Source organism: Streptomyces sp. NPDC027189 (assembly GCF_055566975.1).
On the sequence record NZ_JBVHRI010000020.1, the window covers coordinates 115,344 to 169,274 of the forward strand.

General features: G+C 69.9%; 49 protein-coding genes and 6 pseudogenes (1 of these 55 cut by a window edge). 30 read left to right on the forward strand and 25 right to left on the reverse strand.

The genetic code is table 11. The annotated features are described in order from the left end of the window. From ACZ4RZ_RS36020 to ACZ4RZ_RS36030, 3 genes are all read right to left on the reverse strand, one after another. Nucleotides 1–633, reverse strand: the 5' portion of a protein-coding gene (locus ACZ4RZ_RS36020) for an NAD(P)/FAD-dependent oxidoreductase (RefSeq protein ID WP_467751083.1). The gene continues 513 nt to the left of window position 1, outside the view; the window shows 633 of its 1,146 coding nt (coding positions 1–633); it begins with the start codon at nucleotides 631–633; its stop codon lies off the left edge, out of view. A 23-nt stretch (nucleotides 634–656) separates the two neighbouring features. Further along, nucleotides 657–1,661: an ornithine cyclodeaminase family protein gene (locus ACZ4RZ_RS36025; protein ID WP_467751085.1), complete on the reverse strand. Its 1,005-nt coding sequence runs from the start codon at nucleotides 1,659–1,661 to the stop codon at nucleotides 657–659. A 152-nt stretch (nucleotides 1,662–1,813) separates the two neighbouring features. Beyond that, nucleotides 1,814–2,026, reverse strand: coding sequence for a hypothetical protein (locus ACZ4RZ_RS36030; RefSeq protein WP_467751086.1), 213 nt, complete (start codon nucleotides 2,024–2,026; stop codon nucleotides 1,814–1,816). Between the two features lie 258 nt (nucleotides 2,027–2,284). Between ACZ4RZ_RS36030 and ACZ4RZ_RS36035 the strand changes: the two genes are divergently transcribed. Genes ACZ4RZ_RS36035 through ACZ4RZ_RS36050 form a run of 4 tightly spaced genes read left to right on the forward strand, consistent with a single transcriptional unit; the run spans nucleotide 2,285 to nucleotide 10,579 of the window. Beyond that, nucleotides 2,285–3,841 carry a TIGR02677 family protein gene (locus ACZ4RZ_RS36035; RefSeq protein WP_467751088.1) on the forward strand — a complete coding sequence of 519 codons (1,557 nt, stop codon included), beginning with the start codon at nucleotides 2,285–2,287 and terminating at the stop codon, nucleotides 3,839–3,841. Continuing rightward, a complete protein-coding gene (locus ACZ4RZ_RS36040; protein WP_467751089.1) occupies nucleotides 3,838–5,094 on the forward strand; it encodes a TIGR02678 family protein in 1,257 nt (418 codons plus the stop codon). The genes ACZ4RZ_RS36035 and ACZ4RZ_RS36040 overlap by 4 nt, the downstream gene beginning before the upstream one ends. After that, the gene (locus ACZ4RZ_RS36045) at nucleotides 5,091–9,218 is read left to right on the forward strand and encodes a TIGR02680 family protein (RefSeq protein ID WP_467751090.1); all 4,128 of its coding nucleotides are present in this window, start codon (nucleotides 5,091–5,093) and stop codon (nucleotides 9,216–9,218) included. Before ACZ4RZ_RS36040 ends, ACZ4RZ_RS36045 begins: the two co-directional genes overlap by 4 nt. Before the next feature lie 17 nt (nucleotides 9,219–9,235). Continuing rightward, complete coding sequence (locus tag ACZ4RZ_RS36050; RefSeq protein WP_467751091.1) at nucleotides 9,236–10,579, forward strand: TIGR02679 family protein; 1,344 nt, start codon at nucleotides 9,236–9,238, stop codon at nucleotides 10,577–10,579. Here the strand turns inward: ACZ4RZ_RS36050 and ribA are convergent. Beyond that, complete coding sequence (gene ribA, locus ACZ4RZ_RS36055; RefSeq protein WP_467751092.1) at nucleotides 10,503–11,168, reverse strand: GTP cyclohydrolase II; 666 nt, start codon at nucleotides 11,166–11,168, stop codon at nucleotides 10,503–10,505. The genes ACZ4RZ_RS36050 and ribA overlap by 77 nt on opposite strands. A gap of 39 nt (nucleotides 11,169–11,207) precedes the next feature. Between ribA and ACZ4RZ_RS36060 the strand changes: the two genes are divergently transcribed. After that, a complete protein-coding gene (locus tag ACZ4RZ_RS36060; RefSeq protein WP_467751094.1) occupies nucleotides 11,208–12,017 on the forward strand; it encodes a creatininase family protein in 810 nt (269 codons plus the stop codon). A 140-nt stretch (nucleotides 12,018–12,157) separates the two neighbouring features. Here ACZ4RZ_RS36060 and ACZ4RZ_RS36065 read toward each other — a convergent pair. The 5 genes and pseudogenes from ACZ4RZ_RS36065 to ACZ4RZ_RS36085 all read right to left on the reverse strand — a co-directional run. Beyond that, nucleotides 12,158–13,369, reverse strand: a pseudogene (locus ACZ4RZ_RS36065) (lysylphosphatidylglycerol synthase transmembrane domain-containing protein); the annotation flags it as partial. A gap of 29 nt (nucleotides 13,370–13,398) precedes the next feature. After that, a complete protein-coding gene (locus ACZ4RZ_RS36070) occupies nucleotides 13,399–14,268 on the reverse strand; it encodes a class I SAM-dependent methyltransferase (protein WP_467751095.1) in 870 nt (289 codons plus the stop codon). Between the two features lie 80 nt (nucleotides 14,269–14,348). Further along, nucleotides 14,349–15,551, reverse strand: coding sequence for a glycosyltransferase family 4 protein (locus ACZ4RZ_RS36075; RefSeq protein ID WP_467751096.1), 1,203 nt, complete (start codon nucleotides 15,549–15,551; stop codon nucleotides 14,349–14,351). Beyond that, complete coding sequence (locus tag ACZ4RZ_RS36080) at nucleotides 15,548–15,946, reverse strand: 6-pyruvoyl trahydropterin synthase family protein (protein ID WP_467751097.1); 399 nt, start codon at nucleotides 15,944–15,946, stop codon at nucleotides 15,548–15,550. The genes ACZ4RZ_RS36075 and ACZ4RZ_RS36080 overlap by 4 nt, the downstream gene beginning before the upstream one ends. Before the next feature lie 137 nt (nucleotides 15,947–16,083). After that, on the reverse strand, nucleotides 16,084–17,064 hold the full coding sequence (locus tag ACZ4RZ_RS36085; protein WP_467751098.1) for a zinc-dependent alcohol dehydrogenase: 981 nt from the start codon (nucleotides 17,062–17,064) through the stop codon (nucleotides 16,084–16,086). A 106-nt stretch (nucleotides 17,065–17,170) separates the two neighbouring features. Between ACZ4RZ_RS36085 and ACZ4RZ_RS36090 the strand changes: the two genes are divergently transcribed. Beyond that, nucleotides 17,171–17,944: a CDP-alcohol phosphatidyltransferase family protein gene (locus ACZ4RZ_RS36090; protein WP_467751100.1), complete on the forward strand. Its 774-nt coding sequence runs from the start codon at nucleotides 17,171–17,173 to the stop codon at nucleotides 17,942–17,944. A gap of 197 nt (nucleotides 17,945–18,141) precedes the next feature. Here the strand turns inward: ACZ4RZ_RS36090 and ACZ4RZ_RS36095 are convergent, their stop codons facing one another. Together ACZ4RZ_RS36095 and ACZ4RZ_RS36100 are read right to left on the reverse strand one after the other, a co-directional pair. Beyond that, a complete protein-coding gene (locus ACZ4RZ_RS36095; RefSeq protein WP_467751101.1) occupies nucleotides 18,142–18,888 on the reverse strand; it encodes an alpha/beta hydrolase family protein in 747 nt (248 codons plus the stop codon). A 36-nt stretch (nucleotides 18,889–18,924) separates the two neighbouring features. Then, nucleotides 18,925–19,632 (reverse strand): annotated as a pseudogene (locus ACZ4RZ_RS36100) (LLM class oxidoreductase); the annotation flags it as partial. Nucleotides 19,633–19,908: 276 nt separating this feature from the next. Here ACZ4RZ_RS36100 and ACZ4RZ_RS36105 point away from each other — a divergent pair. Further along, entirely contained in the window at nucleotides 19,909–20,787 is an 879-nt protein-coding gene (locus tag ACZ4RZ_RS36105; protein ID WP_467751102.1) for a DNA-3-methyladenine glycosylase family protein, read from the forward strand. A 39-nt stretch (nucleotides 20,788–20,826) separates the two neighbouring features. Here ACZ4RZ_RS36105 and ACZ4RZ_RS36110 read toward each other — a convergent pair whose 3' ends face one another. Beyond that, entirely contained in the window at nucleotides 20,827–21,222 is a 396-nt protein-coding gene (locus ACZ4RZ_RS36110) for a hypothetical protein (RefSeq protein ID WP_467751104.1), read from the reverse strand. 140 nt (nucleotides 21,223–21,362) lie between these two features. Between ACZ4RZ_RS36110 and ACZ4RZ_RS36115 the strand changes: the two genes are divergently transcribed. The 3 genes from ACZ4RZ_RS36115 to ACZ4RZ_RS36125 are packed head-to-tail and all read left to right on the forward strand — an operon-like array spanning nucleotide 21,363 to nucleotide 23,919. Further along, a complete protein-coding gene (locus ACZ4RZ_RS36115) occupies nucleotides 21,363–22,544 on the forward strand; it encodes an ABC transporter ATP-binding protein (RefSeq protein ID WP_467751105.1) in 1,182 nt (393 codons plus the stop codon). Further along, nucleotides 22,541–23,248 carry an ABC transporter permease gene (locus ACZ4RZ_RS36120; RefSeq protein WP_467751106.1) on the forward strand — a complete coding sequence of 236 codons (708 nt, stop codon included), beginning with the start codon at nucleotides 22,541–22,543 and terminating at the stop codon, nucleotides 23,246–23,248. The genes ACZ4RZ_RS36115 and ACZ4RZ_RS36120 overlap by 4 nt, the downstream gene beginning before the upstream one ends. Beyond that, a complete protein-coding gene (locus tag ACZ4RZ_RS36125) occupies nucleotides 23,245–23,919 on the forward strand; it encodes an ABC transporter permease (protein WP_467751107.1) in 675 nt (224 codons plus the stop codon). Before ACZ4RZ_RS36120 ends, ACZ4RZ_RS36125 begins: the two co-directional genes overlap by 4 nt. 42 nt (nucleotides 23,920–23,961) lie before the next feature. On the opposite strand, the gene ACZ4RZ_RS36130 is transcribed toward ACZ4RZ_RS36125, so the two are convergent. From ACZ4RZ_RS36130 to ACZ4RZ_RS36145, 4 genes are read right to left on the reverse strand one after another with little or no spacing between them, the layout of a single operon-like run. After that, complete coding sequence (locus ACZ4RZ_RS36130) at nucleotides 23,962–24,573, reverse strand: GTP-binding protein (protein ID WP_467751109.1); 612 nt, start codon at nucleotides 24,571–24,573, stop codon at nucleotides 23,962–23,964. Next, a complete protein-coding gene (locus tag ACZ4RZ_RS36135; protein WP_467751155.1) occupies nucleotides 24,524–24,955 on the reverse strand; it encodes a DUF742 domain-containing protein in 432 nt (143 codons plus the stop codon). The genes ACZ4RZ_RS36130 and ACZ4RZ_RS36135 overlap by 50 nt, the downstream gene beginning before the upstream one ends. A 59-nt stretch (nucleotides 24,956–25,014) precedes the next feature. Next, complete coding sequence (locus ACZ4RZ_RS36140; RefSeq protein ID WP_399090928.1) at nucleotides 25,015–25,488, reverse strand: roadblock/LC7 domain-containing protein; 474 nt, start codon at nucleotides 25,486–25,488, stop codon at nucleotides 25,015–25,017. A 10-nt stretch (nucleotides 25,489–25,498) separates the two neighbouring features. Then, nucleotides 25,499–28,177 (reverse strand): sensor histidine kinase, encoded by a 2,679-nt coding sequence (locus ACZ4RZ_RS36145; protein ID WP_467751110.1) that lies wholly within the window; start codon nucleotides 28,175–28,177, stop codon nucleotides 25,499–25,501. Nucleotides 28,178–28,520: 343 nt separating this feature from the next. On the opposite strand from ACZ4RZ_RS36145, the gene ACZ4RZ_RS36150 reads away from it, so the two are divergent. Further along, nucleotides 28,521–29,480: an ABC transporter substrate-binding protein gene (locus tag ACZ4RZ_RS36150; RefSeq protein ID WP_467751111.1), complete on the forward strand. Its 960-nt coding sequence runs from the start codon at nucleotides 28,521–28,523 to the stop codon at nucleotides 29,478–29,480. Between the two features lie 3 nt (nucleotides 29,481–29,483). Further along, nucleotides 29,484–31,181, forward strand: coding sequence for an aromatic amino acid ammonia-lyase (locus ACZ4RZ_RS36155; protein WP_467751113.1), 1,698 nt, complete (start codon nucleotides 29,484–29,486; stop codon nucleotides 31,179–31,181). 36 nt (nucleotides 31,182–31,217) lie between these two features. Here ACZ4RZ_RS36155 and ACZ4RZ_RS36160 read toward each other — a convergent pair whose 3' ends face one another. Beyond that, entirely contained in the window at nucleotides 31,218–32,669 is a 1,452-nt protein-coding gene (locus ACZ4RZ_RS36160; RefSeq protein WP_467751114.1) for an MFS transporter, read from the reverse strand. 324 nt (nucleotides 32,670–32,993) lie between these two features. On the opposite strand from ACZ4RZ_RS36160, the gene ACZ4RZ_RS36165 reads away from it, so the two are divergent. Both ACZ4RZ_RS36165 and ACZ4RZ_RS36170 read left to right on the forward strand, forming a co-directional pair. After that, on the forward strand, nucleotides 32,994–33,572 hold the full coding sequence (locus tag ACZ4RZ_RS36165; protein WP_467751115.1) for a TetR/AcrR family transcriptional regulator: 579 nt from the start codon (nucleotides 32,994–32,996) through the stop codon (nucleotides 33,570–33,572). A gap of 75 nt (nucleotides 33,573–33,647) precedes the next feature. Next, complete coding sequence (locus ACZ4RZ_RS36170) at nucleotides 33,648–34,274, forward strand: GntR family transcriptional regulator (RefSeq protein WP_467751156.1); 627 nt, start codon at nucleotides 33,648–33,650, stop codon at nucleotides 34,272–34,274. 58 nt (nucleotides 34,275–34,332) lie between these two features. Here the strand turns inward: ACZ4RZ_RS36170 and ACZ4RZ_RS36175 are convergent, their stop codons facing one another. The 3 genes from ACZ4RZ_RS36175 to ACZ4RZ_RS36185 all read right to left on the reverse strand — a co-directional run bounded on the left by ACZ4RZ_RS36175 (nucleotide 34,333) and on the right by ACZ4RZ_RS36185 (nucleotide 36,906). Beyond that, the gene (locus tag ACZ4RZ_RS36175; RefSeq protein ID WP_467751117.1) at nucleotides 34,333–34,686 is read right to left on the reverse strand and encodes a cupin domain-containing protein; all 354 of its coding nucleotides are present in this window, start codon (nucleotides 34,684–34,686) and stop codon (nucleotides 34,333–34,335) included. Beyond that, nucleotides 34,683–35,486: a carbon-nitrogen hydrolase family protein gene (locus ACZ4RZ_RS36180; RefSeq protein ID WP_467751118.1), complete on the reverse strand. Its 804-nt coding sequence runs from the start codon at nucleotides 35,484–35,486 to the stop codon at nucleotides 34,683–34,685. Before ACZ4RZ_RS36180 ends, ACZ4RZ_RS36175 begins: the two co-directional genes overlap by 4 nt. Before the next feature lie 76 nt (nucleotides 35,487–35,562). Continuing rightward, on the reverse strand, nucleotides 35,563–36,906 hold the full coding sequence (locus ACZ4RZ_RS36185; protein WP_467751119.1) for an MFS transporter: 1,344 nt from the start codon (nucleotides 36,904–36,906) through the stop codon (nucleotides 35,563–35,565). A 218-nt stretch (nucleotides 36,907–37,124) separates the two neighbouring features. Between ACZ4RZ_RS36185 and ACZ4RZ_RS36190 the strand changes: the two genes are divergently transcribed. Both ACZ4RZ_RS36190 and ACZ4RZ_RS36195 read left to right on the forward strand, forming a co-directional pair. Then, complete coding sequence (locus ACZ4RZ_RS36190; protein ID WP_467751121.1) at nucleotides 37,125–37,811, forward strand: DUF2848 domain-containing protein; 687 nt, start codon at nucleotides 37,125–37,127, stop codon at nucleotides 37,809–37,811. A gap of 72 nt (nucleotides 37,812–37,883) precedes the next feature. Further along, nucleotides 37,884–38,324, forward strand: coding sequence for a PAS domain S-box protein (locus ACZ4RZ_RS36195; RefSeq protein WP_467751122.1), 441 nt, complete (start codon nucleotides 37,884–37,886; stop codon nucleotides 38,322–38,324). A 335-nt stretch (nucleotides 38,325–38,659) separates the two neighbouring features. Here ACZ4RZ_RS36195 and ACZ4RZ_RS36200 read toward each other — a convergent pair. Further along, nucleotides 38,660–39,136, reverse strand: a pseudogene (locus tag ACZ4RZ_RS36200) (tyrosine-type recombinase/integrase); the annotation flags it as partial. Beyond that, nucleotides 39,117–39,371: a hypothetical protein gene (locus ACZ4RZ_RS36205; RefSeq protein ID WP_467751124.1), complete on the reverse strand. Its 255-nt coding sequence runs from the start codon at nucleotides 39,369–39,371 to the stop codon at nucleotides 39,117–39,119. The gene ACZ4RZ_RS36205 and the pseudogene ACZ4RZ_RS36200, both read right to left, overlap by 20 nt. 477 nt (nucleotides 39,372–39,848) lie before the next feature. On the opposite strand from ACZ4RZ_RS36205, the gene ACZ4RZ_RS36210 reads away from it, so the two are divergent. Continuing rightward, complete coding sequence (locus ACZ4RZ_RS36210) at nucleotides 39,849–40,022, forward strand: integrase core domain-containing protein (protein ID WP_467751125.1); 174 nt, start codon at nucleotides 39,849–39,851, stop codon at nucleotides 40,020–40,022. Here the strand turns inward: ACZ4RZ_RS36210 and ACZ4RZ_RS36215 are convergent. Beyond that, nucleotides 40,003–41,184 (reverse strand): epoxide hydrolase family protein, encoded by a 1,182-nt coding sequence (locus ACZ4RZ_RS36215; RefSeq protein WP_467751127.1) that lies wholly within the window; start codon nucleotides 41,182–41,184, stop codon nucleotides 40,003–40,005. The two genes, ACZ4RZ_RS36210 and ACZ4RZ_RS36215, sit on opposite strands and share 20 nt — an antisense overlap. Nucleotides 41,185–41,377: 193 nt before the next feature. Between ACZ4RZ_RS36215 and ACZ4RZ_RS36220 the strand changes: the two genes are divergently transcribed. The 9 genes from ACZ4RZ_RS36220 (at nucleotide 41,378) to ACZ4RZ_RS36260 (ending at nucleotide 48,702) form a co-directional block, all read left to right on the forward strand. Continuing rightward, complete coding sequence (locus ACZ4RZ_RS36220; protein ID WP_467751128.1) at nucleotides 41,378–41,953, forward strand: CGNR zinc finger domain-containing protein; 576 nt, start codon at nucleotides 41,378–41,380, stop codon at nucleotides 41,951–41,953. A 443-nt stretch (nucleotides 41,954–42,396) separates the two neighbouring features. Continuing rightward, complete coding sequence (locus ACZ4RZ_RS36225; RefSeq protein WP_467751130.1) at nucleotides 42,397–43,779, forward strand: NADP-dependent succinic semialdehyde dehydrogenase; 1,383 nt, start codon at nucleotides 42,397–42,399, stop codon at nucleotides 43,777–43,779. A gap of 92 nt (nucleotides 43,780–43,871) precedes the next feature. Beyond that, complete coding sequence (locus tag ACZ4RZ_RS36230; protein WP_467751132.1) at nucleotides 43,872–44,243, forward strand: NAD(P)-binding domain-containing protein; 372 nt, start codon at nucleotides 43,872–43,874, stop codon at nucleotides 44,241–44,243. Next, nucleotides 44,228–44,722, forward strand: a complete 495-nt coding sequence (locus tag ACZ4RZ_RS36235; RefSeq protein ID WP_467751134.1) for an NAD(P)-dependent oxidoreductase — start codon at nucleotides 44,228–44,230, stop codon at nucleotides 44,720–44,722. Before ACZ4RZ_RS36230 ends, ACZ4RZ_RS36235 begins: the two co-directional genes overlap by 16 nt. A gap of 34 nt (nucleotides 44,723–44,756) precedes the next feature. Continuing rightward, nucleotides 44,757–45,554 (forward strand): maleylpyruvate isomerase family mycothiol-dependent enzyme, encoded by a 798-nt coding sequence (locus ACZ4RZ_RS36240; protein WP_467751135.1) that lies wholly within the window; start codon nucleotides 44,757–44,759, stop codon nucleotides 45,552–45,554. 161 nt (nucleotides 45,555–45,715) lie between these two features. Beyond that, complete coding sequence (locus tag ACZ4RZ_RS36245; RefSeq protein WP_467751137.1) at nucleotides 45,716–46,654, forward strand: SAM-dependent methyltransferase; 939 nt, start codon at nucleotides 45,716–45,718, stop codon at nucleotides 46,652–46,654. Nucleotides 46,655–46,672: 18 nt separating this feature from the next. Then, on the forward strand, nucleotides 46,673–47,158 hold the full coding sequence (locus ACZ4RZ_RS36250) for a cupin domain-containing protein (RefSeq protein WP_467751138.1): 486 nt from the start codon (nucleotides 46,673–46,675) through the stop codon (nucleotides 47,156–47,158). A gap of 116 nt (nucleotides 47,159–47,274) precedes the next feature. Beyond that, complete coding sequence (locus ACZ4RZ_RS36255) at nucleotides 47,275–47,697, forward strand: VOC family protein (RefSeq protein ID WP_467751140.1); 423 nt, start codon at nucleotides 47,275–47,277, stop codon at nucleotides 47,695–47,697. A gap of 144 nt (nucleotides 47,698–47,841) precedes the next feature. Continuing rightward, nucleotides 47,842–48,702, forward strand: a complete 861-nt coding sequence (locus ACZ4RZ_RS36260) for an alpha/beta fold hydrolase (protein ID WP_467751142.1) — start codon at nucleotides 47,842–47,844, stop codon at nucleotides 48,700–48,702. A 70-nt stretch (nucleotides 48,703–48,772) separates the two neighbouring features. Here ACZ4RZ_RS36260 and ACZ4RZ_RS36265 read toward each other — a convergent pair whose 3' ends face one another. Next, nucleotides 48,773–49,249: a YbhB/YbcL family Raf kinase inhibitor-like protein gene (locus ACZ4RZ_RS36265; RefSeq protein ID WP_467751143.1), complete on the reverse strand. Its 477-nt coding sequence runs from the start codon at nucleotides 49,247–49,249 to the stop codon at nucleotides 48,773–48,775. Between the two features lie 237 nt (nucleotides 49,250–49,486). On the opposite strand from ACZ4RZ_RS36265, the gene ACZ4RZ_RS36270 reads away from it, so the two are divergent. Further along, nucleotides 49,487–50,185 carry a type 1 glutamine amidotransferase domain-containing protein gene (locus ACZ4RZ_RS36270; RefSeq protein WP_467751144.1) on the forward strand — a complete coding sequence of 233 codons (699 nt, stop codon included), beginning with the start codon at nucleotides 49,487–49,489 and terminating at the stop codon, nucleotides 50,183–50,185. Nucleotides 50,186–50,331: 146 nt separating this feature from the next. On the opposite strand, the pseudogene ACZ4RZ_RS36275 reads toward ACZ4RZ_RS36270, so the two are convergent. Next, nucleotides 50,332–51,150: pseudogene (locus ACZ4RZ_RS36275) on the reverse strand (AAA family ATPase); the annotation flags it as partial. A gap of 2 nt (nucleotides 51,151–51,152) precedes the next feature. Here ACZ4RZ_RS36275 and ACZ4RZ_RS36280 point away from each other — a divergent pair. From ACZ4RZ_RS36280 to ACZ4RZ_RS36290, 3 genes and pseudogenes are all read left to right on the forward strand, one after another. Next, nucleotides 51,153–51,965, forward strand: a pseudogene (locus ACZ4RZ_RS36280) (IS701 family transposase); the annotation flags it as partial. Between the two features lie 142 nt (nucleotides 51,966–52,107). Next, nucleotides 52,108–52,276 (forward strand): annotated as a pseudogene (locus ACZ4RZ_RS36285) (IS5 family transposase); the annotation flags it as partial. A 330-nt stretch (nucleotides 52,277–52,606) separates the two neighbouring features. Next, on the forward strand, nucleotides 52,607–53,272 hold the full coding sequence (locus ACZ4RZ_RS36290) for an acetate uptake transporter (protein WP_467751145.1): 666 nt from the start codon (nucleotides 52,607–52,609) through the stop codon (nucleotides 53,270–53,272). The last annotated feature ends 659 nt before the right edge of the window (nucleotides 53,273–53,931 follow it).

The window sequence follows — 53,931 nt, forward strand, 5'->3', positions numbered from 1 at the left end:
GCCGACGGCCCGTGACCAGGCGCCCGCCGCGCAGACGACCGTGTCGGTGGCGATCCGGCCCCGGTCGGTGTCGACCGCCGTGATCGTGTCGCCGTGCGTCTCGATGCCGGTGACCTCGCAGTGCCGCAGCACCGTGGCGCCATGGCGGCGGGCCCCGGCCGCGTAGCCCTGGACCACGGACTCGGGCGTGCAGTGTCCGTCGTCCGGCGAGAAGGCGGCGGCCAGCAGCCCGTTGGTGATGATCAACGGCGACAGTCGGCGCGCCTCGGCCGGTCCGATCATGCGGCTGGGCACGCCGAGCCCGTTCTGCAGCCGTACCCCGGCCTCGAACGCGGCGACCTCCTCGGGCCGGGAGAGCAGGAACAGATAGCCGACCCGGTGCAGCCCGATGTCCTGGCCCGGTTCCTCGCCGAAGCGGGCGAACGCCTCCAGACTGCGGGCGCCGAGCTGAATGTTGAGCTCGTCGGAGAACTGCGCCCTGATCCCGCCCGCCGCTCGCGAGGTCGACCCGGAGGCGAGTTCGTCGCGCTCCACGAGCACCACGTCGGGCACCCCGGCGCGGGCCAGGTGGTAGGCGATGCTCGTGCCGATCACGCCGCCGCCGATGACGACGACCCGCGCGGTCCTGTTCACCGGCGCGCCTGTCCCACCCGGGTTCATCGGTGTGCCCGTCTCGCCCGGGCCGCGTCGATCACGGCCCAGGCCGCGGCGGCGTCCTGAATCCCGAGACCGACGCTGTTGTAGAAGACGATGTCGTCAGGGCCCGTACGAGCCGTGTGCCGGCCGGTGAGCACGCCCCCGAGCGGGATCAGGTCCTCCCGGGTGAGCCGCCCGTCTCGCAGCGCGTCGACCACCGGCCCGGCGTGCTCCGCCGCGGTCTGCGGATCGTCGACGCCCACCGCGGCGGCCCGCCGTACGACCTCCGCGTCGACCTCGCTGCGCGTGGGCTCGAAGGAGCCGACGCTGACGACCGTGCAGCCCGCCGCCAGCCACTCGCCGCGCACCACGGGCGTGGGGCTGAGGGTGCAGGCCGCGACCATCGGCAGGCCGACCACGGCTTCCTCGGCCGTGTCGACGGCCTTGACGGCGACACCGAGTTCGGCGGCGAGGCGCTGCGCCGCGTGCGCCCGTCGTCCCGGGTTCGGGCTCCACATCCGTACGGACCTCAGTTCCCGGACCCGGGCCACGGCCCGCGCATGGGCGAGGGCCTGGGTGCCGGAGCCGAGGAGGCCGAGTTCGGTGCTGTCGGCGGTGGCCAGCACGTCGAAGGCGACGGCACTGGCCGCGGCCGTGCGCAGGGTCGTCACCGCGGTGCCGTCCATGACGGCGGCGAGCTGCCCGGTGACCGGGTCCAGCGCGTTGATCACCGCGTGGATGGTGGGCCGTCCGGCCGCCGCGTTGCCCGGATTGACGCTGCCGATCTTGGCGACCGCCCCGGTGTCCGCGGACAGCCGCGCCAGATACGCGAAGACGACGCTGTCGTCGAAGCGGCTGGGGTGCATGATCTTGCCCGGGAGCTCCGCGGTGCCGTCACCGAGCGCGGTGAAGGCGGCCCGCTGCGAGGCGATCGCCGCGTCGGTGTCCAGCAGCTCCGCGACCTGCTCACCCGAGAGGTACAGCGGGCCGACGGCGTCTTCGTCGTTCTGGACGTCTTCTGTCATCTGATTCCTCCGTGGATACTCCGCCCTTCAGGCCGAAACAGGCTCCTGCGGAGCAGAACAGGGAGAGCCGATTCGCCGCCGGGGCGGATCGGCATCAACCCTCCAACTGCCCGCAGAGAATCCGCCTCGCTTACGAGGGGAAACGCCCATCCTCAGTGATAACCGTTTTCGCCGAACCGCAAAAGATCGCCTGCGCCCGTACGCCACAGGTCACAGTCAGTGGCTACCCGTAGCGCATGAACATGAACGGGGACGACGACAACGTCCGACAGCAGGGCACGGAGCGCCGTGCCGCGTGCGAATGCGGGGGCAGAAAGACGACGTGTGCCGAGCTTGGGCTCGCGATGAGCGAGATCGAAGCTCACGGCCAGGGCCGACCTCCTCGCCCGTGGGCAGGACCGGCGTTGCGATCCGGGCGAGGTCCAGGCGTTGCTCGACCACGTCACCACGTTCAGGTCCCGTGCCGCGGCCGAGCACAGACTGAACGCCACCCAGGCGGGGGACCGTATCGGGATCTCAAGAGTTTGCACCGATTCCCGCGGCGGCCACCGGCAAATGGTCTCGGCGTGCAGTTCGGGCATACGGGTGAGAATCAACGGTCATCCGGGAAAGAATGGTCATCGATGACCTCCGCCTCGCCCGCCGAACGACACCCGACCGGCTACGCCCCGTTCACCCACCTGACCACGCCCGACTCCGCCTTGTACCGCCAGCTGATGGGAGTCTTCCTGGCCGCGAAGGAACGGTTCGTGGTGCATCTGCGGCCCGAGGACGTACAGGCCGCGCTTCCGGCGGGCGGACGATCCATGGATCTCGACACCGTCACCGGCAAGCTCGACTCCCTGGTCAAGTGGGGCAATCTGCGGGCCGATCCGGACACGGCGCGCGTCACCGCGGTCGAGGACTTCTACCGGAAGCGGTTCATCTACCAGCTCACCCAAGCCGGTGAGGCCGCCGAGGAGGCCCTGCTCTCGTACGACGAGGCGCTCGGCCGACGGGGCGCGCTCCAGGCCGTCGCGCTGCACGACATCGTCACACAGTTGCGGGTGTTGCTCGTGCTCAGTGGCGACGAGGCACCGGATCCGGCGAAGGCTCATCTGACGCTCTCCACCCTCACCGGCCGCTTCACCGCCCTCGCGGAAAACGCGCGAGCTTTCATGGGGTCGCTGCAGCGCACCATCGACCTTCACGGTGTCGACGTCGAGGTGTTCCTCGCGTACAAGGACCGGCTCATCCAGTATCTGGAGCGGTTCATCCAGGATCTGATCACCCTCGGCGGACGGATCGCCCAGCTGATCCTGGGACTTGAGGAAGCCGTCGGACCGTTGTTGCGTCTGGCGGCCGCCCGCGAGGCCGCCGACGCGGCGCCGGACGAGGTCGAGCGGGCCGAGGCGGAGGCATACGAGCGGTGGACGTCGCGCTGGTCGGGGCTCGCGGCCTGGTTCGTCTCCGCCGAAGGGCGCGAATCCCAGGCCAGGCTGCTGCGCGGGCGGGCACTGGGTGCGATCCCGCAACTCCTCGCCGTCGTACGGGCACTCAACGAGCGACGCTCCGGCCGCTCCGACCGCTCAGCCGACTTCCGCACACTCGCCCGCTGGTTCGCCGAGGCCCCGGACGACGAGGCGCGGCACCGGCTGTGGCGTACGGCCTTCGGTCTCTACCCGTCCCGCCATCTCACCGTCGACACTGACACGCTCACCGAGCGCGCCGCGCGACCGGTCGCGGCGAGCACTCCATGGGCAGAGGCCGAACCGCTTCGCATCAGCCCCCAGTTGCGGCGTACCGGCAGCTATGAGCGGCGGGGCAGGACGCGCCGCGTCGAGGACCGGTCCGCAGGGCGTCGGCAGCTCGCCGAGTACGCGGCCAAGCAGAGCGCGGAGATCGCGGCGGCCCGCGCCCGGCTCGCCACCAGCAGGGAGGTGCACCTCTCAGAACTCGGTGAACTCGACCCGCTGGCCTTCGGGTTGTTCCTTCAGCTGCTCGGCGATGCCCTGGCCACCTGGCGCCCCGGGCTTCGGCGCACAGTCGCCACCAGCAACGACGGCACGATGGAGATCCGGCTCACCGCCCTGCCGGGCGCGGACGTCGCCGAGATCAGCACACCGGGCGGCGTCTTCCGTGGGCCCGACCACGCCGTGGAGATCATCGATCTGACACAGGACGCCGGAGGGCTCATATGAACGCGGTGAGCCCCTTGGCGGAGATTCTGGAGGGACAGCACGCCGCCGAAGTACGCCGGGCCGCGCGAGCCCTGCTCAGCGAACCTCTGCTGCTCGCACGGGGCCCGTATGCGGACGCCTTCCGGCTGGTGCGGCGGCATGCCGCGGAACTGCGCGAGTGGTTCGACCGCAATACGGGCTGGCCGCTCCAGGTCGACGCGGGGGCCGCCCGGCTGCGCAAGATGCCCGGTACGTCCATAGATGCCACGCACCCGGCCCGGGAAGCCACCCGGGGCGCGGCACCGTTCACCCGGCGCCGGTACGTCCTGCTCTGCCTGGCTCTGGCCGCTCTGGAGCGCGGCGAGGCACAGATCGCTCTCGGGCGGCTCGCCGAGCAGGTGGTCCTGGACGCCGCCGATCCCCAGCTCATGCAGGCGGGTGTCGAGTTCACCCTGGAGCGACGTGAGGAGCGCCTGGATCTCGCCGCGGTGGTGCGGCTGCTGCTGCGGCTCGGAGTGCTCCGCCGGGTCGCGGGCGACGAGGACGCGTATGTCAGCGGGACCGGTGACGTGCTGTACGACGTCGAGCGCCGGGTGCTGGCCGGGCTGCTCGCCACGCGCCGCGGTCCCTCTCTGGTACAGGCGGCGGACTTCGAGGGCCGGCTCGCCGAACTGGCCGCCGAGACATCCCTGGAGAGCGACGAACTGCGGTTCCGGGCAATCCGTCACAGGCTCACCCGACGCCTCCTCGACGACCCCGTTCTCTACTACGACGAGCTCTCCGACGAGGAACTCGCCTATCTGACCCGGCAGCGCGCCTTCATCCTGGCCCGGATCACCGAACTCACGGGCCTGGTCGCCGAGGTGCGCGCCGAAGGCATCGCGCTGGTCGACCCGCACGACGAGCTCACCGATGTACGGATGCCCGAGCAGGGCACGCACGGGCACATCACGCTCCTGCTCGCCGAGCATCTGGCAGCCGCGTCCGGTCCGGTCACCGTCGGCGAGCTCCAGCGGCGGGTGCGTGAACTCGCCGCACTGCACGGGGGGTTCTGGTCGAAGACGGCCACGGAACCCGGCGCGGAGGTGGAGCTCGTCGAACTGGCGTTGTCGAAGCTCGCCGCCCTCGGCTTGGTCACGCGTGCGGCAGAGGGCGTCCGCGCCCGACCGGCTCTTGCCCGGTACGCGGTGGGCGACATCGTCGTACGCGAAACAGCCGTACGCGCCCCAGCAACCACCGGCATCCCCAGCATGCGAAAGGCGAAGACCTCGTGACCGCCCTCCCCATCCCCGCGCGCACCCGCTGGCAGCCCCTGCGTATCGGCCTGGTGGACCTCTTCTACTACGACGCGGAGGAGTTCTGGTTCCGCGACGGGCGGCTGCTGCTGCGCGGCAACAACGGCACCGGCAAGTCGAAAGTCCTCGCCCTTACCCTGCCCTTCCTCCTGGACGGCGACCTGTCCGCGCGCCGGGTGGAGCCGGACGGGGACCCGCACAAGCGGATGGAGTGGAATCTGCTGCTCGGCGGTGAGCATCCGCACTCGGAGCGGCTCGGATACACCTGGATCGAATTCGGCAGGCGCGACGAGACGACCGGGCAGACCCATTTCCGTACGCTCGCCTGCGGTCTGAAGGCGGTGGCGGGGCGCGGGATCGCACGGCACTGGTTCGTCGTGACCGACCAGCGCGTCGGTCCGGAGCTGAACCTCCTCGACGCGACCGGGACCGCGCTGTCCCGGGACCGGCTCGCGGAGGCGGTCGCCGGGTGCGGGATGGTGTACGACCAGGCCAGGGCATACCGCAGAGCGGTCGACGAGGCGCTGTTCGGGCTGGGCGAGCAACGCTATGCGGCACTGGTGGACCTGCTCGTCCAGCTCCGCCAGCCCCAGCTGTCGAAGCGGCCGAACGAGGCTGCGCTTTCCAGGGCCCTGACCGAAGCGCTGCCGCCGATGGACCAAGCGGTGCTCGCGGATGTCGCGGAGGCGTTCCGCTCCCTGGACGAGGAGAAGGAGGAGCTGCGGGCGGCCGGCGAGGCCGAGCGGGCCGCTTCCGCCTTCCTGGACCACTACCGGCGCTACGCGCGCATCGCGTCCCGCCGCAGGGCCCGGTTGCCGCGCACCGAGCACGCTCGCTACGAACACCATCAGCGGGACCTGGCAGCCGCACAGAACGAACGGGAGAGCGCCGAGCTGGAGCGGGACGAAGCCGCCCGGCGTATCGCGGAGCTCGAGCAGACCGGGGCGCGGCTGACCGCCGAGGACACTGCGCTGCGCGCGGGCCCCGAAATGCGCAGCGCGCGCGAGCTGGAGCAGGCGGCGCAGGACGCGGGCCGTACCCAGGAGGACCTGACCCGCGCCGAGGCGGACCGGGAGCAGGCGGCACAAGCGCACACGAGGGCGCTCGGCCGCCTGGGTACGGCCGAGAACCGGCTGCGCGCCGCCGAACAGTCGGTCGCCGACACCGTCGAACTCGCCGCCGAGACGGCCCACGCGGCCCGTCTGGACGGTGGCCTGCGTACCGAGGGCGCGCCGGAGGCGGAACTACGCCGCGCCGCCGAGGAGTCGGTGGCCCGCAGACGCCGCGCTCTCGACCTTGTGGAGGACCTCGCGGGGCGCGCGGAGCAGGCGGCCGCGGATCGGATCGCGGCCGCCCGACGTCTGGACGAGGCAGAGGGAGAGGTCGGCCACGCCGAGGAAGTCCGGGCCGAGGCGGAGCAGAAGGCGACGCAGGCAGGTTCTCGACTGCTGACGAATGTCCGCGAACACCTCGGTAATTGCGTGGAGTTGAGGCTCACCGATCCGGTCGGCCTGCTCGACCGACTCCAGGAGTGGACGCCGCGACTTGCCGGCACCTACCCCGCGCGGGCCGAGGCCGCGGCGGCGCATCGCTCGCTGGCGACCGTCCTGGCCGACGAGACGGCAGCCGTGACGCGGTTGCGGGCAGAGCTGGGCGCTCGGCGCGACCGGGCGCGGGACGACCTGACCTTGCTCGAAGCGGGCGGCCAGCGTGGGCCCGAAGCCCCATACACGCGTACACCGGGTGTGCGCGGCGAGATCCCCGGCTCTCCGCTGTGGCGACTCGTCGAATTCCGTGAAGAGGTGCCGGCCACCGAACGGGCTGGTCTGGAAGCCGCGTTGGAGGCGTCCGGGCTCCTGGACGCCTGGGTACTCCCGGACGGCGTTGCGCTCACCGCGGACGGCCACGATGTGCTTCTCTCCCCCGGCTCCACCACCACGGGTCCCTCACTCGCCCTTGCGTTGCAGCCCGCCGTGGATCACGGGGACGCCAAGGCCGCTGCGGTCGGTGAGCCGGCTGTCCGGCGGTTGCTTGCCGCCATCGGGTACGGGCCCGGCGAGAGCCACGAGAACGCCGTCAGGACCTGGGCGGCGCCGGACGGCAGATTCCGCATCGGCGCGCTCACTGGCAGCTGGTCGAAGCCCGCCGCCGAGTACGTCGGCGAAGGAGCCCGCGAGGAGGCACGCCGTGCGCACATCGCGGTCCTGCGGAGCGAACTCGCCCTCTTGGAAGGTGACCTGGCAGCTACAGCTACCCGTCTGACCGACGTCAACGCCCGCCGTGAACAGCTCGACGCCGAGCTGGCCGCCGTGCCCGACGACGCCGAGCTGCGTCAGGCGCACGCGCTGGCCGCGGCGGCGCACGACACGGCTCGCCGGGCCCACACCCGGCGCGACAAACGCGCCGCAGAACTGGCGTGCGCCACCGGCATCTTCGACACCGCGACCGACGAACTGACCGGTACTGCAGCGGACTTGGGATTGCCCGCCGACCATGCCGGGCTCGCCGACGTACGCAAGGCTCTGGTCGAGTACACGCTGCTCCTCGCCGCCCTCTGGCCGGCGCTGCGAGAACGTACGGACGCGATGCGGATCCTGGCCGACGAGCGGACGGAGACGGCGACGGCCGCGTCCCGGGTCGAGGAATTCGCCGTTCGCGCCGCCGAGGCTGCACAGGCCGCTGCCGCAGCCGACACCCGTCACACCACGCTGCGCTCCACGGTCGGCGCTGCTGTCGCCGAACTGGAGCGGCGTCTGGTCGAGACCGCGCAGGCCTTGCGGACGTGCGAGGAGAACACCAGGCGGACCCGTGGGGAGCACACCGCGGCGGACCGGCGGGCGAGCCGCGCCGAAGGCCGGATCGAGCAATTGGAGCACGACGTGATGGACGCGGCGGCGGCTCGCACGGAAGCGATCGCCGCGCTTCGCCGGTTCGCTGCGACGGGATTGCTGGCCGTCGCGCTACCCGAGGTGGCCCTGCCCTCCTTGGACGGCGGCCCATGGGCGGCGACACCCGCCGTCGCCCTGGCCCGCACCGTCGAGGTCGAACTGTCGGGCACGGACGACTCGGACGGCACCTGGGAGCGGGTCCAGCGCCAGTTGAGCGAGGAGTACAAGAAGCTCCAAGACGCGCTCTCGCGGGGCGGCCACACCGCCTCGGCCCGGATGGTCGAGGACGGCATGGTCGTCGACATCGTCTACCAGGGGCGAGAGCGCGCCGTTCCCGAGTTGGCCGAGGCCCTGGCCACCGAGGTCGGCGAACTGCAGCGCATCCTCTCCGCGCACGAGCGGGAGATCCTGGAGACCCACCTCCTCACCGAAGTCGCCGGTACGCTCCAGGAGTTGATCCAGGCGGCGGAACGTCAGGTGGCTGCGATGAACGCCGAGCTCGACGAGCGCCCCACGTCCACCGGCATGAAGCTGCGACTGCTGTGGCGGGCCTCCCGGAAGGCACCCGGGGGTCTGGCACAGGCGCGGAAGTACTTGCGCCAGTCGGCCGACGCGTGGTCGCCCGAGGAACGGGCGGCGGTCGGGGAGTTCCTCCAGGCCCAGATCGCCCAGCAGCACACGGAAGACAGTGCGGGCAGCTGGCTCGAGCATCTGACGGCAGCACTCGACTACCGCTCCTGGCACGAATTCGGCATCGAGCGCCACCAACACGGCCAGTGGGTTCCGGCGACCGGCCCCGCATCCGGCGGTGAGCGCGTCCTCGCGGTGTCGGTGCCTCTCTTCGCGGCGGCGTCCTCGCACTACGCCACCGCAGCCAGCCCCTACGCGCCCCGGCTGGTGACCCTGGACGAGGCGTTCGCGGGTGTGGACGACGACTCCCGGGCCAAGTGCCTGGGCCTGCTGCACGCCTTCGACCTGGACGTCGTCATGACGAGCGAGCGCGAGTGGGCGTGCTACCCGCAGGTGCCGGGCATCTCGATCGCGCAGCTGTCCCGGATCGACGAGGTGGCCGCGGTGCTGGTCACCCGCTGGGAGTGGGACGGTATGCATCGCTCCCGCGGCACGGAGCCGGAACGGGAACCGACGGCGGCGGCCACCGGACAAGCCGGCGCACGAGCGGAGACGGAAACGGACCAAGAGCCCCAGTGGACCTGACTCCTGAGACGGATGCGATGGCAGATGCCGAGGAGCGCATCGATGTGCCCCGCCTGAGGCGGCTGCTTGGCGCTGCGGACCTGGCCTGGCTCGTGGAACGTGTCCGCCGACGCCTCGAACGCGAGGAGCCGCTCACCACGACCGTCTCGCTGTCGGCTCCCACCGCCGCACAGCGGGCCGCCGCCGAGCGCCTGCTCGGCCGGGCTCCTGGCTCCGGCCGTTCACTGAGCCTGCGACTCGAGGCGGTGGACGAGGTGCTGCGCCGATCGGGCGTCAGCCCCGGCGGCCTGGCCGCCGCGGTCGAGGCGCTGACGGGACCGGTCACTCCGCTGCGCGAGCAGCGTGACGAACAGGCTCAGGCCTGGAGCGCTGCCCACGCGCCGCTGGCCGACATCACCCGTATCCACCCTCAACTCGCCTCCTGGGCCGACCAATTGCAGTCAGAGGGTGTCGTACGACGCCTCGTCCACACCCCGGTTGCCGCTCGAACCCTGCTCACCCGCGCGGCAGCCGTCCTGTGTGCGCTGCCCGTCGATCCCGCCACGTCGCTGCCCGCGTTCGCGGCGCGCATGCTCGGCGGCGCGCACGCGCTGGACGACGGCACGCCGCTTGCCACCGTCGCGCTGTCCGGCATCCGCGCCCTGACCGGCTTCCCGCCCGGTAGGGGGACCCAGTGGCGGCGCGGCGCATGGGCAGCCGCGGGGCTGCTGAGGGACGATCTGTCATCCACCGTCCTCGCCTTGAACCTGCGCGGCACACCGGCCCTGGACTGGCTCGCCGACACCGGCGAACCGGCCGTTCTCACCCTCCGCCAGGTCACCACCCACCCGCCGGACTCCACCGCGGTCCCCGCCGCGGTCCGCGTCTGCGAGAACCCTGCGGTCATCTCCGCCGCGGCCGAGGCATACGGTCCCGGTTGCCCGCCCCTCGTCTGCCTTCAGGGTCAGCCGTCGGCAGCGGCCCTCACGCTCCTGCGCCATCTGCACTCCCAGGGTGCCGCCCTGCTCTACCACGGCGACTTCGACTGGGGCGGACTGCGCATCGCGAACTCGCTGTTGCGTCACGCCCCTTGGCAGCCCTGGCGCTACACCGCGTCGGACTACCTCGCCGTCCCCTGTGCGGCCGCGCCCGCGCTCACCGGAACGCCCACAGAGGCGGCCTGGGATCCAGAACTCTCGCCGGCGCTCCAGGAGCGAGGCATACGCATCGAGGAGGAGCTCGTCATCGACGCGCTCCTAGGTGACCTCACCCAGGCCTCATCGGTCCACGGCAGGCCTGCCGGGCTCACGACAGATGGACCACCGCGTCCAGGTGAGGCAGATGGTGGTCCAGGCGCTCCCGCTTGGTCAGCAGATAGCTGAGGTTCTCCTCGCACGGCGGGATCAGCAGCGGCACCTGCTCGGCGACCTTGATGCCGTTGCGCAGCAGCGACTCCCGCTTGCGCGGGTTGTTCGACAGCAGCCGTACGGACCGTACGCCGAGGTCGTGCAGTATCTCCGCCGCCACTCCGTAGTCGCGGGCGTCCACCGGGAGGCCCTGGGCGAGGTTCGCCTCGACGGTGTCCAGGCCCTCCGCCTGGAGCTTCATCGCGCGCAGCTTGGCGAGCAGGCCGATCCCCCGGCCCTCGTGGCCCCGGAGGTAGACGAGGATGCCGCGGCCCTCGGCGACGATGGCGCGCAGTGCGGCGGCGAGCTGGGGGCCGCACTCGCAGTGCGTGGACCCGAAGGCGTCTCCGGTCAGGCATTCCGAATGGAGCCTGGTGAGTACGTCTCCTTCCGCAATGGCGTCCAAGTCCCCGTACACCAGGGCCACTTGTTCCTCGCCCCGATCGTGGTCGAGGTAGCCGACGGCGTGGAAATCGCCGTACTTGGTGGGCAAGGGGGCAATCACGACTCGTTCGACACCTGTGAGGTGGGCATTCCCGCCGAGTACGCCAAAGTTATCTGTCATGATCTGGTTCCTAAGCAGAGTCGAAAGGGCCGTGAAAACATGAGTAGTTCGGGAACGCGCTCGACGGTATCCGGTCTGTTGCCGCTGGATACCACGGAGGATGTACGGGAGCGGGGGGCCGGTGTCGCCCGTCAGGTCGCCGTCCTTCCCGTCGGCAGCTTCGAACAGCACGGTCCGTTCCTGCCCCTGGCGACCGACACGCTCGTCGCGTGCGCCATCGCGCGGGAGGTTGCCGCCGCTTATCCGGTCCATCTCCTTCCTCCGGTGACGATCTCCTGCTCGCACGAGCACGCGGCCTGGCCGGGGACCGTCAGCATCTCCTCCGTCACGCTCCACGCGGTGGTACGGGACATCGCCGACTCGTTGCGCGGGTCGGGCGTCGACACCCTGGTGCTGGTCAACGGGCACGGCGGAAATTACGTACTGGGCAATGTGGTTCAGGAATCCGTCGGCAGCGGTACCCGTATGGCGCTTTTCCCGGCCATGGAGGACTGGGAAGCGGCGCGTGAACGGGCCGGTGTACAGACCTCGTTGCTCAGCGATATGCATGCGGGAGAAATCGAGACCTCCATTCTTCTGCATGCCCATCCGGAATTGGTCAAAGCCGGTTACGAGACCTCCGATTTCCTCGCCGACGACCGCCGGCATCTGCTGACCCTCGGCATGTCCGGCTATACCGAGTCCGGTGTCATCGGCCGTCCCTCGATGGCTGGCGCCGAGAAGGGGAAGGAACTGCTGGCGGCGCTGACCGATTCCTTCGGGGCGTATTTCTCCCTGGTGACGGCCAAGACGCTGTCTGCGGAAGACTCGGAAGCGGGAACATCGCCGGTCGTCGATCGTCGGCATTGATCGTGCCCTCCTGCGCTCTCCTCGCGGGGGCGCCGGAGCGCCGCGCACCACCGGCCGACCAGGACAACGGCGCCGGGCAGGCTCGCCGCGAAGCTGAGCACTCCGTAGACCACGGCGACGGTCAGGCCCATGCTCGCGCCGAGCCCCGCGGCGCCGAACGCCCAGGCGGTGACGCCCTCCCTGGGACCCCAGCCGCCCACGTTCAGCGGCAGCCCCATGGCGAGCAGGGCCAGCAGCGCCAGCGGCATCAACTGGGCGGCGGACGCGGTGGATCCGGCGACCCGGGCGGCGAGCACGAACATGGCCAGGTGTCCGGCCAGCACCAGCACCGACGAGAGCAGCACGCCGGGCCAGCTCCCACGGGCGAGCAGCGCGCCGCGCGCCTCGATGAGCGCGGCGCGGACGGCTCCGTACCGCCGGGAGCGGCCGGGCGCCCGGCCCCTGCGCACGGCGCCCACGGTGACGACTCCGCACACCGAAACGGTCGCCAGGATCACCGCGAGCTGCCGGGTGTCGGCGAGCACCGGCGACGGCTGCGTGAGCAGCACGGTCGCCCCGACGGCCACCAATACCGCCTGCCCCGCGGTCCGTTCGAGCACCACCGCCCGCACCCCGCGCCCCATGTCCCCGGCGCTCTGTCCATGCCGAACGGCACGGTGCACATCGCCGAGCACCCCGCCGGGCAGCGCCGCGTTCAGGAACAGCGCCCGGTAGTAGTCCGCGACGGCCGACCCCAGCGGCAGCCGGATCCGCAGCCCACGCGCCACCAGACTCCACCGCCACGCGCTCAACACCGTGGTGAGCAGCCCGAGTCCGAGCGCCGCCAGCAGCGTCACACCGTCGATCCGCCGCAGCCCGTCCAGAAAGACCCCGGTACCGAGCCGCCACAGCAGCACACCAAGGATGACGACACCGGCGACGGTGCCGAGGTGAGTACGCAGCGCGCGAGAGCCGAGCCGGGCACGCAGGCCTGCCGCGGGCCGAGTACGGGCCGCGGCCGCCTCGCTGCTGCCGACGGGCATCGAAGCGGCCATGTTCTTGGCCCGGGTCGGGGCCGCCCCACCCCGAGCGGGGGCCTGGCCCGCCGCGCCACGGACAGGAGTCGAGCCCGCTCCGCTGCGGGCATACGTCGCCCCCGCGCCGCCGTCGGCCCGCACCGGCTCCGCCTCACCCCGAGCGGCATCCTGGCCCACCACTCCGCGAGCCGGAATGAGGTCGGTTTCGCCGCGGATCCGGAGGGCGGCCGCCTCGCCGAGGGTGCGGATCATGCCCGCCGGGGCACGGTTCGCGCGCCTCTGGGCCGCGACCGCGCTCGGGTTCTTCGCACGTGTACGGACGGCGCTCGCGTCCATCTCCACTGCTTCCGCCCCCGCCCCCGCGCTCACGCCGCACCACTTGTCGGCCCGGGCAGCGCCAGCAGGTCGCTGTGGTGGACCACCGCCCGCAACTCGCCCGCGGCGCACGCCGTCAGGCGGGAGCGCAGATACGTCTCCGCACGCGCCGCGAGGTCGGGCCGCTGCTCGCAGGCCGCGCGGACCCAGCCGCGCAGCCACTCCTCGGTGAGCGCGGCGTCGTCGGGGCCGAGCCGCCAGGGGCTCGGATGCACCCGTACCGTCGCGCCGTACCGGCCGAAGGCCTCGCAGGCCTCAGTGATGGCGTCGGGGCCGAGCAGCTCGCCACGCCGCTGGTGGGCGTTGAACGCCTCGGCGAACTCGGCGTCGAGCGGGTCGGCCGGCGCGAGTTCGATCCGCCCCACGACGGACAGCGTCAGCAGCGCCGGCGCCCCGGCGCCGGCACAGGCCGCCGCGAGCCGGTCGATCTCCTCGCCGGTGAGCACGTCGAGCAGCGCGGAGGCGGTCACCAGCGAGGCCCCGGCCAGGGCGTCGGCGGTCAGCCGGCCGATGTCGCCGCGCTGCGTGGTGACCGTGACGCGGCTGCCGTCGGCGGCCGCCCGTGGCGCCCCCACCGTCGCGAAGTGCAGCAGATACGGGTCCCGGTCGTGCAGGATCCAGTGCTGTGGGCCGTCCAGACGCGGCGCGAGCCAGCGGCCCATGGAGCCGGTTCCGCAGCCGAGATCGTGAATGACCAGGTCGCCGCCGCGCCCAGGCCGGTTCGCCAGCCGGATGCGCAACGGGTCGAGCAGTTCGGGCGCCCGCGCGCCGGCGTCGGCGCCCTCGCGCAACTGGAGCCACTGGGGGGCGTAGCGCGGCACGTCGTCGGCATCGGCTGCACCGACTCGCTGACCAGGCACACCAGTCCTCGCATTCTTCCCGGAGCCGCCGGGCGCCGCCGGACCCTGTCCGGGTACCCCCGCCGGAGTCGTAGCCGTACTCACGCCGCCCTCCGAGGTTCCCGGGGCAGTCGGCCCAGCACGCCCGCCAGGCTGCGGGCCGTCGTGGCCCAGCCGTCCAGCGCGGCGCGGCGGCCCCGCGCCGCCGCCTTGAGGCGGCGGCGTACGTCGGCCTCGCCGAACCAGCCGCGCAGTTCCGCGGCGAGGGCCACCGGATCCTCCGGCGGTACGAGGATGCCGGGCACCCCGCCGTCGGGTGCCCGCCCGACCGCCTCGGGAAGGCCGCCGACGTCGGTTGCCAGGACCGGGATCCCGCGTGCGAGGGCCTCGGTGACAGCCATGCCGTACGTCTCGGCGTATGAGGTGAGGACCATGAGGTCCGCCGCGGCGTAGCTCGCGTCGAGTTCAGCGCCGGCCTGCGGTCCGGCGAGGTGCAGACGGTCGCCGAGGCCGTGCTTCTCGATCAGGGCGCGCAGCCCGGCGACGTACGCCGGATCCTGGCCGAGTCCACCGACGCAGACGCAGCTCCAGGGGAGGTCGGTGACGGTCGCGAGGGCCTCGACCAGCCGGTGGTGTCCCTTGCGTGGGGTGACCGCGGCGACGCACAGCAGCCGCGAGACGCCGTCCGTTCCGGAGGCGAGCGGCGCGATGTCGGCGCCGGGCGCCGCGACATGGACCTGGTCGGGGGCGAGCCCGTGGTGGGCGACGAGCCGGCGGACCGCCCAGTCGCTGGTGGCGACGACGGCCGACACGGCCCGGAGCGTCGTACGTTCCCGGGCGTCCAGGTCGGCGGCCACAGCGGGTGCGAGTCCCGTCTCGTCGCCGAGCGGCAGATGCACCAGAACGGCGAGGCACAGCCGTTCGGCCTCGGGGACGATGATCTCGGGGACGCCGCAGGCGACGAGTCCGTCGAGCAGGACGACGGTGCCGTCCGGCAAGTCACGGAGCGTACGGGCCAGTTCCGTACGGGCGGCGGATCCGGGGCTGGGCCAGCTGCCCGCGACGGCGTGCCGGTGGACCTGCCAGCCGAAGCCGGGCAGGTCCAGGCAGAGCCGTCGGTCGTAGGCGTTGCCGCCGCTCGGCGCGGCCGGGTCGTCGACGCCGCCCGGCATCACGAAGTGCACGGAGCGCAGGGACATGGGGATGATCTCGGCGTTCTTGAGAGCCGCGTTCTGTACAGGCACGTAATTCAGGGATGGGTGGCCCCTGTTCAGGGACGCCTGGTCCACGGTCGTGTCGGTCACAACGCACGCTCGTAACTCGCCCACGCGATGTGCGACTCGTGCAGCGTCACCGTGATGCCCGAGAGGCCGTGGGCGCCCTCGCCCAGCGCACCGGCGTGCACGCGATCGGCGAGTCGGTCGGCGATGACCTTGGCAAGGAACTCGGTCGAGGTGTTGGTGTCCTTGAAGTCCGGCTCGCTGTCGAGATTGCGGTAGTTCAACGCGCTCACGACGGCGCCGAGTTCCTGGGTGGCCAGACCGATGTCGACGACGATGTTGTCGTCGTCCAGCTCGGCGCGCCGGAAGGTGGCGTCCACCAGGAACGTCGCCCCGTGCAGGCGCTGCGCGGGGCCGAAGACCTCGCCACGGAAGCTGTGGGCGATCATCAGGTGATCGCGGACGGTGATGCTGAACAACGGACGACCCTCCAGGTGCGGTGCGTCTGATCCCCTGCCGGGGGCACGCCGTGTAGTACGGCTGCCCCGTTCTCCTTGTTCAGCTGCCTGTTCCCCTTTCTTTGGAGTCCTTGGAGGTCAGGCAAGCTGTTGCGCGCTCAAACGTCGTCGTAGACCACGCGGTGGCACAACCCGGGTATCGATCCGGAGGCGAGCTTCGCCATCACGTCCGGCAGTTCCTCGAATCCGCACTCGCCGGTGATCAGCGCGTCGAAGGCGGGTTCGGCGAGGAGTTCGAGGGCGAGCGCGAGCCGGTCGGCGTACGTCCTGCTGTCCCGGCGTGCCGGGGAAACGGAACCCACCTGGCTGCTGCGCACGACAAGGCGCCGGGAGTGGAAGGCCTCCCCCAGCGGCAGACTGACGCGCCGGTCGCCGTACCAGCTCAGTTCGAGCACGGTCCCCTCCGGGCGAAGGAGTTCCAGCGACCGGGCAAGGCCCGCCTCGGTGGCGCTCGCGTGCACCACGAGGTCGCACTCGCCGGCGGCGTCCTCGGGGAGCGCGAAGTCGACGCCGAGGGCTCGGGCGATGTCGCCGCGTGCCGGGTCCGCGTCGACCAGCTGGACACGGACGCCCGGGAAGCGGGCGAGGAGCGCGGCGACGGAGCAGCCGACCATGCCGCCGCCCACCACGGCGATCCGGTCCCCGATCAGCGGCGCGGCGTCCCACAGGGCGTTCACCGCGGTCTCGACCGTCCCGGCGAGCACGGCGCGCGAGGCGGGTACCGAGTCCGGTACGACCGTGACGGCGCTCACCGGGACGACGTATCGCGTCTGGTGCGGATACAGGCAGAAGACGGTCCGCCCGCGCAGCGACACGGGTCCTTCCTCCACCTGGCCGACGCTGAGATAGCCGTATTTGACCGGTGCGGGGAAATCCCCGTCCTGGAACGGTGCACGCATCGATGCATGCTGACTTTCCGGAACACCCCCACGGAAGACGAGCGTCTCGGTGCCCCGGCTCACCCCGGAGCAGAGCGCTCGCACCAGCACCTCCCCCTCGGCGGGTGCCGGAAGGGCGACTTCCCGTATCTCGCCGTGCCCGGGCGACCGGAGCCAGAAGGCGCGAGCTGTGAGTTCCATGAGCGTCCCCCTGAACGATTCAGCAGATCTTCACGTACGGAGCAGTGACAAGCCGCGCACTGTACGCGGCGCTGATCGACTCTGTCATATGGCCGGAGGATGTGCGGTGGCCCTGAACAACACTTACGACGCGAGGCTCCTGGCGCAGGAGACCACGGTGGGAGCGGGTGTGCAGCTCCTGTTGCTGGCTCTGCTGGGCACGGCGATCGGGATGGGGCCCGCGGGCTGGCTGACCGGCCTGGCCTTCGCGATCGCCACCTGGGCGGTCCTGACCCGCGCCCTGCGCCGCTCGCGGCCCCGTTCGTTCGGTCCCGCCAATCGGGTGACGCTGGGCCGGGCGATCCTGGTCGGCGGCGTCACCGCCCTGGTCGCGGACTCCTTCCAGAGTTCGCCCCCGGTCACCCTGCTGGTCGGTCTGACGGCGGTCGCCCTGATCCTCGACGGCGTCGACGGCAAGGTCGCCCGCCGCACCGGAACGTCCTCGGCGCTGGGTGCCCGCTTCGACATGGAGGTCGACGCGTTCCTGATCCTGGTGCTGAGCGTGTACGTCGCGATGTCGCTCGGCCCGTGGGTGCTGCTGATCGGCACGATGAGGTACGCCTTCGTGGCCGCCGCGCGCGTGCTGCCGTGGCTCAACGCCGCGCTGCCGCCGAGCATGGCGCGCAAGACGGTGGCGGCCCTGCAAGGCATCGTGCTGCTGGTCGCGGGCGCCGGGATCCTGCCGTACGCGGCGACCTTCGGGGCCGTGCTGCTGGCCCTCGCGCTGCTCGTCTGGTCGTTCGGCCGCGACATCACGTGGCTGTGGCGCCGGGGTGGCCGAAAGGCCGCCGGATCCGTCAGCCCGTCACCTCGCCCGATACCGGTGCATTCCGAGGGTTGATCACATGCCGGTGCAGGTCGGCTCCGTTGGTGTCGGCCGGCCCGAGGTCCGCGAAGCGGAACCGTTGCAGGCCCGCCGGCGACGGCGTGCAGGCCGGAGCGCAGGTTGTCTCCACCCCGCGTCGGTCCGAGGGTGCGGCGTTGTCGACCCCGATAGGTCAAGAACGGGTGTCTCCGGTGATCACCCGGCGGCCGAGGTCAGCCGTACTTCTTGAGGAAGGCCTTGACCTCGGCCCAGACGGACGGCTGTTGCAGCAGGATGTCGCTTCCGTGGGCAGCGCCCGAGACCATCTCCAGCTTTTCGCCGTGGGACTTCTTCGCCAGCTTGTCGAGGTCCTTGGCGTCCTGGGCGAACTGCCCGTCACCCGCCGCCGCGAGGAAGTACACGGGCATGGTCAGCTCCGGAACCGCCTTCGTGGCGTCCATGTCGCTGTAAAGGCCCGGCCCCGAGAGGGACACCACCGCCGCTACGGCCGGCTCGATCTTCGAGGCGGCGACGAGGGAGGCGGTGCCGCCCTTCGAGGCACCCATCAGAAGGATCTTCTTCGCTCCTTCGCTCCGCAGCCGGGCGGCGGCGCCCTCGATCTCCGGGACTTCGGAGGAGTTGCTGTTGACGGCGAGCACCCGGTAGCCGGCGGCGGCGAGCTCGTCGGCGGACGGGATCCAGGAGCAGACATCGTTGTTCGACTGGTGGGACAGGACGATGCCGGTGGCACCGGTGCCCGTCTCGTAGCCGTGGACCGTGTCGCCCTCGGTGTCCTTGAAGGTCACCGAGTGCTTGAGTTGCTTGCCCGCCAGACACCCGAAGTCGTTGGCCGTGGCCTTGGTCGTGGCCGCCTTCGGTGCCTTGGCACCGGTGTCGCCGTCGCCGCCGTCACCGCAGGCCCCCAGCACCGGCAGCCCGGCGCAGAGGAGCACCACGGCAGCCCGGGCCGATCGCCTCATGCCGCCCTCCCTCGCAAGAAGCCCCACGTGAGCACCTCATGACGCGACCCGTGCGCCCGGCGCGGTCGCGTCGGGATGAGGCAGGCCGAGGTGATCGCGCAGAGTAGTGCCCTCGTACTCGGTGCGGAAGACCCCGCGCTCCTGGAGCAGCGGGACCACGGTGTCGGCGAATGCGTCGAGGCCACCCGGAGTGCTGTGCGGGACGAGGATGAAACCGTCGGCGGCGTCGGCCTGCACGAAGGAGTTGATGGTCTCGGCGACGGTGGCCGGGGAGCCCACGAAGGACTGCCGGTTGCCGGTCTCGATGACCAGCTCACGGATCGACCAGTTGTTGGCCGCCGCCCGCTCCCGCCGCTCCCGGGCGGTGGCCAGCGGGTGGCGGTACATCCGCACCTGGGCGCGGCCCCGCGCGATGGTGTGCTCGCCGAGGTCGGGATCGATGTCGGGGAGCGGGCCCTCCGGGTCGTATCCCGACAGGTCGCGGTTCCAGTGGAACTGCCCCTCGATGTCGAAGTGCTGCCCCTTGTGCACAAAGGCTCCGGCCTTCGCGTCACGCAGGAAAGTGCCGGTCTCCTGGTCGGCGACGATCTCGTCGCCGTGCCACGAGTCGAAGAGCTCGTGGGCGGTGGTGAGGAACTCCTTGGCCCGGGAGTACCGCTCCTCCTGCGGGAGAAAGCCGCCGCGGCGGAAGTTCTCGCCGGTGAAGGCGTCCCAGGAGGTAACGACGTTCCAGGCGGCGCGTCCGTCGGGACGGCCATGCCGTTTCTTCCGGCTGCGGCCCGGGAGTTCACACCAGGACGAAGTTCGGACGGCGGGGCTCGGCGTGCAGCGCGGTGTCGAGGAGTTGGACGCCCTGGCCGCTGCGAACGCGGGACAGGGCGCCGCGTGGCGCCCTTCTGGAAAATACTTGACGGAATCTGTCAGGTATTGAGCCCAAGGTGGTGTGCACAGACAGTGCACCGGCGCCGGACGTCTCTCGGTCCGTCCGCGGCTTCCGGTGTCCCGAGCGGGAGGTTGGTCATGGCACAGCACGCGGTCGCATTCGAGGTGGCCGGTCCGTGGTCGCTGGCCACGAGCCGGGAGTTCTGGGAGGAGTTCGCGCCGCTGGCGCCGGCCTCGACGGCGGGTGCCGACGACGCGCTGCGCACGGTCTTCCACGCCGACGCCGACTGGCGCCGCGTCGCCGCGGAGATCAGCCAGTACGGCGCCACGGCCCGGGTCGTGGTGCTCGGCGACGGCGACCTGGACGCCGCCGCCGAGCAGGTGCGCCGGTTCCTGTCCCTGGACGTCGACGCCCGCGGCTGGCCCGCGGTCGCCGAGCGCGACCCGGTGATCGCCGAGGTCCAGGGCCGCTGGCCGGGCCTGCGGCCATGCGGCTTCCACTCGCCGTACGAGGCCGCCACCTGGGCGGTACTGACCCAGCGCACGGGGATGACCTCGGCCCGGCGCATGCGCGACGACCTCATCGCCCGCTACGGCTCGGGCGGCGCGTTCCCCTCCCCCGAGGCCCTGCTCGGCCTGGACTTCGAACTGCCCTGGCGCAAGACCGAGTACCTGCACTCCGTGGCCCACGCCGCGCTCGACGGGCTCCTCGACGGCGCCCGGCTGCGCACTCTGAACCCGGAGGAGGCCGTGCGGCAGGTCCAGCAGGTGAAGGGGCTGGGCGCCTTCTCCGCCGAGCTCGTCGTCGTACGGGGCGCCAACCATCCCGACATCCTGCCGACCCAGGAGCGCCGGCTGGAGGCGGAGATCACCGAACAGTACGGGCCCGGCCACAGCCGCACCGAGGTCTCCGAGAACTGGCGCCCCTACCGCACCTGGGCCGCACTGCACCTCCGCGTCCTGCGCGCCGAGCGCATGGGCACGACCGCCGCCCGCCCCGCTCGCGCCGGCAGGTAAGACAGTGGTTCCCGCGCCTGCTTCCGGGGCAGGCGTGAGTCACGGTGACAGGAGCCCCCGGACCTCGTTCGCCAGCAGCCGGCCCGTATCCACCGCGCCGGAGACCAGACGCGTACGGGTGAGGGCGAAGGCCGGGCCGCGCTCGCGGTCGGCGAAGGCGATGCTGCCGCCGCTGCCGTGGTGGCCGAAGGCCGTGAGTTCACCTGCCGTTTCGGGCAGCACGAAGCCCTTGCCGAGGGAGACGCTGTGGCGCGGCGTGTCGGGGCCGAGCGGGCGGCCGTCGGACGCGTCCGCCACGCCCGCGCAGGCGTCGACGATCGGCTCGCCGTGCAGACAGACCGCCACTTGGGGGCCGCTCTCCTCGCCCGACTCCACGAACCGTTCGAGCATCGCGTCGATCCGCGCCCGCACATCCGCATCCACGCCGTGACTCACGTGTGCATCATGGCACCGGCGCGCTCTCGAATCCGTAACCTGCGGCGACCGCGATCGAACATCAACTGGCTAGACTACGCACCCTCGTGCACGCGATCGCGCCACGTACGAGCAAAGCCGTTCCCGAAGGGTTTCGACGCTTGATAGCCATCGAAGAGGTCAGCAAGCGATACGCCGACGGCACGGTGGCCGTCGATCGCCTGTCTCTGCAGATACCGAACCACTCCATCACCGTTCTCGTCGGACCCTCGGGCTGCGGCAAGACCACCACGCTGCGCATGATCAACCGCATGGTCGAGCCCAGCAGCGGCACCATCCGGGTCAACGGCGAGGACATCCTGCGCCAGCCGGTCAACGCCCTGCGCCGTTCGATGGGTTACGTCATCCAGAACGCCGGGCTCTTCCAGCACCGAACGATTCTCGACAACATCGCCACGGTGCCGCGGCTGCTCGGCTGGTCCAAACAGCGCGCACGGGCCCGTGCGGCCGAGCTCATGGAACGGGTCGGCCTCGACCCGGCCATGGCCCGCCGCTATCCGTACCAGCTCTCCGGCGGCCAGCAGCAGCGCGTCGGCGTCGCCCGCGCACTGGCCGCCGACCCGCCGATCCTGCTCATGGACGAGCCGTTCTCCGCGGTCGACCCGGTCGTCCGCCGGGGCCTGCAGGAGGAGTTGCTCCGCATCCAGGGCGAACTCGGCAAGGCGATCGTGTTCGTCACCCACGACATGGACGAGGCCATCACGATCGGCGACCGCATCGCCGTGATGCGCACCGGCGGCAAACTCGCCCAGTTCGCCGCCCCCGACGAGATCCTGTCGTCGCCCGCCGACTCGTTCGTGGAGGAGTTCCTTGGCGCCGACCGAGGCATCCGCGGTCTTTCGTTCCTGTCCACCCGCGACCTCGAACTCGACCGCTCCCGGGTCTTCCCGGTCGGCTCCGACTGGCAGGAGATCGCTGGGCGGGACGCGGAGCGGTCGCCGGTGCTGGTGACCGATGCCGACGGCAAGCCGCTGGGCTGGGCCGACCTCCCGGTGTGGGGCGGTGACATCAAGGCTCTGGAGCCGTACGGGCAGAGCTTCGAGGTGGGCCGGGACTCGCTGAGGGTCGCCCTGGACCGGGCGGTGCTGGCGCCGACGGGTCAGGCGGTCGCCGTGGACGGCGCGGGGCGAGTGCTGGGGATCGCCGGGCAGGAGACGGTCGCCGCGGCGATCCGCGCGGCCCGGCAGCAACGGGCCGCGGACTCTGCGCAGGGCCCGTCGGACTCCCCAAAGGGCCCGTCGGACTCCCCGCAGGACCCGTCCCAGGCGAAGGCCACCCGATGAACGGGTTCTTCGACATTCCGAGCGACCTCCAGCACAGCTATCTCGGCCTGATCTCCTGGCACATGCAGGAGGCGCTGATCCCGGTGCTCGTCGGTCTGCTGCTGGCCCTGCCGATCGGCCTGCTGTGCGTCCGCTTCAACTGGCTCTACCCGCCGGTTCTTTGGACCACCACGGTGCTGTACGCGATCCCGTCGCTCGCCTTCTTCGTGGTGCTCATCGACTACACCGGGCTGAGCCGGCTCACCGTGATGATCCCGCTGTGTCTGTACAGCCTGGTGATCCTCGTCCCCGCGGTCGTCGACGGCATCCGCTCGGTCCCCGAGGAGACGAACGCCGCCGCGGCGGCGATGGGCATCGGCCCAGGGCGCCGCTACCTCCAGGTCCAACTGCCCATCGCCGTACCGGCGATCATGGCGGGGCTCCGGGTGGCGACCGCCTCCAGCATCAGCCTGGTCAGCGTCGGCGCGCTGATCGGCAACCAGGGGGCGCTCGGCAATCTGCTGACCACCGCGATGCTGTACCACCGGCCCGTCCTCGCGGTGAACTCAGTGGTCACCACCGCCGTTCTCGCGGTGCTGGTCGACGCCCTGCTGGTGCTGCTGCGGCGGGTGCTCACCCCTTGGCAGCCGCCGTCCGGCCGCAGGTCCAGGCGCCGTACGTCCACGATCGCGGGCGCCGCACGTACACCGGAGAGCGTCTCGTGAACGTACTCAACTACATCCAGTCGTTCTTCAGCGACGGCTCCCACTGGCACGGCTACGACGGCATCCCGCAGCGTGTCTGGGAGCACCTCCAGTACTCCACCGAAGCCCTCGCGATCGCCGCGGCCATCGGCCTGCCCATCGGCCTGGTCACCGGGCACACCGGCCGCGGCGGCAACGCGCTGGCCTTCGTGTCGGCGGGCGCCCGGGCCCTGCCCACGTTCGGGCTGCTGGTGCTGATGTTCGTCTGGCTCGGCCTCGGCATCCTGCCCGTGATGATCCCGCTCGTGGTGCTGGCGATCCCCCCGGTCCTCATCACCGCCTACGAGGCGATCCGCAATGTGGACCCCTCCCCCGTCGACGCGGCCCGCGGCATGGGCATGTCGGAGGGGAAGATCCTGCTCCAGGTCGAGGTGCCCGCGGCGCTGCCGCTGATCCTGAGCGGTCTGCGCTCGGCGGCCATCCAGATCGTGTCGACGGCGACGATCGCGGCCTATGTGAGCCTCGGCGGAGTCGGCCGCTACATCGTGGACGGCCTCTACCAGCGCAACTACGAGAAGGTGGTCGGCGGGGCCACCCTCACGGCCGTCCTCGCGCTGCTCGTCCTGGTGCTCTTCTGGGCCGTGGCCCGGGTGACGGTGTCCCCGGGTGTGCGCAGGCGCCGGGCGGCCTGACGGCCATGCCGAAGGGGGGCGGGCGCCCGGCCCGTCCCGCCTTCACCGTTCGGCGGTGGCCAGCGCGTGTTCGAGGACGACGAGCAGCGCGTCCCGTACGGAGCCTCGTTCGCGGGCGTCGAACACGGTCACGGGCACGTGGTCGGCGACGTCGAGCGCCCACCGTACGTCGTCCAGGTCGTGTTCGACCTTGCCGTCGAAGGCGTTGACGGCCACCGCGAAGGGGATGTCGCGGTGCTCGAAGTAGTCGACGGCCGCGTAGCAGTCGTCGAGCCGGCGGGTGTCGACGATGACGAGCCCGCCGAGCGCACCCTCGACGAGGTCGTCCCACATGAACCCGAACCGCTCCTGGCCGGGCGTCCCGAACAGATAGAGCTTCAGCGTCGGATCGAGGGTGACGCAGCCGAAGTCCATGGCGACGGTCGTGGTCATCTTCTCCGGGGTGTGCGTGAGGTCGTCGACGCCCGCCGCGACCGAGGTGATCGACGCCTCGGTGGTCAGCGGCTCGATTTCGGATATGGCGCCGACCGTGGTGGTCTTGCCCACGCCGAAGCCGCCGGCGATCACCATCTTCACCGGCAGCGGCGGCCGGGGCCCCTCGGCGTCAGCCCTCACGGATCGCGCCCCGGGAGTCGGGGATAGCTCGGAGACCATCGATAACCCTTCGCAATACGGTGGCATCGCGGGCGGACTCGGCCTGCGGTGCGTACAAGGCCAGTTGACCGTCGGCGCGCAGATCGTCGGCGAGCACCCGGATCACATTCAAGTGCATCCGCAGTTTCGCCGCGATCTCCGCCAGCGACTGCGGCTGGCGGCAGATCGTGATGATGTCGCGGTGCTGTTCGAAGACGAAGGCGTCGAGCGCGACCAGCCCCAGCTCGGTCGCGACCACCTGGGTCTCGATCGGGATCGGCGGTACGAGACTGTCGCCGCCGGCGATCCTCCCCGCGGTCAGCAGGAATGGCCGGACGACCGACGCTGGGGGCTCCACTGCCCACCCTGCGCCGTCGGTGGCTGATGGCTTGCCGGCCGTCATCACGTCCTGCCCCTTCGCTTCGCGGGCCGTCACCGGTCATTGTGACGCCCCGTCGGACGTCAACCGGTCGGGGCGATGCCCACGGTGTTCTTGAGCTCCATGACCAGCTGCGGGCTCAGGACGGCACCGGCGCGGTTGGCGAAGAGGGTCATCTCGTACGCGATGTTGCCGAGCTTCGCCTCCTTCGAGGCGACCACGCCGAGCACCGCGCCCGCGCCGAGCGCCGACACCAGGACGTGCCCCTCCTCCAAATCGATGATGACCTTGTTCAGAGCGCCGAGGCCGTAGTTGCCGGACGCCCCCATGGCAAGGCTGGTGATGCCGGAGACGATGGCCGCGAGCCGCTCCGAGTCCGCCTGTCCGCGCAGTTGGGACACCGCGATGAGCAGTCCGTCGGAGGAGACACCGATCACGTCGACGACCCCGGCCGTCTCGGTGGCGAATCGATTGAGCAGCCAGTTGAAGTCGGCAGCGGCCGCCTTCACGTCCGTCACCTGCTCCACGGCTCCGGACTCCGGCTCGCCTGTCCACATGGTCACTTGCTCATGCCTTCCGGGGATGAGGGTCTGCTGTTCTGTGTGCTGGATTCGGTCGGGGTGCCGGGCCGGCCCCCGGGCGGGTCGCCCCGGTGGTCCGGTCCTCGGTCGCGCTCTCGCGCTGGGCGCGCCGGACGGCGGCCTCGAACTCGTCGATCTCGGATCGTGCCGCCTCCGCGTCCGTGGGCTGCCAGGCGGTCGGCCGCGGCTTGTTCGTGACGGTCCGTTCGGGCAACCGGCTCGACGCGGTGGTGGCCGACAGGGTCGCACCGCGCACCCGGCGCCGCAACGGACCGGCATCGCCGGGGCGCGCGGGAGCCGCCCGTCCGGAGCCGCGGTCCGCGCCACTGCCGGACCGCGAACCGAAACCGTCGGCCGCACCCGGGGCCGTAGCGCGCCCGGCCGCCTGACGTGGCCCAACGCCCGTATTGGGAATGGCAGTTCCAGGGTTGCCGCCCTGCCGGGGTCGGGACCCGCCGGGTCCGCCCGCCGGGTGGGCCAGGGCGTCCTCGCCGACGGTGTCCCGCGCGGGTTCCGTGCGGCGTGCGTGGCCGGGGGAATCCTCGCCCCGGGAGCGTGCGGGAATCCTGCGGGGCAGGCCCGAGGGGCCGGGCGGCGACTCGACCCTCGCGGGGCGCGGCTCGCTCCCGGCGGAATGACGGGCGGGCGGCAGGATGTGCGGGGCCCGGGCCGCGGCCTGTGCCGGATCGGTGAGCAGGAGCTGTGACGAAGGGACGGCCACGGTGGCGGTGACGCCGCCGCCCGGGGTGCGGGACAGCACGACTTCGATGCCCCAGCGCCGGGACAGTCCGCCGACCACGAACAGCCCGAGGACCTCCGTCGGCGCCAGGTCGAGCCGTTCGCGGCGGATCAGGCGGGCGTTCTCCTTCGCCAGCCGCTCCGGACTCATCCCCAGCCCGTGGTCGATGATCTCGACGAGGGCGCCGGCGGAGCCGTGCCGGGGACGCAGGACCACCTCGACTGCGCTGGTCGCCGGGGAGAACATCACCGCGTTCTCCAGCAGTTCGGCGAGCATCAGCGTCAGATCGCCGACGATGTCGGGGGCGACGGTGACATCGCCCTCGGCGTGCGGGGTGACACGCTGGTAGCCCTCGATCTGGCCGAGCGCGGCCCGCACGATGTTGCTGAGCCGCATGGGTTCGGTGTTCAGGCCCGTCTCGCTGATCCCGGCGAGCAGCATCAGGCTGTCGGCGTTGCGCTGCAGACGTACGGCGATGTGGTCGATGCGGTAGAGCCGGTCCAGTACCTCGGGGTCGGTCTCGCCGCGCTCCACCGAGTCGATCAGGGCGAGTTGACGTGCCGTCAGATTGCTGACGCGGCGGCCGACGTTGCCGAACATCTCGGCGATGTTGCGCCGGCTGATGACCTGGCGCTCCAACAGGGCGGTGGCGGTGACCTGAACCTGGTTGAAGGCTTCGGCGAGTTCACCGATCTCGTCGCGCACCGGCACGGGCACGGCTTCGAGGCGCGGCGGGCTCGCGTCGTCGGCGTCGTCGTCGGCGACCCGGGCCAGCTCGGTCTCGGCAGCGGTGGCCACGTGCTGGGCCGCCGTGGTGAGGCTCCGCACGGTCCGCACCACGGAGCGGCGCATCAGCACCGAGAACAGGAGCCAGGCTCCGAAGGCGAGCAGGGTGCCGGCGATCAGCCAAGCCACCTGCCACCAGGCGCTGTTCGAGGCGCCCTGGGTGTCGGCGGCGATCTCGCCGATGAGCTCCTGGACGATCTTCAGCCGGTTCTGGGCCTGGCGCTCGTAGGTGGGGTCGGCCGTCAGCGCGTCGTCGAGCGCGGCACGCAGCTGCGCCGGGTTCTCGGCGACCAGAGCGCTGGGGTCGACCTGGAGCGCGGCCCAGTGCTGGGTGATGACGCTCTGGTACGGGCTGTGTTCGATCCCGGCGAGGTCGCTGCCCTGTTCCTGGGTGGCGAACCGGGTGAACCGCTCGGACTGGTAGGTGTACTGGTCGTAGTCTCCGACCGCTCCGGTGAACTCGATGAGCGCGTTGGGATCCCGGGTGCGGGCCGCGAAGACGCTGGTCTCGAACGACGCGTGGGCGGTGTCGGCACGCAGCAGCGCGTCGAGCAGATTACCCGCGGACGACGAGGACTCGCTGCCCGACCGGCCGAGTCCGAGGCCGTTGATGAGGCCCTCGATCACCGATCCGTACGCGGGGTCGATGTTGTCGGCGGGTATGGGGCCCTGTTCAACGGTCTTGCGCAGGCTGTCCAGGCCCTCCAACTCCTTGAGCGCCTGGGCCTCGGCGTCGGGCAGCCGGCCCCCGTACGTCGACCGGACGGCCTCGATCTGGGCGCCGACCTTCTGCTGCGCCTGGAGATACGCGGAGGTGTCGGGCGGGCTGTCACCGGAGCGGGCGGCCTCGTGACGCAGGGAGACCAGAAGTGCCTGCCGGTGCTCGGTCTGCACGCCGTCGATGAGTTTGGTCACCTGCGCGCTGTCCCGCACGAGTTGGGCGGTGTCGGCGGCGGACCGGGCACGGTCGACCTGACCGTAGACGACGTAGGAGAGCATCGCGGAGACGACCACGAGCGGCACGATCACCAGGACGTTGAGTTTCCGGCGAAAAGGCCAACGGTCCAGGAGAGATGGCGTCCGGCCTGTTCCGGGAGCCGTGGTCGGCAGCTCCGGGGCGGCCTTTCTGTGCGCGGGCACCCAACCTCCTCGACGTTGTTCCCCGTGGAAGCCCATTGCCCGGGCTGCGTGGTTCAGCAATCGCGACAGTGCGCTCAGGCCGACAAGTGGAACAGGGCCCTCGACGCGGCCAACATTAGCGGCTGCCGCAAGAGTACGGCCATGATCAACCAAAAAGTGACATGTGGAGACGCCGGATTCGCGTACATATTGGCCGCGTTGCGCATACGGGGCGCAGCCGAGTGGTCCCCATCGGTGATCTATTCGTGTCTTGACGGTCCGCGAGAGGGCTAGATTGGATCGGTCTGGACCGTCACCACCCGCGCTTTCCGGCCACCACCGCCCCACCCGATGCCAAGTCTGGATGACCAACGTGACCATCGCCAGAAGCACCAGAACGTCCGCAACGTACGCTGTTTCCCTGCTGGTTGTGGCCACGGCCGCACTGACGGGCTGCGGTTCCTCCGACGACTCCGGCAAGAGCGACCCGTTGAAGGGGGACACCGCCAAGGGCGGTACGGTCGTTGTCGGTTCGAACAACTTCCCCGAGAGCATCCTGCTCGCCGACATTTACGGTGAGGCCCTCAAGTCCAAGGGCATCAAGGTCAATTACAAGCTGAACATCGGCAGTCGCGAGACCACGTACGGTCTGATCAAGAACGGTACGATCACGGTCCTGCCCGAGTACAACGGGGCTCTGCTCGCCTATCTCGACGCCAAGGCTGCACCGACGACCGTCGAGGAGACCAGCCAGGCCATATCGGCCAAACTCGATGCCAAGCTCACCCTGTTGACCCCGTCCGAGGCCCAGGACAAGGACGCGGTCGCCGTCAACGAGGCCACGGCCAAGAAGTACAGCCTGACGGACAAGTCGACGATCGCGGACCTCGCCGACTCGGCGAAGGACCTCGTCATCGGCGGCTCGCCCGAGTTCCAGACCCGGCAGCAGGGGCTGAAGGGCCTCAAGTCCGTATACGGCCTCGAATTCAAGTCCTTCAAGGCGCTGGACGCGGGTGGTCCGCTGACCGTCGCGGCTCTCAAGGGAAACAACATCCAGGCCGCGGATATTTTCACGACGGACCCGGGAATCAGCAAGAACAAGTTTGTGGTCCTGCAGGATCCCAAGAATCTCTTCGGTTTCGAGAACGTGACGCCGCTGGCATACAAGAGCGGTCTCTCGTCGGCCGGAGTTTCCGTACTCAATGGCGTCTCGGCGAAGCTCGACACGGAAACCCTGGTCAAGCTCAACAGCCAGGTGCAGAACGACAACAAGGACCCGCTGGACGTCGCGAAGGCGTGGCTGTCCTCCGCCGGCCTGACCTGACAGGTGGCACTGCCCGACGGCCGGGGCGGGCATCCGCCCCGGCCCGGTGCGCCGACCTCCTCGCTCGACGGGCGTGGCCTCGATGCGGGCGCCGTCGCCCGGATCGCCGACGGCGCGCTGCCTCCCGTCGTGCGTCCGGCGGCACTGGAGGCGATGGAGCGCACCCGGTGGGCGGCGCGCAGGCTGTCGGCGGAGGGCGCCCGGGTCTACGGGCGCAGCACCGGCGTCGGAGCGCACCGGGGCGTTGCCGTCGAGGAGCGCGACGGCGCGGGCCATGACCTGCGGCTGCTGCTGAGCCATGCGGGCGGCCTGGGCGATCCCCTGCCCGTGCGCCAGGTCCGCGCGATGATGGTGGTGCGGACCAACCAACTGCTCGCCGGGGGCTCCGGTTTGCGCTCCGAGATCGCCGTGGCCCTCGCGGACGCGCTGCGAGCCGGGGTGCACCCCTTGGTCAACGAGTACGGGTCCGTCGGCACCGGCGATCTCACGGCGCTGGCCCAGCTGGGGCTGGCGCTCTTCGGGCACGGCTCGTGGCAACGGGACCAGGGGCGCGGCATGGAGCCGTTCCCCGGGCGGCTGGAGATCCAACGCGGCGACGCTCTCGCCCTGTTGAGCAGCAACGCCCTCACCCTCGGCCAGTCCGCGCTCGCCTGCCACGACCTCGGCACGCTGCTCCGCGCCGCGCACATGGTGGCCGCGCTCTCGCTGCACGCGATCGACGGATCCCTGGAGCCGTACGCATACGAGGTCCACCGCGCGCACCCGCATCCGGCGGTCGGGCGGGCCGCGGCGTGTGTGCGGGGGGTGCTCGGTGTACCCGGGCGTCGCATGTTCGGCGAACCCGAGCGACGGGCGTCCGGCGAACCGGAGCGGCTGGAGTCTGGCGCGGCGGAGCAGCAGTCGCCCGGTGCACAGGAGCGCCAGGTACCCGCCGTGCGGGAGCAGCGGGAGCCCGGCGTGCCGGATCAGGCGACGCCGCCGCCCCCGTCCCCGTCCGCTCGTGTGCAGGACCCCTTCGGCTTCCGGTGCTTCCCGCAGACCCACGGTCCCGCGACGGAGGCGTGGGCCGGTCTGGATCGCGTGCTGTCCATCGACCTCAACTCCGCCACGGAGAATCCCCTCATCGGCTGGGACGAGCTCACGGGTGCCCCGGTGGCCCACCATCACGGTGGTTTCTTCGCCACTCCGCTCACCCTCGCGCTCGACCAGCTGTGCCTGGCCGTGCTCGGCACGGCCAGGCTCTCCGCCGCCCGGCTGTCCGGCCTCGGCCGCCCCGAGCTGACGGGACTGCGCTCCTACTTGGCCGACGAAGCCTCGGCGGGGTCGGGGATGATGATCCTCGAGTACAGCGCGGCGGCCGCGCTCGCCGAGATCCAGGCGTGCGCCGCCCCGGCCGCCCTCGGGCACGTGGTGCTCTCGCAAGGGGTGGAGGAGGCGGCGAGCTTCGCGACCCAGGCGGCCCGCAAGTCACTGCGGCTGGCCCACGCGTACCGGCTGGTCCTGGGCTGCGAACTGCTCGCCGCGGTGCGGGCACTGCGCCAGCGCGGCGCCGCCCCTGCCGCCAAGACCCCGGCGGGTCACGCGTACGCCCGGGCGGCGGCGGTCCTGGACCCGGCCATGGAGGACCGCCCGCTCACGGACGACGTGACCGACGCCGCGGCCCTCCTGGACGAGTTCGCCGAACTCACCACAGGGTGCTGACCTGGCCGGACTCCGGATCCGGAACCGCCGCGCCCGTCAGCTCCGTGCCCCGGGCGCGACCGCCTCCGGCTCCGTACGGGACGAGTCGGAGGCAGCGCGGGGCGTGCCGGAGACGCGGCCGGCGCGCTGGGCCGGGACGAGGAGTGCGGCCAGTGCCGCGGCGAGGCAGAGCAGCGCGAGCAGGCTGAAGCCATGGGTGTACCCGGACGCGTACGGCAGGCCCGAGGGCTGGAGGCGGCTGGTCACCAGGACGCTGGTCACCGCGGCGCCGATGGACCCGCCGATGGTACGGATGTTGGCGTTCATGCCGGTCGCGGCGCCGGTCTGTTCGGCCGGGACACTGCCGACGATCAGGTTGGCCATCGAGGCGAAGGCCAACCCGATGCCGAGGCCGAACACGCCCGCAGCGAGGGCCACTTGCCACTGCTGTTCGTGCCAGAGGGCGAGAATGCCGCAGGCGACTGCGCCGAACGCGGACCCGGTGATCAGCAGCTTCTTGGCACCCAGGACGGGCTCCAGACGGCCGCTCAGCACCCCCGAGCAGAACATCGCGATCAGCATCGGCAGCATGAGCAGTCCGGCCGCCGTGACGCTCGCGCCGAAGCCGTAACCGGCCGAGCGGGGCGTCTGCACGAAGCCGGGCAGGAAGGACCAGATCGCGTACATGCCCGCACCGAACAGCAGCGCGGCCGCGTTCGTGGTCCACACGGCGGGCAGCCGCATGATGCGCAGATCGATCAGCGGGCTGTGGGAGCGCGCCTCGGCGAACAGCCAGAGCGCGAACAGCGCCACGGCGGCGACGAACAGAGCGATCACCCTGCCCGATCCCCAACCCCAGTGGCTCGCCTGGCTGAGCGGCAGCAGCAGGGCCACCAGCCAGCCCGACAGCAGGACGGCGCCGAGCCAGTTGACGCTCCCCTCGGCCCGGCGGGGCGACTCGGGGACGTAGCGCAGGGCGATCAGTGTGGTGACCGCGACGATGCCGACGGGGAGCCAGAACAGCCAGCGGTAGTCGAGCGCGGTCACGATGGGGCCGGCCGCCACGATGCCGACACCGCCGCCGGCGGCGATCACGGCGGACAGGTTGCTGATGCTGCCGCTCACCTCGGACGGGGCGAACTCGTCCCGGATGATGCCGAAGGACAGCGGGAACAGGGCGCCGCCGATGCCCTGGACGACCCGGGCGACGATCAGTACGCCGATGGTCGGCGCGAGCGCGGCGAGCAGACAGCCGATCGTCACGATCACCAGGACGGCGACCAGGGTGCGCTTCTTGCCGATCAGGTCACCGACCCGGCCGAGGATCGGGGTGAAGACCGAGGCGGACAGCAGATAGGCCGTCATCACCCAGGTCGCGGTGGACTGCGAGGTGTGCAGCGCGTGCTGAACGGTCGGCAGGGCCGGCGCGATCAGCGACTGCAGCATGGCGAACACGCCGGCACCGGTCGCGAGGACCGCGAAGGTGAGGCGTGTGGACTTGCGGGGCATGAAAAGCCTCTCCGAACAGGCGAACAGGGCGCGGCCGAGCTCATCCCGCGGCAGTCGTACGGACCGGGCGCTGCGGGGCAGCACTGGGCACGCCGACGGCCGCGGGGAGCTGTCGCGGAAGGGTGTGGGTGGACGGGCGGTGCGGTCGGCGCAGGGCCCGCGGTGAGATCGATACGTCCGATACGGCGGTGCTGTCGCGTCGGTGATGCGTGCGGCCGCACGCATCCACGGCGAGTGCACCCCGGACTGGTAAAGTGGAGGTACCCCTCCACTGTAGCGGAGGCGTACCTCCGTTTCAACCTCGTCCCGCCATGGGAGGCCCCAGTGACGGCTCAGCCGTTCCCCGTCAGCGAGATCGTCGCGTCCCGGCGACCGCACCGGAAGGACGCCGCCCGCAACTACGACGCGCTGCTGGAGGCCGCGCGCGAGGCGTTCGCGGAGAACGGCGCGGAGGCGTCCCTGGAGGACATCGCCCGTCGCGCGGGCGTGGGCATCGGCACGCTCTACCGGAACTTCCCGACCCGCCGCCACCTGTTCGAGAGCGTCTACGCGGGCGAGGTGAACGACCTGTGCCGGGTGGCTCAGGAGGTCGCCGAGCTGGAGCCGTGGGAGGCGCTGAGCTCGTGGCTGCGCCGGTTCGTGGACTACACCGTGACCAAGCGGGCCATCCGCGAGGCGCTCAACGACGAATCGGAGATCTTCCTGGCCTGCCGGGACTCGATGTACCAGGCGGGCGGCCCGCTCTTCGAACGCGCCCAGAAGGCCGGCGAGGCGCGCGAGGACATGGACTTCGACGACCTTCTCCGCATGATCGCGGGCATCACCGCGACGAACTTCCTCGACGACGCCCAGCGCGACCGCGTCCTGACCGTCGCCCTGGACGGGGTCCGCACCGCCCGCTGACGCGCAGCCACCGCCACCCCCCGCGCCCCGTGGTAACTTCCGTATACAAGGTGTATGCGATCCCTGGGGGTAGTGGTGGCGTCCGGTCGGGAGAAGGCGTATGCGTACCTCAAGGACACGGTGCTGACGGACCCGGCGATGCAGGGAGAGTTCCTCTCCGAACAGGACATCGCCGATCGGATCGGAGTGTCACGCACCCCGATCCGGGAGGCCCTGCTGCTGCTCGCGGCCGAGGATCTCGTCGAGCTGGTACCCAAGCGCGGTGCCCGGGTGGCACCGCTGTCGGGCCGGGAGATCTCCGAGTTGATGCAGCTGCGCGGGATCGTCGAACGGTACGCGGCCGAGCATGTCATCGCGGCGGGGCGGGCTCCGGTGCGGGAACTCGGCGAGCTGCTGGACCGGCAGAGCGCGCTGAGCGGCCCCGACCAGGCCAAGGAGTTCATCGCCGTCGACCATCTCTTCCACGCCACCCTCGTCTCGGCCGTGGGCAACGCCCTGCTCGACCGGCACTACGACGGGCTGCGCAGCCGCCAGGTCCGTGCCGGAGTGGTGGCGCTCTTCAACCAGCACGGCCGTCAGGCCGCGGTGCTGGACGAGCACCGGGAGATCCTGGACGCGCTGGCGGCCGGTGACGCATCGGCCGCGCGCACGGCGATCGACAGTCATCTGGACTCGACCCTGAAGATCCTGCTCGCCGGCTAGGCAGGTACGGGTGGGGAGGGACCGGGGTCCGGTCCCTCCCCACCCGCCTGACCGGCTGTCAGGCCCGCTGGTCCGCGGGATAGGTGAACACGAGCATGGTGACGCCCGCGGCCGTCGTCCACGGACCGTGCGGCATCCCCGGCGGGCGGCACGCGTACGAGCCCTGCGGAAAGGTCTCGTCGAGCGTCAGGTCGTGCAGGTCCCCTTGGAGGATGTAGACCTCCTCCCAGAAGTCGTGCCGGGTCACCCCCTGCGCGGAGGTGTCGGTGCCCGGCTCCCAGCGGACGAGTGTGGTGCTGTGAGCGCCGGACGCGTCCTTGGCGAGTACGCGCTGCGCGACCCCCGGGGCGGCACCGGCGGGCACCGTCCACGGCCCCACGGGCAGATGGAATTCGAGCTCCGGTTTGCTCATGAGGCCCGCCCCAGGCGGCGGTTGGCCAGCACGGACGTCTTCTCCCGGACCGCCGCGACCTCTTCGACGTTCAAGTCGGCGAGCAGCAGGCCCGGTTCCGCGCCCAGGCAGTCGCGTACGGTTCCGTCGGGACCGACCACCATGCTGTGCCCGATGCCCGTCGGGGCCGACGCGTCGGCGACCACTCCCCCGGCCGCCGGGTCGGCCTGGTCAACCGCCGCGACCCACACGGTCGCGTCCAGGGCGCGGGCCCGCACCAGCAGCTCCCACTGCTCACGCTTGCCCGGCCCGGCACCCCAGGAGGCGGCCAGCACCGTCGCCACGGCGCCCTCGTCGGCATGCGCCCGAAAGAGCTCGGGGAAGCGGACGTCGTAGCAGGTGGCGAGGCCGATACGGACGCCGTCGACGTCGATCGTGACGATCCGCGAGCCCGCGGCGACGGTGTCGGACTCGGCGTAGCCGAAGGCGTCGTACAGATGGATCTTGTCGTACGCGGCCTCGACTCCCGGTCCGGTGGCGAGCAGGGTATTGGCGACCCGTCCCTCGGGGGCCGGGGTGAACATGCCCGCCACCACGACGATGCCGGCCTCGGCAGCGAGCGCGCGCACATCGTTCGCCCAGGGGCCGTCGAGCGGCTCCGCGACCGGCGCCAACGGGGTGCCGAAGCACGCCATCGACGCCTCGGGGAACACGACTGCGCGGGCTCCGGCCTCAGCCGCGCGCCGGGCGCCGTCCTTGATGAGTTCGAGGTTCTTCTCGGGGTCGGGTCCGCTGGTGAACTGGCTCAGGGCGATACGCACGGGCGGCCTTTCTGCGTCGATGGGAGTCGGTGGGAGTGGATGGCGTGCGTGGGAGTCGGTGGGACCCGGGCGAGGATCAGGAAACCTCGGCCGCGTACGCCACGCGCTGTAGCTCTGCGCCCCCGGCGTCGTCGGCGTCGCGGCCCAGGCACAGTCCGGCGATGGTGACCGCCGCCGCGACGGCGATGTACAGCGCCAGGGGAACCCAGCTGTCGTAGGAGCTGAGCAGAGCGGTGAACAGCAACGGTGCGACCGCGCCGCCGATGAGGCCGGCGAGCGTATAGGCCAGCGAGGAGCCGGTGTAGCGCAGCCGGGGTGAGAACTGCTCGGCGATGAAGGCCGCCTGTGGCCCGTACATGAAGGAGTGGATGACCAGGCCGCCGACCACGCCGCCCATGAGCAGGATCCAGCTGTGGCCGTCGACCATGAGGAAGAACAGGAACGGCCACAGGCCCGCCGCCACGGCGGAACAGCCGTACAGCAGACGTCGGTTCACTCGGTCGGACACGGCGCCGGCGAGCGGGATGAGGAAGACCTGCAGCGACGATCCGACGAGTACGGCCGTCAACGCGGAGCCGCGCGCCATGCCCAACTCGTCGGTGGCGTAAGTAAGCACGAAGACGGTGAACATCGCGTACAGCACGTCCGGGCCGACCCGGCACAGAATGGCCGCGAGCAGGGCGCGCGGCTGGGTGATGAACACTTCGCGGATCGGCGCCTCGGGCCGGCTGTGCTCGGCCTCCATGGCCTTGAACACCGGCGTCTCCTCCAGCTTCGCCCGGATCCACAGGCCGAAACCGACCAGGACGCCGGACATCAGGAACGCCACCCGCCAGCCCCAGGACAAGAACTGATCCTCCGTCAACAGAGCGCCGAGCGCGGCCAGTACGCCGTTGGCCAGCAGGTTGCCCGCGGGCGGTCCGACCTGGGCCGCGGAGGCGTAGAAGCCGCGGCGGCGCGGGTCGCCGAATTCACTGGACAGCAGGACGGCGCCGCCCCACTCGCCGCCCACCCCGACGCCCTGCGCGAAGCGCAGCACGACCAGGGCGATGGGCGCCGCCACGCCGACCGTGCCGTACGCGGGCAGCAGACCGATCAGGAAGGTGGCCGCGCCGATCAGGACCAGCGTGGCGATGAGGACCTTCTTGCGGCCGATCACATCGCCGAGCCGGCCGAAGACGAAGCCGCCGAGCGGACGGGAGACATAGCCGACGGCGTAGGTGGAGAACGCCAGGAGGGTGCCGGTGAGGGGGTCCTCCGAGGGGAAGAAGAGGTCGCCGAAGACCAGCGCCGCGGCGGCGGAGTAGACCGCGAAGTCGTACCACTCCAGAGCGGTGCCGGTGAGGCTGGCGAAGAAGGCGCGGCGGATACCGGAGCGGCCGGCGGGCGCCGCCTCGGTGGCCTGCTGTGCGTGCTGCATGCTGCCTGTTCCTTGCGTCGGGGGACATCGACCTTGTGTCGGGGGACATCGACCTTGTGTCGGGGGGCATCGACCTTTCGGCATACTTCTTGTATACAGGTCGTATGCGCAACCCCCGCGCAGGAAGTTAACCGCTTCGAAACCGACTTCCGAGACAGACCCGAGGCCGACTTCCGAGACCGCCCCTCCACCCGAGACCGACCCCTTCAGGAGTTCCCGTGGCCGTGCTGACCTTCGAGCTGCCCGACGGTTCCACCCGTGATGTCGACGTCCGCCAAGTGCTCAACGCCGGATACGCCGGGCGCAGTCAGGACGACGTAGCCGCGCACGTCGCCGAGCTGGCCGAGCTCGGCGTGCCCGCGCCGTCCGTGACCCCGGCGCTCTACCCCGTCTCCCCCTACCTCGCCCAGCAGACCGACCGCGTCGCCGCCCAGCACGCCCGCACCTCCGGCGAGGCCGAGTGGGCCCTGGTCGTCGCCACGGACGGGGAACTGCTGCTCACGGCTGCCTGCGACCACACCGATCGGGACCTCGAAGTACACGGCGTCGCATGGAGCAAGAACGCCGGCCCGGATGTGCTCGCCCGCCGTGCCTGGCGCCTGGACGACGTCGCGGCACGCGTCGACGACCTCACCCTGCGGGCCTGGGTCACCCACGGCGGCACGGAGACCGAGATCCAGCGCGGCACGCTCGCCGAGCTGCTCACCCCGGACTACTGGGCCGAAGTACTGCGCTCCCGGGGCGACTTGGTCCCCGGCACCGTCCTCATCTCGGGGACCATCCCGATGACCGAGAACGTGGACCAGTTCGCCGAGGCCTGGCGGGTGGAGTTGGGCGACCCGGTCACCGGGGACACGATCGGCCTGGCCTACGACGTGGTGCCGATGCCCGAGCCGATCGGCTGAGGAACGGCATTCTGTCTGCCGACTGTATTCCGTATACTGACGCCACTCGCATGGCTCCAACTCGGAGGAAACATGGCAGAGCTCGACCCCGAGGTGGTGCTGGGAATGGCTGCCCAGGCACCCGACGGCATAGTGATCATCGACGGCGAGGGACTGATCCGCTATTGGAACCGGGGTGCGGAGCGCATCTTCGGGTTCTCGGCGGCCGACGTGGCCGGTCGCAATCTGGACGTCATCATTCCCGAGAAGCACAGGAAGCGACATTGGGACGGCTTTCGGACCGCCATGGACCGAGGGGCCACCAAGTACGGGGAAGCGGACCTCCTGACAGTTCCCGCGCTGGCGGCGGACGGCAGCACCCTGTCCATCGAGTTCAGCGTGGTGCTGCTGGCCGCTCCTGACGGTGGCGCACACGTCGGAGCGGTCATCCGGGATGTCACCGCGCGACGAGCGCGGGAGCGGGAGATGATGCGGCGACGGGCCGAGGCCACCGCGGACCGCACGACGGTCTGATCAGCGCCGAGCAGGAAAGCGCTCGCGGTTTACGGAGCCGTGCGCGTAGGTTCGAATCCTGCCGGGGGCACCCTGTATGAGGTGCCCAAAGGCCCCGCCATCAGCGCTTTAGCTGAGAACGGGGTCTTCGCGTAGGTGCAGGCGGATGCCGCTGACAGCAGCCGTTTGCCAGTGATCACGTAATGACGACGTAATGATCTTGGTGGGCTTTCCCGCAGGTCAGCAGCCATTCCCGGGGACCCTGAGCGTAGCCCTGCGGCCTATACGTGGACTGACGAACGGGAGCCCCGAACCTCTCCGGTCCAGGGCTCCCGTTCGTCGGTCATGTCGTTGTGTCAGTCCGGGGCATCCTCCTCCCCCAGACCCTGCATGATCCGGTCGTTCATCTCCTGCTCCTGGCCGTCGATGCACTTGGCGTAGATCTTGAGCAGGACGTCCACCGAGTGTCCCGCGCGAGCGGCGACCTCCGGCGCAGGAACACCGGAGTTGAGTCACTGGGAGACTCCTGCGTGACGGAGGTCGTACGGCCGGAAGGCCAGGACCGACGACACCTGATGCGGCATGAGTGTCAGTTCCCGAGCCTGCTTCCATGCACGCGAGTACGACGAGGCCGCGATCACGTTGCCCCGCTCGCTGGAGAACAGCCGGCCGTCCTCCGCCGTACCGAACTCCTTCAGATGCTCGCGGAGCAGCCGAACCAGCGGAGGAGGAATCGGAACAGTGCGCACCTCACCCTCGGCTCGCTGCTTCAGACCACGCCGGTCGTGCGCCTCGCCGGAGTCGGTCCACGCCTTACCTGCGGCGGGACGGGTCCAACGCGCTGTGCGGGACCGGGATCTGATGCCACGGCAGCGTATTGAGCTGGGTAAACGCGGTCGGCTGGTTGCCCTTGATCACAGCGATGTAGTGCGCCTTCTTATCCTGCACCAGCCAGCGCACCTGGTCTTGAACGCTGTGCAGCGCATCGAAGGTGACCACGGTGCCTTCCAGGTCCAGCTCGGCCAGCAGCGGCCGGAAGGCGGCGGTCTCGTTGGTCTTGGAGTCCACCTCCCGCTGGGCCACGGTGACCGCGGGGGGCGTGGGCGACGGCCGAGAGCAAGTGGCGGTGTCGCCGGTCGTGGCGGGCGGAGCCTTTCAGCGCCTTGCCATCCACCGCGATCGCCGGCCGGGCCCCGGCGGGGCCGGGCCTGGAGTCGGGCTGGTGTTCGGCCAGGTAGGCGCCGATGGCCGCGTCCAGGGCGTCGGCGTCGAGGCCGGCCAGACGATCTACGCGATCTGGGAACTTGAAACCCCCTGGGTCAGCTCCGCAATCTCTCGCTGGCCACCCCCGACCAGTATCCGCTTCCGTAGACCCGAACTCACTCAGCTGACAGCTCAAGCGAGGCTCCGGTCGAGCCCACACTGGCGTTCACGGACTCCGCCTACCTACTCCTGATTTCACCCCGTTCTGACCCTGCCACGGAGCGCTAACAGAACGACGCCATACGGCGGTCACATCCGCACCAGTGAAGCGCCGCGCTCGGGGTGTCACGGTGGGCTATACCCCAGAGAGACGCCAGCGAGAACGGACGCCGAGAAGCCGTCCGGGTCTGGGTGCACCACTACAACCACCATCGGCCTCGCACCGCCTGCGGCAATCAGCCCCCGGCCTCACGCCTCCACGCCGGCGTCGACAACGTCATGACCAACTACAGTTAGCGGCCAGCACTGCCGCGAGGCCCTCTTGCAGATCCTTGACGAAATACTCGGGAACCTCCAGCGACGGGAAATGTCCCCCGGTTTCGGGCGACCTCCATCGGACGATCTGTCGGTACCGCTCCTGTGCCCAGGCGCGCGGACACTTCTCGATGTCGCGGGGATACATACTGATTGCTGACGGGACGTCGACCCGAAGTTCGGGGTCGAGCGAGTTGTGGCTTTCGTAGTAAATGCGGGCTGACGATGCGCCGGTTCGCGTCAGCCAATACAGCGTGACGTCGTCAAGAACGCTGTCTCTGGAAATCGTCTCGAACGGGCTATCTTCGGTATCTGTCCACTCAGCGAACTTGTCAAGGATCCAGGCGAGAAGCCCGACTGGTGAGTCGACGAGCGAGTATCCGATGGTCTGCGGTCGGGTCGCCTGCTGCTTCGCGTACGCCGCGTGGTGGCGCCAGAAATCGCGGGTTTCCTCGGTCCATTTGCGCTCGGCCGCCGTCAGCCCGTCCGTTGTCAACCCGGGCGGTGCCTGCGCGGTCGTTGTGTGGATGCCGAGAACGTGCTCCGGGAACCTGCCGCCAAGGACCGTGGTGATCACACCTCCCCAGTCGCCGCCGTGGGCTACAAACTTGCTGTAGCCGAGCCTTGCCATCAGGTCCACCCATGCGGCCGCGATCTTTTCGATTCCCCACCCGGTGGTGGCCGGCTTGTCACTGTAACCAAAACCTGGCAGCGACGGGACTACGACGTGGAACGCTGGTGCGTCTGCGTTTTTCGGATCTGCCAGTTCGTCTATTACATGGGTGAACTCAGAAATGCTGCCTGGCCAGCCGTGTGTCAAGATCAGAGGGGTGGCGTCTGCGCGGGTGGATCGGCGGTGCAGGAAGTGGATTCCCAGATCGTCAATGGCCGTGCGGAACTGGCCGATCTGGTTGAGGCGCGTTTCGAACGACCGCCAGTTGTACCCGGTGCGCCAGTAGTTCACGACGTCCACGAGGTCGGCAAGAGGAACGCCCTGTTCCCATCGGTGAGGGTCGGGCGCGGCGCGGTAAACCGTCTCAGCTTCCGGCAGCCGTGCTGCGGCCAATCGCGCGCGCAGGTCGTCGAGGTCAGTGTCGGTTGCGTGGGCTTCGAATGCTTGCACGTCGCTGGTTTGACGGTTCATGAGATGCCCCCGCCGAGGTGAGCTGACGTGGTGACAACGCCACGATCAATGGCGGCCGCAGCGTCGGTGACGCACCAGTGCGTGGACATGAGACCTCCTGGTCATGGGTGGAACCGGCTTGGGACCTGTCGGAACCGGCTAAGACGGTTCTAGCAGGTCTCGATGTCGGCGTGCAACCAGCTAAGGTGGTTCCATGAATGCTCGGTTCCCTGACTTCCGCCTCGGTAAGGTGCTAGCGACCAGCTTCACGGGGACTCTGTCGGAGCGTCATGGCGACGCTGTGGAGCGCATTCCCGCGCCGCACCGACTCGTCGACTGGCTGGCGGTGAATGGCCTCGCCGTGGAGTCCTGCACCACTGCCCAGCTCGAACGCGCTTGGGAGCTGAGGGAGTCGATTCACGCCGCTGCGACAGCGGCCGCGATCCAGGACGCTCTCCCTGTGTCTGCTGTCCAAGTCATCAATGACTGCAGCGTTCAGGGTCGGGCCGCGGCTATCTTGACGCCCGAGGGTAAGCGGCGATGGCGGCTCAGCTCGGCTTCCTGCGTGGAGGATGCCCTAAGCGTTATCGCCGCCGACGCGATCAGCATCATCGCAGGCGAACGAGACGGAAAATTGGCCTTGTGCGCATCGCCAACCTGCCAAGCCGCCTTCTTCGACACCAGTCAAAGTCGCACCCGTAAATGGTGCGACATGAACACGTGCGGGAATCGTCAGAAGAAGGCGCGCTTCAATGCCAACAATCGCAAAAACGCCAGATCGGCAAAGTAATCGTTACTCTCGGTACATCCAGCCCCTCACGTCTGCGACACATCTGTCGCTTTGGGAGCACCCCAACGGCAGCACTAAGCTAAGCAGCTCCGCGCGACCAACATCGCCAAGTCCACCCGCGCCATCCGGGAGCTACCCGAACGAGCCGCCCGGATCCTTGGTATCCCCGACAGCCTTCACTTTTCGGGAACTTGAAGCCGCCCTGTTCCTGCACGCGTGTATTGGCTGAGGGGTCCCGCCCTCATACCCCGCCCCCTGGTGTCGGTCACCGCGGCCGCCGCTTCGGACCTCACCATGGTCGCGCGCCTGCGGTTGCGATGCATCCCGTGTTGTGCGGGGTGATCGGGGTGGTGGCCGGTGGGACGATGAACGGCGCCTCGGGATGCCATGATGGGGCAAATGGGTGAATTGCCGACCCTGCCGGGTGGTCATACCGTGGATCCATGGCTATCGCAACGACGAGTCCTGTGACAGGTGAGGTCCTCAGGAGTTTCGACGAGCTGACCCCCGAGGAACTCGAAGAGAAGCTCGCCAGGGCGGCGGCCGCGGCCGCCTCGTACCGGCTGACGGGCGTCGAGCAGCGGGCGGAGTGGCTGCAGCATGCCGCCGACCGTCTGGAGAAGGAGGTCGAGAGCGTCAGCGGGATGATCACCACGGAGATGGGCAAGACCTTCCGGGCGGCGGAGCAGGAAGTGGTCAAGTGCATTCACGGGCTGCGCTTCTACGCCACCGAGGGCCCCGCATTCCTGCGGGATCTGGAGGGCGACGGCCAACGCGTGGGCGCGAAGCAGACGTTCGTCACGTACCAGCCGATCGGTGTGGTGCTCGCGGTGATGCCGTGGAATCTGCCGTTGTGGCAGGCCATGCGGTTCGCCGCGCCCGCGCTGATGGCAGGGAACGTGGGTCTGCTCAAGCACGCCTCGAACGTGCCGCAGTGCGCCCTGTACCTGGAGGAGCTCTTCCGTGACGCGGGCTTCCCGGACGATGTGTTCCAGACCCTGCTGATCTCCGCGAGGAGGGTGGAACAGGTGCTGCGCGACCCGCGGGTGGCGGCCGCGACGCTCACGGGCAGCGAACCGGCCGGACGGTCGGTGGCCGCCATCGCCGGCGACGAGATCAAGAAGGTGGTCCTCGAACTCGGCGGCTCCGACCCGTTCATCGTCATGCCCTCCACGAACCTGGAGCAGGCCACCGATGTCGCGGTCAGGGCACGGACCCTGAACAACGGTCAGTCCTGCATCAACGGCAAGCGCTTCTTCGTGCACGAGGCCATCGGCGACGCGTTCATCGAGATGTTCGTGGCGAAGATGGGGGCGCTGGTGGTGGGCGACCCGATGGACGAGGCCACCGACGTCGGCCCCCTGGCCACCGAGTCCGGCCGGCAGGACGTGGAGTCCTACGTCGACGACGCCGTCGCCAAGGGCGCGACGGTGCTGCTGGGCGGCGAACGCCCGGACGGGCCGGGCTGGTTCTACCCGCCCACCGTCCTGACCGGCATCACCCCGGAGATGCGGATGTACCACGAGGAGGTCTTCGGCCCCGTGGCCCAGGTGTGGACGGTCTCCTCCCTGGAGGAAGCCCTGCGGGAGGCCAACGGGCACCCCTACGGCCTCGGCTCCAACCTGTGGAGCGAGGACGAGGCCGAACGCGAACTCTTCGTCCGCGACGTCCAGTCGGGCATGGCCTTCATCAACGGCAACACGACCAGCTACCCCGAGATCCCCTTCGGCGGCGTCAAACGGAGCGGCTACGGACGCGAGTTGTCCGACCTCGGCATGCGGGAGTTCATGAACGCCAAGACCGTCTGGATCGGCCAGGACGCCTGAGCCGGACAGGGACCGGGCGGTCTGTCGGCAACGGGGGCCTGCGCGCCGCTTGTCGCCGCGGGTGTGTCCGCCGAGCGTAGGGAGGTCCGCCGATGAGTGGTACGAACCGGACGACGCCGTCCGCGCGCAACATCGCGGCGGCAGGACTGGGGCTGCGGGCATGGAATCGCAACCGCGCCGCCGCCGAACCACTGGCCGCGGTCGGAGCCGCGGTGTGTGACACGCCGGCCGAGGCCTGCCGCGGCGCCGACGTCGTACTGACCGCGCTCGCGAACGAGAAGGTGGTCGCCGACGTGATGGACCAGGCCCAGGACGGCCTGGCCGGCCACCCGGTGTGGGTGCAGACGTGCACGGTCTCCCCGGACGGAGGGCGCCGTCTCGCGGACAGGCGGCCTGGCTGGACGTCCCGTACGTCGAGGCCCCCCTCCTCGGCACCAAGGAACCTGCCGTGGCCGGCACCCTGACCATCCTCGCCGCCTCTCCCCAGCAGGAGGCGCGGGAAGAGGCGAGACCGGTCCTGGAGGCGGTGGGTACCCGCACGGTGTGGCTGGACGAGGTCGGCCAGCCCAGCAGCCTCAAACTCGCCTACAACGCCTGGGTACTTGCTACCGTCGAGGGCATCGCGGAGTCCCTCACCCTCGCCGACGCCCTGGGGGTGGACCCGCACCTGGTCATCGACGTCATCGACGGCAGCGGCCTCAACAGCCCGTACGTGCAAAGCAAGGGCCCGAAGATGCTTGACGACGACCTCGACACCCCTTCCTTCCCCCTGGAAGCGGCGGCCAAGGACGCCGGCCTGATCACCGACACGGCCCGCGCCGCCGGCCTGCACCTGGGCATCGCCGAAGTCGTCCGCGAACGCCTGCGCAGCGCGGCCGACGACGGGCTCGGCCGCGCGGACGTCGCCGCGACCTACCGCATGTCCCGCCAGGCTGCCTCCTGACCTGGCCGCCCCTTCGAGAGAGGCTGAAGAAACGATGACCCATGCCGGCCTGGCCGCCGCACGTTCGAGTACGGCGCAACTCGCCGAGATCATCCCCCAGTTGGACGACGGCCAGTGGGAGCTGCCGTCCGCGTGCGCCGGCTGGCGCGTCATCGACGTGGTGGCCCACCTCGCGGCCCTCGCCACCGAGGCCGTGACCCCGCCCCCGCCCGACCCCTCGCTGCCGAAGAACCGCGAGCGCTACCACGACCTGCGCGTCGACGAACGCCGTGGCTGGAGCCATGCCGAGGTCATCGACGAGTGGCGGCGCGGCACCCCCCGGCAGCTGGACCTGCTGGCAGCGGCCCAGGAACCGCCCGGCGCGGACGAGCCCGTCGAGGTGGCCGGGCTCGGGACGTACCCGCGCCATCTCCTGGCGAACACCATGGCCTTCAACGTCTTCTGCCACCTGCGCAACGACCTGCTTGCCCCCGACGGCCCGCTCCCGTTCACCCTGCCGGAACCGGCCGACGACCAGGTCGCCCCCGCCGTCGAGTTCATGCTCGCGGGCCTTCCCCAGATGCAGGGGCCCGAACTCACCGCCACCGTCCAGCGGCCCCTCGTCCTCGACCTGACCGGGCCGGGCGCGACCACCGTCACGATCCTCCCCGCGACCGGAGCCGACGGGCGGCTGACCGTGGCACCCGGCGCGGACGCCGCCACCCGCGTCCACAGCACGGCCCTCGACTTCATCGCCTGGGCCACCACCCGCAAACCCTGGCGCGACCACTGCCGCATCACGGGCGACGCCTCCGCCGCGACCCCGTTCCTCGACCACCTCGACATCATTTGAGCGCCGTTTCCTTCGGCCGCCGGCGGACCACAAGGCGCTGGTGTTCTATCCAGCCGGACACTCGCCGCCGCAGAATCGATTCTGTCCGCCCCGGGCTTCGGCGCGAGTGAGTGCTGCACGTCCGACGAATTCTGGTACTTCGAGAAGGAATGGAACAAAGAGTGCCGCAGCGCGAAGCACGGCAGGATCCTCTCCGGGAAACCGGCGGAGACCGGAAACCCCTTCCTCCGGGCATCGGCTGGACCGAGCTGCTGACCGCTCATATGCGGGCCGTCGAGAGCCGCAGGAAGGACCGTCTCTTCGACGACGCGCTGGCCACCGCCACGGTCGATCTCGTGCGCGGCACCATCCGCACGGACCCGGATGCCGCGCTCCCGACCGGGCCCGACCGGGACAGCGGTGACCTCACCGAGGCGTGGTACATGCTGGCAACCTACCTGGGCGTCCGCACCCGCTTCTACGACGAACGCGTTCTCGCCACCACCGCAGCAGGAATACGCCAAGTGGTCATCGTCGCGGCCGGATTCGACTTACGGGCCGTCCGCCTGGGCCTGCCGGCCGACACCACAGTCTACGAGGTGGACACCGAACCCGTACTGCAGTTCAAGGAAGCGGTCATGGACGCCGCCGGGCTGGAGCCCGGCGGCGGCCGGCGGCCGGTCGCCGCCGACCTGCGCGGCCCCTGGGCGCAAGCGCTGATCGCAAGTGGCTTCGATCCCCTCCGACCCACCATGTGGCTCATCGAGGGGCTGTTCATGTACCTGTCGCCCGAGGACTGCGACCGTCTGCTCGACACGGTCACCCGCCTGAGCGCCCAGGGCAGCCGTCTGGCACTCGAGTACTTCGACAGCACCCCCCGTCAGGACGATGTGGTCACGGTCGACGAGACGGAGTCCGCGGTCATCGGGCGCATCGTGAACTTCTTCCAGGACGGACCGGCCCTGCCCCCCGCCTCGTGGCTGGCGGCGCACGGCTGGGAGCCGGACGTCACCACGATCGCCGACGAGATCGCCTCGCACGGCAGGGACATACCGCAGATGTTCCAGAAGGGCCGCCCGCACGAGACCACCCTCTGGCTGGCGCACGGCAGCCTGCGCTGATCAAGGAAGGACATGGTTGTGAGCAACTGGGGAGCCGATGGCTGGGCGGTCGCGCCCGGCGAGGGCGTGCGCGTGGAGCCCGGCGGCAGTCACTGGCTCGAGGTTCTCATGCGCGGCAAGGAGCTCGACGACGCCGTGGGGGTGTTCGTCTTCACCCATGACGTGATCACCGAGAACCCGCCGCACGCCCACCACGACTTCATGAAAGTCATCTACGTACTGGAGGGCCATTACGACTTCCGGGCCGGCGACGCGACCTTCTCCGGGGGGCCGGGCACCGTGGTCGTGGTACCCAAGGGGAGCTACCACACTTTCACGACCCCCACCGGCGGGCGGGCGCTGTTCGTCTCGTCGCCGGCCGGCAACGAGGAGCTCTTCCTCGAAATGGCCGAGCTGGGCCCGCAGCCCACTCCGGAACAGCTGGCGGACCTCAATGCCCGGTTCCACACCACCGGGTTGGGAGACGAAGAGGCCTCCTGGCGGCAGATGCACGGCGAAGCCTGATCAATTGGCGCCCTCGGACAATATCCTGTGCCCTTCGTCGGCCAGTACGTCTCCATATTCGAAAGCGGCCGATTCCCGACCCCGAAGGGTTCCACCAAAAATCAGGTCGTCCATTTGTGATATCGGGCACGGCCCACCCGGCGGGCATAAAACAAATCCAGCGCAGCGATTTCGAGACGCGTCTGCCGGGTGCGGCGGGCCGCGCTCATCTCCGGGGTGACGCCGTACCTGCTGCTCAGGACCCCCGTATTCCGTGGGGCTACGGCATTCTGCTGGTGGTGCCGGAATCGGGGCTTGTGATCGGGCTTCACACCAATACGGGCAACCAGCACGAGGGATGTCTCGAGGCCCGAACGGGGCTGGACCACGTGTCGTTCCAGGTAGGTACGCGCGCTGACCTCGAAGCCTGGATGACGTGGCTGGACGAGTTGGGGATCGAGCGCACTCCGATCAGGGATGAAAAGGAACCGTTCGTGTACTCGACGGTCGTATTCCGTGACCCGGACAACATCCAGCTGGAGTTCGTCGCCGTCGGCTAGGCGGCGGAATCCGGATAAATCCGGGTGCGCTTGGTACTGCCGATCGAGTTCACCCGGATGGCCCCCGTGCGGGGACAATCCGTCAGCTGCTGTCGAAAATGAAATCCCGGGCGTCGCCCGACGTCCCCGAACCGAAGGACTGGCATGCGAATATCCCGCGAGTCCCGCCGCACCGTGAACATGGCCCGCTGGGCTGCGGCTCTTCTGGCCGTATCGGGTATCGCCTCCGGACTGACAGTCGACACGGCGCAGGCCGGCGGTCCGAGCGGTGATCCCGGCCGGGCGAAGCCCACCATCGTGCTGGTGCACGGCGCCTTCGCCGACGCGTCGAGCTGGAACGGGGTCGTGCAGCGGCTCCAGCAGAACGGCTACACGGTGGCCGCACCGGCCAACCCGCTCCGCGGCATTCCCCAGGACTCGACCTACCTCGCGAGCTTCCTGAAGTCCGTCAAGGGGCCGATCGTCCTGGTCGGCCATTCCTACGGCGGAGAGGTGATCTCGCAGGCCGCCGTCGGAAACGACAACGTCAAGGCCCTCGTCTACATCAACGCGATCATGCCGGACGCGGGAGAGTCCTTCTCCAGCCTCTCCGCGAAGTTCGCTCCCGCCCCGCTCACCAAGGCCCTGAAGCAGGTGCCCTTCCGCAACGGTGACGGCACCACCGGCACGGACGTCTACGTACAGCCGGACAAGCTGCACCAGGTCTTCGCCGCGGACCTGCCCACCAGCCAGACCAACCTCATGGCCGTCACCCAGCGTCCGATCGCGCTGTCGGCGTTCGCGGGCAAGCTCACCGGCGCCGCCTGGCGGAACAAGCCCGTGTACGTCCTCGTCGGCAGGCAGGACCAGGCGATCAACCCGGCCCTGGAGCTGTTCGAGGCGAAGCGCGCGAAGGCCCGTAAGACAGTGGAGATCAACTCCTCGCACGTGTCCCTGGTCTCCCACCCGCAGGCGGTGAAGAACCTGATCGTCGACGCCGCCGAGGACTACATGTGGAAGAAGTGACCTAGGGCGGCCGTATGAGGGTCCGCCCGCTTGCTGACGGACCCTCATACTCCTTCGGGCCAAGGCCGGGCTAGGCCCGCTCAAAGGTGCCGTACAGGGTCGCCCTCGCGAGTGCGTGGCTGAACAGGAGGAACTCCACGAAGGCAGGAGTCGTTGTCCCGGACACCTCCAGTTCCTCCACGTCGACGGCGTGCACCACGAGGAAGTAGCGGTCCGGACCATTGCCCGGAGGCGTTGCCGGACCGAGGTACCTCCTGTAGCCGGCGTCGTTGGCCAGTGTCACCGCGCCACCCGGTAGATCCCTGCCGTCTCCCGCCCCGGCCGGAAGGTCGGTCACGGAGGTGGGCAGATTGGCCACGGCCCAGTGCCAGAATCCCGAAGCGGCGGGCACATCGGGGTCGAACATCGCCACCGTGAAACTCCGGGTCTCCTCGGGAAACCCGGACCAGCTCAGCTGCGGTGAGATGTCCGATCCGCCTGCTCCCAGGATGCCGCTCACCTGCTCACGGGCCAGTTGCTCGCCGTTGGCCACGGAATCGGAGGTCAACGTGAAGGTCCTGATCGGCGGCATGAAATCGTAGGGTCCATAGGGTTTGATCATGGCAATCCTCCGAAATGCAAACAACCCTGACCTGTCGCACCGCTTCTATTTTCTGGCGCCATAATTCCATTTCCGTCTCTTGATGCTCACATACGATACGCGTGCATCGATCGGTCGCAAGTTGCGGATTCCGAGACGTCCGCTCACGCTTGTTATGCAGGTCTCAAACTGGAGGAGCATCCCATGGCCAAGATCCTGTGTGTGACGACTGGCGCAAGCTATTGGACCCTGAAGGACGGGCACCGGCACCCCACCGGCTACTGGGCAGAGGAGTTCGTGGCGCCCTACACCGTGTTCACCGATGCCGGACACGAGGTCACCGTGGCAACGCCTAACGGGGTCATTCCCGTTGTGGACACGATGAGCCTGCGCCCCGGTATGGCGGGGGGCGAGGAGAACTCCCTCCGGGAGGAGGCCGTCATCGAGAAGGCCGAGGAGCTGCGGCACCCCATTTCCCTCAAGGACGTGCGTCTCGAGGACTACGACGCGGTCTACTACCCCGGAGGTCATGGCCCGATGGAAGACCTTTCGGTCGACCCGGACTCCGGGGCGCTTCTGCGGGAGGCGCTCGCCTCCGGCAAACCCCTCGGTGTCGTCTGCCATGCCCCGGCCGCTTTCCTCGCGACCCGTGACGCGAACGGCGACACGCCTTTCGCGAACTACCGGGTGGCGGGTTTCTGCAACGAGGAGGAGGCCGGTGTCGGTTTCGCCGACAAGGCCAAGTGGCTCCTGGAGGACGAGCTGAAGAAGCTGCCCACCGACTACTCGCGGGGTCCCGCCTGGGAGCCGTACACGGTCGCGGACCGCAACCTCATCACCGGACAGAACCCGGCGTCCTCGGGCCCCCTCGCCAAGGAACTCCTCAAGGCTCTGTCCTCGTAAGAGGATCCACCTGATCTCGGCCACAGGAGACGGTGCGCCGTCGGCCGTGAGCTGCGGTCGTGGCCGGGGTCACGCCTGCGGTGCGGAAGAGCCTCTCGAACCTGACCTCGATGCGGATCTGCAACGCCGCCCTGGCCGGACCGGGATCAGACCGAGGCGACGGGGGCCGTGACAAGGACGGGGAGGTCGCCGCTCTCCAGGGCGATGAGCTGGTCCGGGGTGGGGTCGGACAGCTCGGCCACGCGCTGGGCCTGACGTTCGGTCATCTCCTGGAACATCTGCCGGGCGGAGCGGCCGTTGCCGAAGCCCTCGCCGCGCGGGAGGAGATCGAACAGCCGGCCCAGTTCCTCGCGGGCACCGGGGGTGAGTTCGTACCGGTGCTCGCCCGCCTGGTATTCGACGATCGAGACCAGTTCGTCCGAGTTGTAGTCCTCGAAGACCAGGGTGCGGCCGAAACGGGAGGCGAGACCCGGGTTGGAGCCGATGAAGCGGTGCATGTCGCTGGGATAGCCGGCGGCGATCACGATGACGTCGTCGCGGTGGTCCTCCATGAGCTTGACCAGGGTGGCGACGGCCTCCGTGCCGAAGTCGTTGCCGGCGCCGACCGGGGCCAGGGAGTACGCCTCGTCGATGAAGAGGACGCCGCCGAGCGCCCGGTTGAAGGCGGCGGTGGTCTTCGGCCCGGTGTGCCCGACGTACTCGCCGACCAGGGAGGTGCGGTCGACCTCGACCAGGTGGCCGCGGCGCAGCAGGCCGAGCGCCTTGAGGAGCCGGCCGTAGAGCCGGGCCACGGTGGTCTTGCCGGTGCCGGGGTTGCCCGCGAAGACCAGGTGGCGGCTGAGCGGAGGCGCGGGCAGGCCGGCCTCCTCGCGGCGGCGGACCGTCTGCATGAGCTTGACCAGCGAGCCGACGTCGCGCTTGACCTGGTCCAGGCCGACCAGCGCGTGGAGTTCGCTGAGCAGGTCCTGGCCGCACGGAGAACAGCCAGATCGGAACATTCCTGGCCTATGCCTCCTCCAGGGGGTGGGCGTTGATCGACCGCGAGCTCTACATCCCCGCCTCCTGGACGGATGACCGTGACCGCTGCCGCGCGGCCGGGATCGACGACGTAGTCCCCTTCGCGACCAAGAACGAGCACTTCAAGTGGATGCTGCAACGCGCCGTCGACGCGGGTGTCCCGTTCGCGTGGGTCACCGCTGACGAGGCATACGGGCAGGTCAAGCACCTGCGAGCGTGGCTGGAGAAATGTCGGGTCGCGCACGTGCTGGCCACGAAGGTCAACGACACCGTGATCACTGCGCGCGGGGCGGACGCGCGGGTGGACCAGCTGGTCGCCGCGCTGCCCCGCCAGCGGTGGAAACGGATCTCCGGCGGGGCCGGCGCGCACGGCGAGCGGATCTACGACTGGGCGCGTGTCGCGATCCGCCCGCACTGGGAGAACGGCTTCGGGCACTGGGTACTGGCCCGACGCAGCGTCAGCGACCCGGGCGAGCTCGCCTACTACGTCTGCTACGGCCCGGTCACCTCCCGACTGAAAGACCTGGTCAAAGTGGCTGCCGCGAGGTGGGCGGTAGAGGAGTGCTTCCAGACCGCGAAGGGAGAGTGCGGTCTGGACCACTACCAGGTGCGGCTCTACCGGGCCTGGTACCGCCACATCACCCTGGCCATGGCCGCCCTCGCCTACCTGACCGCCATCCGCACCCAAGAAGCCACAAAAGGGGCAATCTCGACGACGAGCAGGACCTCATACCCCTCAGCGTCCCGGAGATCCGCCGGTTGATGGGCCACGTCGTCGTCACGCGCCACTGCCACAGCAACGAGCACCATCTGCACTGGTCACGCTTCCGGCGACGCATCCAGGCCCGAGCCCGCCGCTCCCACTACAAACGCCGAGGCCACATTCTCCAGATGCGGTTGCAGTACTAATGCTCCACCGTCGCCTGGCCCGCGACTACGAAACCCCTCCCGGCCCGCTCCGAAGCCATGATCCACCTCGCCATGACCGACCTCATGGCCCGCCGCCTTACCGGCGAAGCCACCATCTCCTGGCGCGACCCGACACCACAGACTAAACAGTCGATTCCGGGATAAAAGAGTGGGATAAAACGACCTCTGAGATTCAACGAGCTCCAGAATGGAAAGCAACACGTTGATAGACGGGTGTTCCGTTTCCGGCCGCAGCGCTTGAGGTTGACGGGTGCTCATGGTGGTCATTGGCTGTCTGTCATTTGCCCACCGACGCGTCGTACCGAGATTTTGTATGCCAGCCTGTTAGCGTCTCATGATCGCCTCGGTGTCATCTCCGGTGAAATGTAAACAGCTTGCTGATTAGCGTACTCGACTAGAGCGCCTGGGATACGAACAGCGTTAAGAGATGCCAGATTGGATAATTCCGTGTCGCAACCATCGTCATCTGCGCCAGTGGGTCCGCCGCCCGGACTCACCGCGCCCGACCCCGCACCGCTCGGCCTCATCGCGTTCAGCTTGGCGAACATTATCCAGAGCTTCTTCAACATCGGCGTCAACCCGGCCCTCTTCCCGGCCGCGTTCCCGCTTGAGTTCATTGTGGGCGGCCTTGTCCAGATGATCGCTGGAATCGTCGAGTTCAGGCAGGGCAGCAGGCTCGGAGCCACAGCGTTCACCGTGTTGGGTGCGTTCTGGCTGTGCTTCGTCATCTATGCCAAATACGTCATCGTTACTCTGCCCGAGGGACAGGCCCACACAGGGACGGGCCTGTTTCTGCTGCCATGGGCAGTGCTCCTCTTGGTACTCACGATTGCGGCAGCGAGAACGACAGCTGTGCTCCTGGCCGCATTCGTCTCCACCACGGTCACCATTTCCGTGCTCACAGTAGGCCAGTTCGTTCAATCCGACGCACTGATCAGGGTCGGAGGCGGCCTCGGCTTCCTCACTGCAGCGCTTGGCCTGTACGGCGCGTTCGCCGGCCTCGTCAACGGGACCTGGGGTCGACACCTGATCCCGACCTACCCCGACCCCGGCAAACGTCTTGAACACCTTGCCCGCAACAAGTCACGCCCCACCTCGGTCACCTCGTCCGCCGCGGAGCGCCCCGAATTCTCCAGTTGAGGCCGGAGGTGCCGAGTCCTGGCAGCGAGGGCGTTCGACGGCAGGGGTTCCACACCCGCTGGCCTGGCCCGTTCCGGGCCGACCGGGTCAGCGCGAGAGCTTGTGTCGGACTCACCGACCCGATGAAGCCGACACCGCTTCGGCCGTGGTCGGCTTCGGCGGTTGTCGAGCTGTCGGGGGCGGTGGAGCGAGCAACTCCCATTCCCGGTCGGCGTGTTCATGGTGGCCCATCACGGTTCGAGGTCTGGGAGCGTCGGCCGGGCCGCTCACAGCGTTGGCGGTTGCCGGGCCTGGGACTACCGCACACTGGCTTGGGACGGCCGCGAGCAAGACGAGAATGCCTGCGGGGGTCTTGTGGCGGACCACGCCGCACAACGCCTTGACGCCGCATATGCCTGGGGCGACGCTGTCCGTACGCGCGCCATGCCCCTGGAACGCGGACGGGCGGCCTTTCTTGCACTGTCGGCGGCGCAGCAACCCCTGGCAGTTCCTGCCGCTGACCCGCGCTTCGGAGCGGGGGCCCCAGCCGTGCGGGCAGCGGGGGTCGGGCTGTTGTCCACGGGTTAGTACTCCAGCAGCGTTTCGCTATCTGGCCTGGTCAGAGGCGTCGTCCGGAGTGTAGTTGGCTGATGATGCGTCAGGGGCGGTCTTGCCGGACC

Bases quoted from the DNA above. Each gene is read 5' to 3' on its own strand.
- ACZ4RZ_RS36260 (WP_467751142.1), top strand. From the start codon at position 47,842: ATGCGAATATCCCGCGAGTCCCGCCGCACCGTGAACATGGCCCGCTGG.
- ACZ4RZ_RS36135 (WP_467751155.1), bottom strand. From the start codon at position 24,955: ATGACGGCCGGCAAGCCATCAGCCACCGACGGCGCAGGGTGGGCAGTG.
- ribA (WP_467751092.1), bottom strand. From the start codon at position 11,168: ATGACAGATAACTTTGGCGTACTCGGCGGGAATGCCCACCTCACAGGT.
- ACZ4RZ_RS36060 (WP_467751094.1), top strand. From the start codon at position 11,208: ATGAGTAGTTCGGGAACGCGCTCGACGGTATCCGGTCTGTTGCCGCTG.
- ACZ4RZ_RS36120 (WP_467751106.1), top strand. From the start codon at position 22,541: ATGAACGGGTTCTTCGACATTCCGAGCGACCTCCAGCACAGCTATCTC.
- ACZ4RZ_RS36040 (WP_467751089.1), top strand. From the start codon at position 3,838: ATGAACGCGGTGAGCCCCTTGGCGGAGATTCTGGAGGGACAGCACGCC.
- ACZ4RZ_RS36240 (WP_467751135.1), top strand. From the start codon at position 44,757: ATGACCCATGCCGGCCTGGCCGCCGCACGTTCGAGTACGGCGCAACTC.
- ACZ4RZ_RS36095 (WP_467751101.1), bottom strand. From the start codon at position 18,888: ATGAGGCGATCGGCCCGGGCTGCCGTGGTGCTCCTCTGCGCCGGGCTG.
- ACZ4RZ_RS36105 (WP_467751102.1), top strand. From the start codon at position 19,909: ATGGCACAGCACGCGGTCGCATTCGAGGTGGCCGGTCCGTGGTCGCTG.
- ACZ4RZ_RS36150 (WP_467751111.1), top strand. From the start codon at position 28,521: ATGACCAACGTGACCATCGCCAGAAGCACCAGAACGTCCGCAACGTAC.
- ACZ4RZ_RS36220 (WP_467751128.1), top strand. From the start codon at position 41,378: ATGAATGCTCGGTTCCCTGACTTCCGCCTCGGTAAGGTGCTAGCGACC.
- ACZ4RZ_RS36085 (WP_467751098.1), bottom strand. From the start codon at position 17,064: ATGGAACTCACAGCTCGCGCCTTCTGGCTCCGGTCGCCCGGGCACGGC.
- ACZ4RZ_RS36130 (WP_467751109.1), bottom strand. From the start codon at position 24,573: ATGGTCTCCGAGCTATCCCCGACTCCCGGGGCGCGATCCGTGAGGGCT.
- ACZ4RZ_RS36175 (WP_467751117.1), bottom strand. From the start codon at position 34,686: ATGAGCAAACCGGAGCTCGAATTCCATCTGCCCGTGGGGCCGTGGACG.
- ACZ4RZ_RS36140 (WP_399090928.1), bottom strand. From the start codon at position 25,488: ATGTGGACAGGCGAGCCGGAGTCCGGAGCCGTGGAGCAGGTGACGGAC.
- ACZ4RZ_RS36195 (WP_467751122.1), top strand. From the start codon at position 37,884: ATGGCAGAGCTCGACCCCGAGGTGGTGCTGGGAATGGCTGCCCAGGCA.
- ACZ4RZ_RS36025 (WP_467751085.1), bottom strand. From the start codon at position 1,661: ATGACAGAAGACGTCCAGAACGACGAAGACGCCGTCGGCCCGCTGTAC.
- ACZ4RZ_RS36225 (WP_467751130.1), top strand. From the start codon at position 42,397: ATGGCTATCGCAACGACGAGTCCTGTGACAGGTGAGGTCCTCAGGAGT.
- ACZ4RZ_RS36215 (WP_467751127.1), bottom strand. From the start codon at position 41,184: ATGAACCGTCAAACCAGCGACGTGCAAGCATTCGAAGCCCACGCAACC.
- ACZ4RZ_RS36270 (WP_467751144.1), top strand. From the start codon at position 49,487: ATGGCCAAGATCCTGTGTGTGACGACTGGCGCAAGCTATTGGACCCTG.
- ACZ4RZ_RS36050 (WP_467751091.1), top strand. From the start codon at position 9,236: ATGGCAGATGCCGAGGAGCGCATCGATGTGCCCCGCCTGAGGCGGCTG.
- ACZ4RZ_RS36035 (WP_467751088.1), top strand. From the start codon at position 2,285: ATGACCTCCGCCTCGCCCGCCGAACGACACCCGACCGGCTACGCCCCG.
- ACZ4RZ_RS36230 (WP_467751132.1), top strand. From the start codon at position 43,872: ATGAGTGGTACGAACCGGACGACGCCGTCCGCGCGCAACATCGCGGCG.
- ACZ4RZ_RS36185 (WP_467751119.1), bottom strand. From the start codon at position 36,906: ATGCAGCACGCACAGCAGGCCACCGAGGCGGCGCCCGCCGGCCGCTCC.
- ACZ4RZ_RS36160 (WP_467751114.1), bottom strand. From the start codon at position 32,669: ATGCCCCGCAAGTCCACACGCCTCACCTTCGCGGTCCTCGCGACCGGT.